49 protein-coding genes, 1 tRNA gene and 1 other RNA gene are annotated in these 53,282 nt (G+C 65.3%); 31 read left to right on the top strand and 20 right to left on the bottom strand.

Annotated features, from left to right (window positions below):
• Window positions 1–72: 72 nt before the first annotated feature.
• The 4 genes from RIN79_RS21630 to RIN79_RS17780 all read left to right on the top strand — a co-directional run bounded on the left by RIN79_RS21630 (window position 73) and on the right by RIN79_RS17780 (window position 3,567).
• A complete protein-coding gene (locus RIN79_RS21630; RefSeq protein ID WP_375165965.1) occupies window positions 73–174 on the top strand; it encodes a DUF2971 domain-containing protein in 102 nt (33 codons plus the stop codon).
• A 160-nt stretch (window positions 175–334) separates the two neighbouring features.
• Window positions 335–2,446, top strand: a complete 2,112-nt coding sequence (ligA, locus tag RIN79_RS17770; RefSeq protein WP_309086023.1) for an NAD-dependent DNA ligase LigA — start codon at window positions 335–337, stop codon at window positions 2,444–2,446.
• A 96-nt stretch (window positions 2,447–2,542) separates the two neighbouring features.
• A complete protein-coding gene (locus RIN79_RS17775) occupies window positions 2,543–3,271 on the top strand; it encodes an AzlC family ABC transporter permease (RefSeq protein ID WP_309086024.1) in 729 nt (242 codons plus the stop codon).
• Window positions 3,268–3,567: an AzlD family protein gene (locus RIN79_RS17780; protein ID WP_309086025.1), complete on the top strand. Its 300-nt coding sequence runs from the start codon at window positions 3,268–3,270 to the stop codon at window positions 3,565–3,567. Before RIN79_RS17775 ends, RIN79_RS17780 begins: the two co-directional genes overlap by 4 nt.
• On the opposite strand, the gene RIN79_RS17785 is transcribed toward RIN79_RS17780, so the two are convergent.
• The gene (locus RIN79_RS17785) at window positions 3,564–5,390 is read right to left on the bottom strand and encodes an aminopeptidase P family protein (RefSeq protein ID WP_309086026.1); all 1,827 of its coding nucleotides are present in this window, start codon (window positions 5,388–5,390) and stop codon (window positions 3,564–3,566) included. The genes RIN79_RS17780 and RIN79_RS17785 overlap by 4 nt on opposite strands.
• Window positions 5,391–5,605: 215 nt before the next feature.
• Here RIN79_RS17785 and RIN79_RS17790 point away from each other — a divergent pair, with 215 nt between their 5' ends.
• The gene (locus tag RIN79_RS17790; RefSeq protein WP_309086027.1) at window positions 5,606–5,788 is read left to right on the top strand and encodes a hypothetical protein; all 183 of its coding nucleotides are present in this window, start codon (window positions 5,606–5,608) and stop codon (window positions 5,786–5,788) included.
• Window positions 5,789–5,846: 58 nt separating this feature from the next.
• Here the strand turns inward: RIN79_RS17790 and RIN79_RS17795 are convergent, their stop codons facing one another.
• From RIN79_RS17795 to RIN79_RS17805, 3 genes are read right to left on the bottom strand one after another with little or no spacing between them, the layout of a single operon-like run.
• On the bottom strand, window positions 5,847–6,719 hold the full coding sequence (locus RIN79_RS17795) for a 50S ribosomal protein L11 methyltransferase (protein WP_309086028.1): 873 nt from the start codon (window positions 6,717–6,719) through the stop codon (window positions 5,847–5,849).
• A gap of 23 nt (window positions 6,720–6,742) precedes the next feature.
• Entirely contained in the window at window positions 6,743–7,321 is a 579-nt protein-coding gene (locus RIN79_RS17800) for an SCO family protein (RefSeq protein WP_309086029.1), read from the bottom strand.
• Between the two features lie 27 nt (window positions 7,322–7,348).
• Window positions 7,349–7,507: a hypothetical protein gene (locus tag RIN79_RS17805; RefSeq protein ID WP_309086030.1), complete on the bottom strand. Its 159-nt coding sequence runs from the start codon at window positions 7,505–7,507 to the stop codon at window positions 7,349–7,351.
• Window positions 7,508–7,607: 100 nt separating this feature from the next.
• On the opposite strand from RIN79_RS17805, the gene RIN79_RS17810 reads away from it, so the two are divergent.
• Both RIN79_RS17810 and RIN79_RS17815 read left to right on the top strand, forming a co-directional pair.
• Window positions 7,608–8,228: a DapH/DapD/GlmU-related protein gene (locus RIN79_RS17810; RefSeq protein WP_309086031.1), complete on the top strand. Its 621-nt coding sequence runs from the start codon at window positions 7,608–7,610 to the stop codon at window positions 8,226–8,228.
• A gap of 280 nt (window positions 8,229–8,508) precedes the next feature.
• Window positions 8,509–8,997: a hypothetical protein gene (locus RIN79_RS17815; RefSeq protein WP_309086032.1), complete on the top strand. Its 489-nt coding sequence runs from the start codon at window positions 8,509–8,511 to the stop codon at window positions 8,995–8,997.
• Window positions 8,998–9,051: 54 nt separating this feature from the next.
• Here RIN79_RS17815 and RIN79_RS17820 read toward each other — a convergent pair whose 3' ends face one another.
• Window positions 9,052–11,625, bottom strand: a complete 2,574-nt coding sequence (locus tag RIN79_RS17820) for a UvrD-helicase domain-containing protein (RefSeq protein WP_309086033.1) — start codon at window positions 11,623–11,625, stop codon at window positions 9,052–9,054.
• Between the two features lie 260 nt (window positions 11,626–11,885).
• Here RIN79_RS17820 and RIN79_RS17825 point away from each other — a divergent pair, with 260 nt between their 5' ends.
• Window positions 11,886–12,719 (top strand): dienelactone hydrolase family protein, encoded by an 834-nt coding sequence (locus RIN79_RS17825; protein ID WP_309086034.1) that lies wholly within the window; start codon window positions 11,886–11,888, stop codon window positions 12,717–12,719.
• 19 nt (window positions 12,720–12,738) lie between these two features.
• Here RIN79_RS17825 and RIN79_RS17830 read toward each other — a convergent pair whose 3' ends face one another.
• Window positions 12,739–12,924 carry a hypothetical protein gene (locus RIN79_RS17830; RefSeq protein WP_309086035.1) on the bottom strand — a complete coding sequence of 62 codons (186 nt, stop codon included), beginning with the start codon at window positions 12,922–12,924 and terminating at the stop codon, window positions 12,739–12,741.
• Between the two features lie 189 nt (window positions 12,925–13,113).
• Here RIN79_RS17830 and RIN79_RS17835 point away from each other — a divergent pair, with 189 nt between their 5' ends.
• Entirely contained in the window at window positions 13,114–14,526 is a 1,413-nt protein-coding gene (locus RIN79_RS17835) for an FAD-linked oxidase C-terminal domain-containing protein (RefSeq protein WP_309086036.1), read from the top strand.
• Window positions 14,527–14,614: 88 nt separating this feature from the next.
• A complete protein-coding gene (locus RIN79_RS17840) occupies window positions 14,615–18,592 on the top strand; it encodes an AsmA family protein (protein ID WP_375165966.1) in 3,978 nt (1,325 codons plus the stop codon).
• Between the two features lie 18 nt (window positions 18,593–18,610).
• On the opposite strand, the gene RIN79_RS17845 is transcribed toward RIN79_RS17840, so the two are convergent.
• The 4 genes from RIN79_RS17845 to RIN79_RS17860 all read right to left on the bottom strand — a co-directional run bounded on the left by RIN79_RS17845 (window position 18,611) and on the right by RIN79_RS17860 (window position 20,361).
• Window positions 18,611–18,832, bottom strand: coding sequence for a ribbon-helix-helix domain-containing protein (locus RIN79_RS17845; RefSeq protein WP_309086037.1), 222 nt, complete (start codon window positions 18,830–18,832; stop codon window positions 18,611–18,613).
• The gene (locus RIN79_RS17850) at window positions 18,829–19,023 is read right to left on the bottom strand and encodes a DUF4169 family protein (protein ID WP_309086038.1); all 195 of its coding nucleotides are present in this window, start codon (window positions 19,021–19,023) and stop codon (window positions 18,829–18,831) included. The genes RIN79_RS17845 and RIN79_RS17850 overlap by 4 nt, the downstream gene beginning before the upstream one ends.
• A 2-nt stretch (window positions 19,024–19,025) precedes the next feature.
• On the bottom strand, window positions 19,026–19,559 hold the full coding sequence (locus RIN79_RS17855) for an SspB family protein (RefSeq protein WP_309086039.1): 534 nt from the start codon (window positions 19,557–19,559) through the stop codon (window positions 19,026–19,028).
• A gap of 124 nt (window positions 19,560–19,683) precedes the next feature.
• The gene (locus RIN79_RS17860) at window positions 19,684–20,361 is read right to left on the bottom strand and encodes a TetR/AcrR family transcriptional regulator (RefSeq protein ID WP_309086040.1); all 678 of its coding nucleotides are present in this window, start codon (window positions 20,359–20,361) and stop codon (window positions 19,684–19,686) included.
• A 157-nt stretch (window positions 20,362–20,518) separates the two neighbouring features.
• Between RIN79_RS17860 and RIN79_RS17865 the strand changes: the two genes are divergently transcribed.
• A complete protein-coding gene (locus tag RIN79_RS17865) occupies window positions 20,519–21,727 on the top strand; it encodes a multidrug effflux MFS transporter (RefSeq protein WP_309086041.1) in 1,209 nt (402 codons plus the stop codon).
• 182 nt (window positions 21,728–21,909) lie between these two features.
• On the opposite strand, the gene ssrA is transcribed toward RIN79_RS17865, so the two are convergent.
• Window positions 21,910–22,266: a transfer-messenger RNA gene (gene ssrA / locus RIN79_RS17870) on the bottom strand.
• Between the two features lie 120 nt (window positions 22,267–22,386).
• Here ssrA and RIN79_RS17875 point away from each other — a divergent pair.
• The 7 genes from RIN79_RS17875 (at window position 22,387) to RIN79_RS17905 (ending at window position 28,547) form a co-directional block, all read left to right on the top strand.
• Window positions 22,387–22,698, top strand: a complete 312-nt coding sequence (locus tag RIN79_RS17875) for a DUF2853 family protein (RefSeq protein WP_309086042.1) — start codon at window positions 22,387–22,389, stop codon at window positions 22,696–22,698.
• A gap of 82 nt (window positions 22,699–22,780) precedes the next feature.
• Window positions 22,781–23,575, top strand: a complete 795-nt coding sequence (locus tag RIN79_RS17880; protein WP_309086043.1) for a thymidylate synthase — start codon at window positions 22,781–22,783, stop codon at window positions 23,573–23,575.
• Between the two features lie 40 nt (window positions 23,576–23,615).
• Window positions 23,616–24,119 (top strand): dihydrofolate reductase, encoded by a 504-nt coding sequence (locus RIN79_RS17885; protein WP_309086069.1) that lies wholly within the window; start codon window positions 23,616–23,618, stop codon window positions 24,117–24,119.
• 156 nt (window positions 24,120–24,275) lie between these two features.
• Complete coding sequence (gene hflK, locus RIN79_RS17890) at window positions 24,276–25,409, top strand: FtsH protease activity modulator HflK (RefSeq protein WP_309086044.1); 1,134 nt, start codon at window positions 24,276–24,278, stop codon at window positions 25,407–25,409.
• Window positions 25,409–26,410 (top strand): protease modulator HflC, encoded by a 1,002-nt coding sequence (locus tag RIN79_RS17895; protein ID WP_309086045.1) that lies wholly within the window; start codon window positions 25,409–25,411, stop codon window positions 26,408–26,410. The genes hflK and RIN79_RS17895 overlap by 1 nt, the downstream gene beginning before the upstream one ends.
• A 48-nt stretch (window positions 26,411–26,458) precedes the next feature.
• Complete coding sequence (locus RIN79_RS17900) at window positions 26,459–26,644, top strand: DUF2065 family protein (protein ID WP_309086046.1); 186 nt, start codon at window positions 26,459–26,461, stop codon at window positions 26,642–26,644.
• A gap of 481 nt (window positions 26,645–27,125) precedes the next feature.
• Window positions 27,126–28,547, top strand: a complete 1,422-nt coding sequence (locus tag RIN79_RS17905; protein ID WP_309086070.1) for a Do family serine endopeptidase — start codon at window positions 27,126–27,128, stop codon at window positions 28,545–28,547.
• 255 nt (window positions 28,548–28,802) lie between these two features.
• Here the strand turns inward: RIN79_RS17905 and serB are convergent, their stop codons facing one another.
• On the bottom strand, window positions 28,803–29,699 hold the full coding sequence (gene serB / locus RIN79_RS17910) for a phosphoserine phosphatase SerB (protein WP_309086047.1): 897 nt from the start codon (window positions 29,697–29,699) through the stop codon (window positions 28,803–28,805).
• On the opposite strand from serB, the gene miaA reads away from it, so the two are divergent.
• Complete coding sequence (miaA, locus tag RIN79_RS17915; RefSeq protein WP_309086048.1) at window positions 29,677–30,603, top strand: tRNA (adenosine(37)-N6)-dimethylallyltransferase MiaA; 927 nt, start codon at window positions 29,677–29,679, stop codon at window positions 30,601–30,603. The two genes, serB and miaA, sit on opposite strands and share 23 nt — an antisense overlap.
• Before the next feature lie 25 nt (window positions 30,604–30,628).
• On the opposite strand, the gene RIN79_RS17920 is transcribed toward miaA, so the two are convergent.
• Complete coding sequence (locus RIN79_RS17920) at window positions 30,629–32,314, bottom strand: helicase HerA domain-containing protein (protein WP_309086049.1); 1,686 nt, start codon at window positions 32,312–32,314, stop codon at window positions 30,629–30,631.
• A 235-nt stretch (window positions 32,315–32,549) separates the two neighbouring features.
• On the opposite strand from RIN79_RS17920, the gene RIN79_RS17925 reads away from it, so the two are divergent.
• The 5 genes from RIN79_RS17925 to RIN79_RS17945 all read left to right on the top strand — a co-directional run bounded on the left by RIN79_RS17925 (window position 32,550) and on the right by RIN79_RS17945 (window position 37,443).
• The gene (locus tag RIN79_RS17925) at window positions 32,550–32,885 is read left to right on the top strand and encodes a hypothetical protein (RefSeq protein WP_309086050.1); all 336 of its coding nucleotides are present in this window, start codon (window positions 32,550–32,552) and stop codon (window positions 32,883–32,885) included.
• Window positions 32,886–33,079: 194 nt separating this feature from the next.
• On the top strand, window positions 33,080–34,867 hold the full coding sequence (locus tag RIN79_RS17930) for an acetolactate synthase 3 large subunit (RefSeq protein WP_309086051.1): 1,788 nt from the start codon (window positions 33,080–33,082) through the stop codon (window positions 34,865–34,867).
• Between the two features lie 50 nt (window positions 34,868–34,917).
• On the top strand, window positions 34,918–35,490 hold the full coding sequence (gene ilvN / locus RIN79_RS17935; RefSeq protein WP_309086052.1) for an acetolactate synthase small subunit: 573 nt from the start codon (window positions 34,918–34,920) through the stop codon (window positions 35,488–35,490).
• 153 nt (window positions 35,491–35,643) lie between these two features.
• Complete coding sequence (locus RIN79_RS17940; RefSeq protein WP_309086053.1) at window positions 35,644–36,240, top strand: LysE family translocator; 597 nt, start codon at window positions 35,644–35,646, stop codon at window positions 36,238–36,240.
• A gap of 75 nt (window positions 36,241–36,315) precedes the next feature.
• A complete protein-coding gene (locus RIN79_RS17945) occupies window positions 36,316–37,443 on the top strand; it encodes an ATP-dependent RecD-like DNA helicase (protein ID WP_309086054.1) in 1,128 nt (375 codons plus the stop codon).
• Window positions 37,444–37,461: 18 nt separating this feature from the next.
• On the opposite strand, the gene RIN79_RS17950 is transcribed toward RIN79_RS17945, so the two are convergent.
• Complete coding sequence (locus RIN79_RS17950; protein WP_309086055.1) at window positions 37,462–37,869, bottom strand: STAS/SEC14 domain-containing protein; 408 nt, start codon at window positions 37,867–37,869, stop codon at window positions 37,462–37,464.
• Between the two features lie 108 nt (window positions 37,870–37,977).
• On the opposite strand from RIN79_RS17950, the gene RIN79_RS17955 reads away from it, so the two are divergent.
• From RIN79_RS17955 to ilvC, 3 genes are all read left to right on the top strand, one after another.
• Window positions 37,978–38,724 (top strand): pyridoxine 5'-phosphate synthase, encoded by a 747-nt coding sequence (locus tag RIN79_RS17955; protein ID WP_309086056.1) that lies wholly within the window; start codon window positions 37,978–37,980, stop codon window positions 38,722–38,724.
• Window positions 38,725–38,898: 174 nt separating this feature from the next.
• Window positions 38,899–39,552 (top strand): TetR/AcrR family transcriptional regulator C-terminal domain-containing protein, encoded by a 654-nt coding sequence (locus tag RIN79_RS17960; RefSeq protein WP_309086057.1) that lies wholly within the window; start codon window positions 38,899–38,901, stop codon window positions 39,550–39,552.
• A gap of 29 nt (window positions 39,553–39,581) precedes the next feature.
• Complete coding sequence (ilvC, locus tag RIN79_RS17965) at window positions 39,582–40,601, top strand: ketol-acid reductoisomerase (protein ID WP_309086058.1); 1,020 nt, start codon at window positions 39,582–39,584, stop codon at window positions 40,599–40,601.
• 93 nt (window positions 40,602–40,694) lie between these two features.
• Here ilvC and RIN79_RS17970 read toward each other — a convergent pair whose 3' ends face one another.
• Complete coding sequence (locus tag RIN79_RS17970) at window positions 40,695–41,177, bottom strand: BA14K family protein (protein WP_309086059.1); 483 nt, start codon at window positions 41,175–41,177, stop codon at window positions 40,695–40,697.
• Between the two features lie 166 nt (window positions 41,178–41,343).
• Here RIN79_RS17970 and RIN79_RS17975 point away from each other — a divergent pair, with 166 nt between their 5' ends.
• The 3 genes from RIN79_RS17975 to RIN79_RS17985 all read left to right on the top strand — a co-directional run bounded on the left by RIN79_RS17975 (window position 41,344) and on the right by RIN79_RS17985 (window position 43,715).
• Window positions 41,344–42,456 carry an endonuclease/exonuclease/phosphatase family protein gene (locus RIN79_RS17975; RefSeq protein ID WP_309086060.1) on the top strand — a complete coding sequence of 371 codons (1,113 nt, stop codon included), beginning with the start codon at window positions 41,344–41,346 and terminating at the stop codon, window positions 42,454–42,456.
• Window positions 42,457–42,528: 72 nt separating this feature from the next.
• The gene (locus RIN79_RS17980) at window positions 42,529–43,446 is read left to right on the top strand and encodes a PhzF family phenazine biosynthesis protein (RefSeq protein ID WP_309086061.1); all 918 of its coding nucleotides are present in this window, start codon (window positions 42,529–42,531) and stop codon (window positions 43,444–43,446) included.
• A 193-nt stretch (window positions 43,447–43,639) separates the two neighbouring features.
• Window positions 43,640–43,715, top strand: a tRNA-Lys gene (locus tag RIN79_RS17985).
• 132 nt (window positions 43,716–43,847) lie between these two features.
• Here the strand turns inward: RIN79_RS17985 and RIN79_RS17990 are convergent.
• From RIN79_RS17990 to RIN79_RS18010, 5 genes are all read right to left on the bottom strand, one after another.
• Window positions 43,848–44,180, bottom strand: a complete 333-nt coding sequence (locus RIN79_RS17990; protein WP_309086062.1) for a hypothetical protein — start codon at window positions 44,178–44,180, stop codon at window positions 43,848–43,850.
• Window positions 44,181–44,438: 258 nt separating this feature from the next.
• Window positions 44,439–49,049: a translocation/assembly module TamB domain-containing protein gene (locus tag RIN79_RS17995; protein WP_309086063.1), complete on the bottom strand. Its 4,611-nt coding sequence runs from the start codon at window positions 49,047–49,049 to the stop codon at window positions 44,439–44,441.
• Window positions 49,050–49,059: 10 nt separating this feature from the next.
• Window positions 49,060–50,940, bottom strand: a complete 1,881-nt coding sequence (locus tag RIN79_RS18000; protein WP_309086064.1) for an autotransporter assembly complex family protein — start codon at window positions 50,938–50,940, stop codon at window positions 49,060–49,062.
• 273 nt (window positions 50,941–51,213) lie between these two features.
• Window positions 51,214–51,705: a hypothetical protein gene (locus RIN79_RS18005; protein ID WP_309086065.1), complete on the bottom strand. Its 492-nt coding sequence runs from the start codon at window positions 51,703–51,705 to the stop codon at window positions 51,214–51,216.
• A complete protein-coding gene (locus RIN79_RS18010) occupies window positions 51,702–51,962 on the bottom strand; it encodes a hypothetical protein (protein ID WP_309086066.1) in 261 nt (86 codons plus the stop codon). The genes RIN79_RS18005 and RIN79_RS18010 overlap by 4 nt, the downstream gene beginning before the upstream one ends.
• Before the next feature lie 185 nt (window positions 51,963–52,147).
• Between RIN79_RS18010 and RIN79_RS18015 the strand changes: the two genes are divergently transcribed.
• On the top strand, window positions 52,148–53,282 hold a 1,135-nt coding region (locus RIN79_RS18015; RefSeq protein ID WP_309086067.1), incomplete at its 3' end, for an acetyl-CoA C-acyltransferase.

The raw sequence follows: 53,282 nt of genomic DNA on the forward strand, positions 1-53,282 counted from the left end.
AAAGAGGTCGGGGATTTAATAAACGCATTTTCTCTCAATGAAGTATTTACGAAGGGATATTGTAGATTTAGAATGTGGGCTAACTATGCTGATAATCATAGAGGTATTTGTTTAGAATTTGATAAAGTCGGGACAGCGGCCGGTGGGGCGCGTGGGACGCGCCACATAAACTAACAGAGAGGCACGGACCACGCGCCCCGCTTCCCACCTTCCTCAATGGCCAGACGGCGAAAACCGGGCGTGGCAGCGATGACGCGCGCCTTCCCGGCTACCCGCTTGAGCGGCACGCCACAAAGGCCATATGGTGACGCCCAACGAATCCGGACCGCCGACAATGACCACAGCTACGATCCCCGCCGAGGAGCTGACCGAGGACCAAGCCAGGGACGAGCTCGCGCGGCTGGCCCGGGAGATCGAAGAGCACGACCGGCGCTACCACGCGGAGGACGCGCCGGTAATCTCGGATGCCGAATATGACGCGTTGCGCCGGCGCAACCTAGCCATCGAGCAGTTCTTTCCGCATCTGGTGCGCGAGGATTCGCCCTCGCGAAAGGTCGGCGCTACGCCGTCGGAGAAGTTCGAGAAGGTCCGGCACAAGGTGCCGATGCTGTCGCTCGACAACGCCTTTTCCGACGAGGACGTGATCGATTTCGTGGGGCGCATCCGGCGCTTCCTCAAGCTCGCGCCCGACGCGCCCATCGCCATGACGGCGGAACCCAAGATAGACGGACTGTCCCTTTCCATCCGCTACGAGAAGGGCCGGCTCGTCTCGGCCGCCACGCGCGGCGACGGGCAGGTGGGTGAGAACGTCACGGCCAACGCGCGCGCCGTGGCCGACATTCCCAACGTGCTCAAGGGGGACGCGCCCGACGTGTTCGAGGTGCGCGGCGAGGTCTACATGACCCACCGCGATTTCCAGGCGCTCAACGAGCGCCAGCGTGCCGACGGCAAGCCGACCTATGTGAACCCGCGCAACACGGCGGCCGGTTCCCTGCGCCAGCTCGATCCTGCCATGACGGCCGCAAGGCCGCTCAAGTTCTTCGCCTATGCCTGGGGCGAGGTGAGCGACATGCCGGCAACCACCCAGTTCGGCATGGTCGAGGCGCTGAAGGGCTACGGCTTCCGAACCAATGAGCTGATGTGCCTGTGCCAGACGGCGGAGGAACTCCTGAAGCACTATCATGCCATCGAGGAGCGGCGGGCCACGCTCGGCTACGATATCGATGGCGTGGTCTACAAGGTCAATGACCTGGCGCTGCAGCAGCGGCTCGGCTTCGTCTCGCGCAGCCCGCGCTGGGCAGTGGCGCACAAATTCCCGGCGGAAAAGGCGTTCACGATCCTGCGCGGCATCGACATCCAGGTCGGCCGCACCGGCGCGCTGACGCCCGTCGCGCGGCTGGAGCCGGTGACCGTGGGCGGCGTGGTGGTGACGAACGCCACGCTGCACAATGCCGAGGAGATCGAGCGGCTCGGGGTCAAGATCGGGGACACGGTCATGGTGCAGCGGGCCGGCGACGTGATCCCGCAGATCCTTGGCTATGTGGAGGAGCGGCGCCCGCCGGACGCCAGGGAGTTCGAGTTCCCCACCGTCTGTCCCTGCGAGTTGAAGACCCCGATCGTGCGCGACAGCACGGCCGGCGGCGGGGAAGGGGTGGTGCGCCGCTGCTCCGGCGAGTTTGCCTGTCCTTTCCAACGCATCGAGCATCTCCGGCACTTCGTCTCGCGCCGCGCCTTCGACATCGAGGGGCTCGGCGAGAAGCAGATCGAGTTCTTCTTCCACGATCCGGATCTGCCCGTAAAAAGCCCGGCCGACATCTTCACGCTCGCGGAGCGCGACGCAAAAAACGTCAAGAAGCTCAAGGACAAGGAGGGCTGGGGCGCCGTCTCGGCATCCAATCTCTTCGCGGCGATCGAGGCCCGGCGCACCATTCCCCTCGAACGCATGATCTACGGCCTCGGCATCCGCCATGTGGGGGAGCGCACGGCCACCACACTAGCGCGCGCCTATGGCTCCTGGAAGGAGGTTCACGATGCGGCGCTCGCCATCGCCGCGGGGGACCTAAAGGCGCGCGAGGAGATGGACGCGCTCGAGGATATCGGCGATGCCGTCATCGACGCGATCGCCACCTATTTCGCAGAAGAGCACAATCGCAGGCTGGTCGAGGCGCTCGCCGCGCAGGTCAACGTAATGGATGCGGAGCGGCCGGCCGCCGACTCCCCCGTGGCGGGAAAGACCATCGTCTTCACCGGTGCCCTGGAGCGCATGTCGCGCGATGAGGCAAAGGACATGGCCGAGCGCCTGGGCGCCAAGGTGGCAGGCTCTGTCTCCTCCAAGACCGACCTCGTCGTGGCTGGTCCCGGCGCCGGATCGAAACTCAAGAAGGCCGCCGAACTCGGCATCGAGGTCATCGACGAGGACACCTGGTTCCAGAGGGTCGGCGGGTAGGCCGGCGATCCATCAACGCGCTTCATCCTTTCCTCAATTGAATTGATATGACCGGTCAGCAGTGCTGACCTATGGTCCGACGCCTGGAGGTTCCCCATGACTGCAGATACCTATGCCGGGCGGCGTCCGTCGAGCGATTTTCTGCGCGGGGCGCGGCAGAGCGTGCCGATCGTCCTTGCGGTCGTCCCCTTCGGGCTGCTTTTCGGCGCCCTCGCGGTGGAACACGGCCTTTCCACCTTCGAGGCCATTTTGATGAGCGCCACGCTCTATGCCGGCGCCAGCCAGATGGTCGGCATCGATCTTTTCAGCTCCAGGATCGCGCCCTGGGTGGTGGTGCTCTCCATCGTCGCGGTCAATTTTCGCCACGTGCTCTACTCGGCCACGATCGGCCGCTATCTCGACCACTGGACACCGCTGCAGCGCGCCGTCGGCTTCTTCTTCCTCGTCGACCCGCAATTTGCCGAGGCAGAGCGGCGCATGGAGCGCAGCGAACCGCTCAGCTTCGCCTGGTATATGGGCCTTGCCCTTCCGGTCTATCTTTGCTGGGTAGGCGAGACCTGGCTCGGGGCCCTCTTCGGCCAGCTCATTCCGGATACCCATACGTTCGGCATCGACTTCATCCTGCCGATCTATTTCCTTGCGCTGGTGATGAGCTTTCGCAAGCGCCCGCTCTGGCTGCCGGTCGTGGCGATCAGCGCCGTGGCGTCGATCATCGCCTACCGCACGGTCGGCTCGCCCTGGCATGTCTCGATCGGCGCATTGGCCGGGGTCTTCTTCGGCGCGCTGTTTACGCCCGCCAAGCCGGGCAAGGAGACCGGGATATGAGCTCCACCTTCTGGATCATCATTGCCGGCGCGGTGCTCACCTATTTCACACGGGCGGGCGGCCACCTGGTGCTCTCGCGCTTCGAGCGCATCCACCCGCGCGTCGAGGCTGGGCTGAATGCCGTGCCCGCCGCCGTGCTGACCACGCTCGTGGCGCCGGCGGCCATGGAAGGCGGGCCGGCGGAAATCGCCGCGCTCGTCACAGGCGCGGCCATTTCGCTCCTCGGCGGCGGCATGATGACGATCTTCTTCGTCTCCGCGGGCGTCCTGATCGCGCTGCGGCAGGTCCTCGGCTAGACCGGCGCGGTCGCCTGCTCCAGCCACGCGGCAGTCGGCCCGTCAACGAGCGGGCCGATCTCCTCCAGCACCCGCCGGTGGTAGGCGTTCAGCCAGTCCTTCTCCTCGGGCGCGAGGAGGGCCGGCTCGACCAGCCGGCGGTCGATCGGCACCAGGGTCAGCGTCTCGAAGCCGTGCATGTCGATGTCGCCGCCCGGGATCAGCTGCGGCGGCGTGACGACGATGAGGTTCTCGATGCGGATGCCGTAATGCCCCTGGCGGTAGTAGCCGGGCTCGTTGGACAGGATCATGCCGGCAAGCAGCTTCTCCTTGCCGGTCTTGGCGATCCGCTGCGGCCCCTCATGCACGCCGAGATAGGAGCCGACCCCGTGGCCGGTGCCGTGGCCGTAGTCGAGGCCGGCCTGCCAAAGGGCGTGCCTAGCGAATGCGTCGATATCCATGCCGCGGGTCCCCGGCGGGAAGCGCAGGAGCGAAATGGCGATCATGCCCTTCAGCACCAGGGTGAAGCGGTTACGCATTTCGTCGGTGGGGCTGCCGAGCGCCACGGTGCGCGTGACATCCGTCGTGCCGTCCTCGAACTGTGCGCCGGAATCGACCAGTAGCAATTCGCCCGAGGAAAGCTTGCGGTTGGTCTCATGCGTGACGCGGTAATGCACCACCGCCCCGTTGGGCCCGGAACCCGAGATCGTGTCGAAGGAGATGTCGCGCAGCGGCATCTGCGTTTCCTCGCCGACCACGCGGCGGAATTCCTCGAGCTGCTTTACCACCGTGATCTCGTCGAGGCTTTCCGGCGACCGGGAATCCAGCCAGGCGAGGAAGCGGGCCATTGCCGCCCCATCGCGCAGATGGGCCGCGCGCGCGCCGTTCAGCTCCGTCTCGTTCTTGGTGGCTCGGGGAAGGGCGGTGGGGTCGGTGAACTCCACGACGTTCCCGCCGCTGCTCTCGACCAGCAGGCGCAACCGCTCCGCCGCAAGCCCATGGTCGAGCCCGATCTTCGCATTTCCCTTGGCGAGACCGGCAAGCACCGACTCGAGCTCTGCCGGCGCATGGAGATCGGCAAGCCCGGCAAGGTATGACCTGGCCTCGCCGGACACCTTCTTCGGATCGAGGAAGAGCTTCGGCCGGCCGGAAGCGGAGAGCATGGCAAAGCCGAGCGCGAGAGGCGTATGCGCCACGTCGGCGCCCCGCATGTTAAAAGCCCAGGCCAGTGAGGGCGCATTGGTGAGCACCGTGTGGTCGATGCCCTCGTCGCCAAGCATGGCGGATAGCCGCTGCAGTTTCTCCTCCGCCGGCTCTCCGGCGAATTTCAGCGGATGGGCGCGCACCGGCTCCGCAGGCGGAGCGGGGCGGTCCTCCCAGATCTGATCGATCAGGTTACGCTCAAGTGCAACGAGCTGGATGCCGGCTTTCGCGACGGCCTTGCGCAGGGTGCGGACGTCCTCGATCGTGTGCAGCCAAGGGTCGAAGCCGATGCGCATGCCCTTCGACCCGTTCGCCCGCAGCCATTCGCGGGGGGGATTGTCGATCAGGCTCTCGATCTGGAAGAGCGAGGGATCGGTCTGCTCCCGCGCCTGGATCGTGTAGCGGCTGTCGACGAAGAGAATGGCTCGTTCCTTGAGGATGAGCGCAGCACCCGCCGACCCGGTAAAGCCGGTGAGCCATGCCAGCCGCTCCGCGGATCGTGGCAGGTACTCGCTCTGATACTCGTCGCTGTGCGGGACGAGGAGACCCTCAAGTTCCATTTCGGCCATCAGCGCGCGCAGCCTTTCGACGCGTGGCCTTGCCTGGTTTGGGTCAGAGCTGCTTTCGAACGACTGGAACATGGATCACCCGGGTTGCAATTCGGCGAGACCCTAAAAGGCCTCTTCGGCGCAGGCAATATCCACCGGACAAGCCGCCTTCATTGTGCGTTGCAGCATTCATTTCGCATATGCAAAAAGGGATGGCAGGCATGCGCATTCCGTGCTAGCGGAATGGGTCAGCATTTCTTACCTATCTGTGCGTGGAGGATTGGATCCCGGCGAGATGGAGACCTCACATGGCACGGATTGGAAAGCCCGGTTATCTGCGTAGCGCGATGAACGCGCTGATCGCCGCGCGGCAGAAGCAGGCGGCGCGTTATGTAAACGGCGCGCTTTTGATGCTCGATGACGAGACGCTGAAGGCCAACGGCTACAGCCGCGAGGAACTGCGTCGGCAGGGCGCGGCCTACATGTACTGAGTTTTTCCCGCAGATGCGGGAGCGAAGGCGGCCGGTTTCGGCCGCCTTTTGTTTCTGTTCAACGCTTCATATGGATGGTCGCCCAGCCTTCCCGGTGAAATGTTGCGACATGGCGGAAGCCCTGGCCGACATAGGCGGCGATTACCGGGCGCCGCTGATGATCGAGGATGCCAGACAGGATCACGGATCCGCCTGGGCTCAGATGATGCGCCATGGCTGGGGCGAGCCGCATCAGCGGCCGGGCGAGGATGTTCGCCACGATCAGGTCGAACGGTTTCCTGCGGGCAAAGGCCGGGTGGTGGAAACCCGGCGCTGTGACCGCCTCAACCCAAGCGGCTGCCCTATTCAGCCGTACATTCTGCCGAGCCACCCGCACGGCGATCGGATCGATATCCGTGGCCAGCACCGGAATGCGCGCCAGCTTCGCGATGGCAATGGCCAATACAGCGCTGCCGGTGCCCAGATCGAGCGCATTTCGCGGCCGCTCTCGCAACGCGACCTCGCCAATCATCTCCAGGCAGCCCGAGGTCGTGCCGTGATGGCCGGTGCCGAAGGCGAGACTAGCCTCGATCTCTATGGGGATCTCGCCGGCGCGGTGACGCCCCGTTTCATGCGACCCATGGACGAAGAACCGGCCGGCGCGGACGGCTTTCAGGCCGGCCAGCGAATGGGCGATCCAGTCGATATCCGGGAGTTCCTCCGTATCGATCCCGGGCAGGCCAGGCAGGGGGGACAGAGTCCCAACGATACGAGCCTTCACGCCCTCCGGATCATCGGTGGCATAGACCGAGATTTCCTGCAGGTCTTCCGCCTCGTCAATCTCGACGATGGCCAGTGGGAGCCCATCTTCCTCGAAGGCCGTCTCCAACATGGTGTAAGCGCGCCTTGCCAGCGCGCCATGGCAGCGGAAAAAGAGACGTGTCTGGGGCATGAATGGAGAGCAAGGCTGGCCGATCAGCCTTCCCTTATCAGCCGGCGTAGCTTCTCGACAGCCGTTTCGGGGTTCTCCTCATAGGAAATCGTGCCGAAGAAATCGCCCTTGCGATCGAGCAGCATCACCGAGGCCGTATGGTCCATGGTGTAGTCGCCGCCTTCGAGCTCTACCTTCTTCGAATAGATGCGGAACGCCTTGGCCATGGCGGCGACTTTTTCCGGCTCCCCGGTAACCCCCGTGACGCGGTCGGAAAAATTGCTGAGATAGGTCTTCATCACCTCGGGGGTGTCGCGCTCGGGGTCGACGGAGACGAAGAAGGCCTGGAGGTCCTTGCCTTCCTCGCCCAGCTGCTCGAGCCAACCCTCCATCTCGAACAGCGTGGTGGGGCAGACGTCGGGACAATGGGTGAAACCGAAGAAGAGCGCGGTGGGGCGGCCCTGAAGCGCTTTGTCCGTAATTGGCTGGCCGTTGTGATCCACGAGCTCGAACGGCGCTCCGAAGGCAACCGCCTGGTCGCCGCCGCGATACCATTCGAAGGTGAGGAGCCCCACGGCGAAGGCGGTCAGGGCGAGGATGCCGATCAGGATATAGCGCATCATGGGGTCACCGCGTATCGGAAGCTTGGGCTAGAAACACCAGGCAAGGCCGGCTTCCGCAAGGGACAAGAAGATGGCCGCGCCATTCTCCATCCACATGGCGATGCCGAGGCCGCCCAGCCCTGCAAGCAGCATAGCGGCAGCGGCAACTACGAAAAGCGCCTGGTGGTTGGCGGGTGCCGATCTCATGCGCGAAGCATAGTCTCCGGCGGTCCGCCCGCAAAGATGCAAACTGTCGCAAGCATTAGGCCTGCTTGCGCGTCTCTTAGGGGGCCTCTAGGAAAAGACCATGGACGATCTGCGCTTCACCGATCCAGAGCCGCGCATCCATCCCACAGCGGATCTCAAGACCTGCCGGCTCGGCCGCTATACGGCGATCGCCGAGCGGGTGGTCCTGCGCGAGGTCACCGTGGGTGACTTCACCTATTTCGAGCGTCAGGCCGAAGGAATTTATGCAAGCATCGGCAAGTTCTGCTCCATCGCGGCAAATACGCGCATCAACGCACTGGAACATCCTCTCGAGCGCATAACGACGCATAAGGTCAGCTACCGCCCGAACGAGTATTTCCGCTATCGGGGCATTGATGCGGAATTCCTTGAGCGCCGGCGAAGAAAGCATGTGACGGTCGGCAATGATGTGTGGATCGGCCACGGCGCCGTGATCCTGCCCGGTGTGACCGTCGGCGACGGATCGGTGGTGGGCGCAAATGCAGTCGTCACCCGAGACGTGGCGCCATATACGATCGTCGCCGGCGCACCGGCGCGTGCAATCAGGAGCCGCTTCGCGCCCGAGGTCGCCGAACGCCTGCGCGCGCTAGAGTGGTGGAACTGGCCACTGGAGCGGCTCTTCGAGGCGGTGCCGGATATGCAGACACTTTCGGCGGAAGATTTTTTGACAAAATGGGCGTAGCCCTGCCCACCTCTTGAGGAAACCGCGGTCGGCCGCGCGATCGTTATCCCCGTGCCTTGGCTGTTTAGGAGGCGGTTATCTTCAACCGCAAGTTTACTTTCGTAGACAAGTTTGGTCTGCCCTGACGCTGGCGTCATCGGAAGCGGAGGTCTTTTGAATACCGTATAGATCGTGCTTCGACACGATCTTACTCCGTATTGACTTTCTGCTATTTTACAATGCCATATGCGATTAGGCTGGTCGAGCTATGACGGCACGCCTGCAATGCGGGGCAATAACAATGCAGAATAGATTCCACGAATTGAAGCGGCAGCTCGCCGAGCTGTCGGAAACCATCAATAAATTCGAGTCCGAGGCGGTGCAGTTGCGCATCGTTGAGCTTATTTTCAGCCAGACGGGCGGGTTCAGGAGTTTCGCCGAACCGGACGGCCAGACTTACGAGCCCGGCCCGGCCCGGCCGCAAGCGCCTGCGCGCGGCGAGCGAGCCCGGGGCGGCAGAAGGGCGCGCGCTGTCTCATCGCCCGCCAAGGCACCCCAGCGCAACGCGCTGCCAAGCGCAAGCGGCGCTGTCGCGGCGCTCGCCAGGCTGGTCGAGAGCGGTTATTTCAAGGAGAAGCGTACGATCGGCGATGTGGTCAAGCACTGCCGGGACGAATACGACGTGCGCTATAAGTCCAATGCCTTTTCCGGGCCGCTCTCGCGCCTCGCCAACAAGAGCATACTGAAGCGCGAAAAGAACGCTGAAGGAAACTTTGTTTACTTCGAGTAGCGGAAACGGCTTCCGCCGATCGCCCTTTGTTAGCGACCCCTCGCAAAGGTGAGGCTAAACGCGCTCGACGAAACCGTCGAGCACGCGCTTCTGTCCGGCCTTGTCGAAGTCGATCGTGAGCTTGTTGCCGTCTATCGCGGCGATATGGCCGTTGCCGAATTTCAGGTGGAACACCCGATCGCCCACTTTGAATTGCGAGGGCGTGTCAGATACGGACTTGGCCACCAGTTCGCCCTCGATGGTACGCCCTTTCACGGAGCCCCTCCCGGCGCCGTAGCCGGAATCCGGTTCGCCGTAACCGATCCGCTCCACCTGGTGGCCCGAGCGCGTGCCCCAGTTGCGCGCCGTCGCCTCGGTGCGGTTTTTCTGCGCGCGCTGCCAGCCGGGCGTCGCATAAGTGTTGGAAAAGACCTCGCCGACCGTATCGAAGCGCGAGGCGCCATAGGGATTGGGCCGGCCCGGCTGCCGGTCGCCGAGCGGCCGGCCGTAACCGCCATAGGCGCTGCCGTCCTCCACCACCTCGACATGAGCTTCCGGCAATTCGTCGAGAAAGCGCGAGGGGAGGGTGGACTGCCACAGGCCATGGATGCGGCGGTTCGACGTAAACCATAGGTGCAGGTTCTTCTTCGCCCGCGTGAGGCCCACATAGGCGAGCCGGCGCTCCTCCTCCAGCCCCGAGCGCCCACCCTCGTCCAGCGACCGCTGGTGCGGAAAGAGGCCTTCCTCCCAGCCGGGCAGGAAGACCGTGTCGAATTCCAGGCCCTTTGCCGAATGCAGCGTCATGAGGCTGACGGCATCGAGCGGCTCGTCGCGCTCGGCATCCATCACCAGCGCCACATGCTCCAGGAAGGCGCGCAGACTCTCATACTCCTCCATGGAGCGGATGAGCTCCTTGAGATTCTCGAGCCGTCCCGGCGCCTCGGCCGAGCGGTCGTTCTTCCACATGTCGGTGTAGCCCGACTCCTCGAGGATGAGCTCGGCGAGTTCCGTATGCTTCATCCGGTCGAGGAGGCCTTGCCAGCGCTCGAAGCTTTCCACCAGGTTGCGCAGCGAGGCGCCGGGCTTCGGCTTCAACTCCTCCGTGCCGACGAGATCGCGGGCTGCCTGGAGGAGCGGCACGGCGCGCATGCGCGCCACGTCGTGGATCTGGCGCACGGCGGATTCGCCGAGGCCCCTCTTCGGCACGTTGACAATGCGCTCGAAGGCGAGGTCGTCGGCGCCTTGCGCCACCACCCGGAAATAGGCGAGCGCATCGCGGATCTCCTGCCGCTCGTAGAATCGCGGGCCGCCGATGACGCGATAGTTGAGCCCAAGGGTGACGAAGCGATCCTCGAACTCGCGCATCTGGAAGGATGCGCGCACCAGGATCGCCATGTCATTGAGCGCATGGCCCTTGGCCTGCAGCGCCTCGATCTCCTCGCCCACGGCGCGCGCCTCTTCCTCCGAATCCCAGGCGGCGTGCACCTTCACCTTCGGCGCGTCGGGATCGGCGTGGTCGGTGAAGAGCGTCTTGCCGAGCCGGCCCTCATTATGGGCTATGAGATGGGATGCGGCCCCGAGGATATGCGCGGTCGAGCGATAGTTGCGCTCCAGCCGGATCACCTTGGCGCCCGGAAAATCCTTCTCGAAGCGGAGGATGTTGTCCACTTCCGCGCCGCGCCAGCCATAGATGGACTGATCGTCGTCGCCGACGCAGCAGATGTTGACGGCGGCTCCACCCTCCGCCTCGTGGCGAGGGCCGGCGCTTCGCTTCGCGACTTCCCCCATCGAGGGGGAGGTGGGCTGGTTGCTGCCGGGACGCTGCGCCAGAAGCCGCAGCCACATATACTGCGCGGTGTTGGTGTCCTGATACTCGTCGACCAGGATGTATTTGAACTTGGCGTGATATTCCCGCAGCACATCCGGGTGCGCGCGGAAGATGCGGATCGGGTGCAGGAGCAGGTCGCCGAAATCCGTCGCGTTGAGCGTCTTCAGCCGCTCCTGATAGGCCGCATAGAGGGTGCGGCCCTTGCCGTTGGCGAAGGCGCGGGCGTCGCCCTCCGGGATGTCGGCGGGGCTGAGGCCCTTGTTCTTCCAGCCGTCGATCATCATGGCGAACTGCCGCGCCGGCCAGCGCTTGTCGTCCAGTCCCTCGGCTTGGATCAACTGCTTTATCAGCCGCACCTGGTCGTCCGTGTCGAGAATGGTGAAGGAGGAGGTGAGGCCGGCGAGCTCCGCATGGCGGCGCAGGAGTTTTACGCCGATCGAGTGGAACGTGCCGAGCCAGGGCATGCCTTCAATGGCTTCGCCCACCAGGACACCGATGCGCGTCTTCATCTCGCGCGCGGCCTTGTTGGTGAAGGTGACAGCGAGGATTTGAGAGGGGAAGGCGCGGCCCGTGGCAAGGATATGGGCGATGCGCGTGGTGAGCACGCGCGTCTTGCCGGTCCCCGCGCCGGCGAGCACGAGCACCGGACCTTCGGTCGTTTCCACCGCGAGCCGCTGCTCCGGGTTCAGCCCTTCCAGATAGCGGGGTGCCTGGGCGTGCCGAGCGGCCATGGCGCGCGCGGCGATGCCGCCCGTGCGCGGCGCGGGGCGGGGCGCTTCGTCATCGCCGAAGAACGGCAGATCGTCCGGAGAACCTGGCATCAGCTCCGCATATGGTGATTCGGGCCCGGCGGGCCAAGCGTTTTCCTTTTGTACCGGCTCGCGGCGCCTCGGCCAAGGCCGGCCTGTGGGGAAATAGCGTGTGCGCCCCTTCCGCCAGGACGCGGGCGGTGTTCCAGCGCGCAAAGCTTAAGCGATGCAGCGCGGCCTTTCACGGCGGTGTGATTGGACGAATTTCGATGTCTCCGCAACTCTGGCAGGGGGAGGCGGGCGCCTTCAGATTCATGCCGGAGCGAGCCACAATGTCGAAACCGCAGATCACCCAGGCGATGATCAACGCCTATGACGAATACACGCATCTTACGCTCGACCGCCGCGGCTTCATGGAAAAGCTGACGAAGCTGGCGGGCTCCAGCGCGGCCGCCGCCGCCATAGCCCCGCTGCTTGCGGCCAATGCCGCCCGCGCGGCAGTCGTGCCGGAGGACGATGCGCGGCTTAACGCCGAGGACATCACCTATCCCGGCGCCGATGGCGAGATGAAGGGCTATCTCGTGCGGCCGGCCGACCAGCAGGGCCGGCTCGGCGCGGTCATCGTCATCCATGAGAACCGCGGCCTCAACGAGCACATCCGCGACGTTGCGCGGCGCATGGCGCTTGACGGCTTCGTCGCTCTCGCGCCGGATTTCCTGTCGCCCCTCGGCGGTACGCCGCAGGACGAGGACCGCGCCCGCGAAATGATCGGCCAGCTCGATGCGGCGCAGAACATTGCCAATGGGGTGGCCACAGTCACCTTCCTTGAAGGCCATGAGAGCAGCAACGGCAAAGTGGGCGCCATCGGCTTCTGCTGGGGCGGCGGCTTGGTCAACAATCTGGCGGTCAGCGCGCCCACGCTCGATGCGGGCGTAGCCTATTACGGTGCGCAGCCCGATCCGGAGAAGGTGGACGAGATCAGCGCGCCCCTGCTTCTTCACTATCGGAGCGCGCTGGACGCGGCCGGCAAGGAATACACCATCCATATCTACCAGGGCGTGAACCACGCCTTCAACAACGACACGTCCGAAGCGCGCTACAACAAGGAGGCGGCGGACCTGGCTTGGCGGCGGACCGTCGATTTCCTCAAAGAGAAGCTCGCCTGAGAAAGGAGCGCGGGGACTGTCATCCCTGCTGGCGGCTCTGGCAGGCGCGCCGCAGGATGGCGCGCGCGAAGATCAGATCGATGGGGATCGGCTTGCCCTGGCTGCCGAGTTGGTGAAGCTGACCCTCGATTGTTTGCAGAGCCCTCCAGAAATCGCGTTCGCTGATGCTCGGATCGCGAGCGATCCTCTCTGACAAACCCTTCACATCGACCTTCACGGAAGCCCCTTAAACGTTTGTGGCGCGTTGCGGCGAATCATCGCCGGAGCAAGGGGAATTCTGGGAGCCGTCGCGATGGGTTCAAAGGCAGGAGGGTGTGCTAAGCTGTGCAAAGGCCCTGATGGTTACGGCGCGGTTAATGCCGAGGCGCCGGGACGGCAAGGTGCGGAGGACGGCATGAACATCGCTGCATCAATGCGACGCAATGAAAACGGAATCTCGGCAGCGCTCGAAAGGCTCGCCGCGCGATTCGGCGACAGGCTGCAGACGGGCAGGGCACTGCGCGAGCAGCACGGCCACACCACCACCTACATTCCCAATCAGGCGCCGGACGGCGTGTTCTTTCCGGAAACGCTGGAGGACGTGCAGGAGGCAGTGCGCATCTGCGCCGAGGCCCGCGCGCCGATCATCCCCTTCGGCACCGGCTCGTCCCTGGAAGGGCATGTGAACGCGCCCGCCGGCGGCGTCTCCTTCGACATGGGGCGTATGAAGCGCGTGCTTGCAGTCAACCCCGAGGACCTCGACTGCACGGTAGAGGCAGGACTGACGCGCGAGGAGCTGAACCAGTATTTGCGCGACACGGGCCTGTTCTTCCCGATCGATCCCGGCGCAAATGCGAGCCTCGGCGGCATGGCGGCAACGCGCGCATCCGGCACGAATGCGGTGCGCTACGGCACCATGCGCGAGAACGTGCTTTCGCTGACGGCGGTGCTTGCCGACGGCCGCGCGGTGACCACGGCGCGGCGGGCACGAAAATCCGCCGCCGGATACGATCTCACCCGGCTGCTGATCGGCTCGGAAGGCACGCTCGGCGTCATCACCTCGCTGACGCTGAAGCTCTATGGCATCCCGCCGGCGATTTCTGGCGGCGTCTGCCCGTTCCCGAGCGTCGAAGCGGCGTGCAACGCCGTAATCATGACCATCCAGATGGGCGTTCCTGTCGCCCGCATCGAACTCGTCAACGCGCTCGGCATGCGGGCCATCAACCTCTATTCGAAGCTGGACTACCCCGAAACTCCCTGCCTCTTCGTGGAGTTTCACGGCACGGAGACAGGCGTCGAGGAGCAGGCGAGCATGTTCGGCGAGATCGCCGCCGAATTCTCCGGCGGGCCCTTCGTCTGGGCGACGGCTGCCGAGCAGCGTCAGAAGCTCTGGAAGGCGCGGCACGATTTCTACTGGGCGGGCTTCACGCTGCGTCCGGGCTCGAAGGCCCTTTCGACCGATGTCTGCGTGCCCATTTCCCGCCTTGCCGAGTGCATTGTGGAAACCGAAGCGGATATCGCAGAGGCGGGGCTGGTCGCGCCCATTGTCGGTCATGTGGGGGACGGCAATTTCCACGTCGCCGTGCTGATGGACACGGAGGATCCGGCCGAGATGGCGCGCGTCGAGGCTTTCGTCGCCCGCCTCAACAGCCGGGCGCTGGCAATGGAGGGCACCTGCACCGGCGAGCATGGCATCGGACAGGGCAAGATGCGCTTCCTCGAACAGGAGCATGGGCCGGGGCTCGACGTGATGCGCACCATAAAGCAGGCGCTCGACCCGCTCGGCATCATGAATCCCGGAAAAATCCTGAATCTCACTGGCGGATAGTGTAAACGCTGCCACTATATGCCCGCAAGGATGGCATTTTCGATCGTCCCGGCGTGAAGCGGAGGCGGAACTGGCGCGTCTTTTCGTCATCATTGGAAGCCTGCTGATACTGGTGCTGACGGCGGCGCTGGTCGCGCCCTATTTCATCGACTGGACCTCCTATCGCGCCTCATTCGAGCGGGAAGCGGGGCGCATCCTCGGACGCGAGGTGCGGGTGGGCGGCACGGCGCGCGCGCGGCTTCTGCCCTTTCCCTCCGTCACCTTCACCGATGTGGTGGTGGCGGGAGCGGAGCCCGGCGATCCCGCCATGACGGTCGATGAGTTCTCCATGGATGCGGAGCTGGCGCCGTTCCTGAGCGGCGAACTCCTCATCTTCGACATGCGGCTCGTGCGGCCCAGCATGAACATCAATATCGCCCCCAACGGCCGGATCGACTGGGCGGTGCGCCCGTCTTCGCCCTTCGATCCGCGGCAGGTGACGCTCGAAAGAGTGTCGATCGTCGACGGCACGATCAGGGTGCATCAGCAGGCGAGCGGCCGGGTCGTGACGCTCGCCGATATCGACAGCGAAGTCTCCGCACGCAGCCTGTCTGGCCCTTGGAGGGTTGCCGGCGATCTGGAAATCGACGGCATTCCAGTGGCCGTCACCGCGTCCACGGGCTCGGTAGATCAGGAAGGCGTCCTGCGCCTGCGCGTCGCCGCGCAGCCGCGGGACTATCCGATCATCGTAGAGACCGATGGCAGCTCACGTTTCGTCGAGGGAGAGGGAATTTATTCCGGGACGTTTCGCGTGAGTTCGGCCCGGCCGGCCGAGCGGGCGGATGCGGAGGGTGACGCCGACACGAATTCTCCCCAGCCGGGCCCTGCCGACCCGGGCAATCGCGTCATCGGCCGCTTCACCCTTGATCACCAGCGTCTTGCGGTGGAAGAGTTCCGCTTCGAGACCGGGCCCGAAAGCAACCCTTATACGGCGAGCGGCAAGGCCGCGGTGGAACTTGGCGCCAACCCCTCCTTCTCCGTCACTGCCGAAGGCGCGCAGATCAGGCTGGAAGGGCCGGAGGCGGAAAGCGGCGTCATGTCCGGCCTTTCGGCCGACGCGCGGCTTTCCGCGCTGATGGCATTCCTGGCCAACCTGCCGAAACAGACCATCCCCGGCACAGTGGCGATAAATCTTCCGGCCATCGTGGCGGGAGATACGACGATCCGCGATATCCGCGTCCGGGCCGAGCCGTCCGAGGAGGGGTGGAATATCGGCTCCATGGCTGCGACGCTGCCCGGCCGCACCCGCTTCGAGGGGGAGGGGGTACTCGCCACCGGCGATGCGCTCGCCTTTACGGGAAAAATGCTCCTGGCCATCGCCCAACCGTCGGGCTTTGCCGCGTGGCTGGCCCGGGACGTGGACGAAGCGATCCGGCGCCTGCCGGCTGCGGGCTTCAGCGCCGATGTCGAGCTGACGCGGGAGCGGCAGCGCTTCGATAATCTCGAACTGATCCTTGGCGATGCCCGCTTCCGCGGTTCAATCGACCGGCAAAGCCCGCCCGATGCGCGGCCTTCCCTGGCCCTGACGCTCGACGGCGACAGGCTCGACCTCGAGGGCATGCAGGCATTCGCATCCCTCTTCATCGACGATGCGGGGCGAAACAGGCTGGCTGATCACGATGTCGATCTTGACGTCGCCGCCGGTCCCGTGGTGGCTCAGGGGCTGACGGCGGAGCGGCTGGATACCGCGCTGCGCCTGCGCGCCGGTACCCTCGAAATCGACCGGCTTACCGTGACGGGTCTTGCCGGTGCCAATATCAGTGCCACGGGCACCGTCAGCGGCATCGGCGCAGCGCCGACCGGTAATCTCGACGCCAGCGTGGTGGCGGTAGACCTTGCCCCCCTCATAGGCCTGCTTGCGCGGCGCCTGCCGGAGAACCGGCTGCTGCAAGCGCTCGACAGGAACGCGTCGGCGTATCCGGGCCTTCTTTCCGACAGCCAAATCGAAATCGTCGCGAACACTGCCGAAGGTTCCGCCACGAACGAACTTTCCGTCACGGCCCAGGGGACCGCGGGCGGTACGGATTTCAACTTTTCCCTTTCCAGTGGCGGCACGCTCGCCGATCTCTCCACCGCGCCGCTAGAGACGCATTTCACCGCCCGCAACGAGGAGCCTGCGGCGCTCTACGCATTGGTCGGCCTGCCGGCGGTTCCGCTCGCCCTCGCCCCTCCGGCTGAAGCGGAGCTGTCCGCCAGCGGTAGGGTGGCGGACGGCCTTGAGACACGATTCCGTTTTTCCGGCGACGGCATGGCGGCGAGTTTCGAGGGCAAGCTCTCATCCGGAGCGGCGGGCATGTCAGCGGCCGGAAACGCGCGGCTGGAGAGCAGCGATCTGGAGCCCTGGCTTGCCGCCGCGGGGATTTCGCTGCCGGGCTTCGGCTACGGTCTGCCGGTGCAGCTTTCCGCCGAGGTTGATCACGGCGGCGAGGGCTTGACGGTGCTGAGCAACATCGCCGGCAAGGTCGCCGGCAGTACGGTCAGCGGCGACCTCAATGCGGAGCTTCGCGAGAGCCTGCCGCATCTGACGGGCTCGCTGGCGCTTGGCGGGCTCGACCTTGGCCTGGCGGCGGAGATGGTGGCGGGGAGCGATGCATTTCAGACGGATGGCGGCGTCTGGCCCCGGGCGCCTTTCAGGGAAAGCGGCAAAGCGCCGATTTCGGCCGATGTCGAGCTTTCCTCCGACCGGCTATGGTTCGGCGATGCCGCCACGGTCGAGGAGGCGCGGCTGCGCCTGAAGCTCGACCCTTCCGGACTCGCCCTGTCAGAGCTTACCGGACGCATGATGGGCGGTGCGGTGGAGGGTCTTGCAGAATTCCGCAACGACGCGGGCACGGGCCTATTCTCCGCTCAGGTCTCGCTTCGCAACGCGCCGCTCGGCACGCTTCTGCCGGGGAGCGGGCTTGCCGGCGCAGCGGATGTCAGCGCCGGTGTGACCGCCAGCGGCAAGTCGGTCGAGGCCATGGCGGCCGCCCTCTCGGGCTCCGGATCGGCTTCGCTGCGGGCGATCGAAATCTCCGGCCTGGATCCCGCCGCATTGGGGCCGATCATCGCCGAGGCTGACAAGCTCGGCGTCGATATCAATGCCGAAAAAGTTGCCGCTTTCGCGCCTCCGCTCTTGCGTGGAGGACGCTTCGAGGCGGGCGATGCGCAGCTTGCCTTCACAATTGCCAATGGCGTGGCGCGCGTGCCTCCCGTACAGATGCAGAGCCAGGGCGCGCGCATGAGCGTTGAAGCCATGGCCGACCTGCGGGATCGCACGGTCTCGGCATCCGGCAGCATCACCTACGATCCGGGGTTGGAGGCGGTGGAGGGGTCGGAGCCCACGGTGCGGTTTTCGGCCGAGGGTCGTCTTGGCGAAGCTCCGCTCCAGCTCGACACGGAGCCGCTCGCCCAGTTCCTGACGCAGCGGGCTCTCGAACGCGAGCAAGCGCGGGTCGAGCATATGCAGGCACTCTTGCTGGAGCGGCAGCGCCTTCGCCGCGAGGCAAACTATTTCCGCGGGCTGGAGGAGAAGCGGGCGGCGGAGGAAGCCGAGCGCATAAGGCTTGCCCGTGAGGCAGAGCGCATACGTGCGGAGGAAGAGCGGCGGCGGCTGGAAGAGGAGGAGCGGCAGAGACTGCAAGCCGAGGAGGAGCGCCGCAGGCTCCAGGAGCAAGAGGAGCGGAGGAGGGCACAGGAGGAGGAGTCTCGGCGCGCCCAAGAGGAAGCGGCCCAGCGCGCGCAGGAGGAGGCAGAGCGCCGCGCCCAGGAGGATGCAGCACGGCGCGCGCGCGAAGAAGAGGCTCGCCGAGCGCGCGAAAGCGCTCCGCCGCCTGTCATCCCGCCGGCCCAGAGCGCACCTGCGCCGGCCCAGACCATGCCCGCGCCGGGCGAGGAGCGGTTTCCCGGGCTCCCGGGCGTGAACCTCGATGCGCCGCAACTGCCGCAACCCGACGGTGGCGCAGAGGGATTGCTGGGCAGCCCCTCCACCGCGCCGGCACTTGACGCCGACGGTCTTTCGATCGAAAGGCTGCTCGAACAGTTCTAGCCTGCCGGCGAAGCGCGATCAGGTGGGCGCCGATCGTTTCATCTCCCGTAGAACGTGAAGCCGCAGCGCCGAGGAAAGATTGGTGGCGCGCGGGCGGGCGGCGTCTATTTCCGCGATGAGCGCGGCGACCGGCATCCCGCGGGCGGCGGCAATCCGTTCCACCTCGGCATAGAAAGCGTCCTCGAGTGAAAAGCTCGTCCGGTGCCCATTGATGGTGACCGAGCGCTTTTTGGGGCTCATTGGCCTTCTTTTTCGGAGCCGAGCCGGCGGTGGCCCTCCAGCCGTACGGCTTGCAGGGCCGTTTCGCGCTCTTGCCCCTGGCGCTCGGCGCGCGTGCGGCCGTGCCGGACGCGATTTTCCTCGGCCAGCTTTTCCTTCTCCGCACGCACCCTGCGCTTGCGCAGGAGACGCAGATTGACCACCTCGCCCATGGCTACTTCTTGCGGAAAGCGTCGAGGGAGACCACCTCGGCACCCTTGCCATCCGCCTTCTCCGCTTCCTTTTCCTTCTTCTGGGCAGGCTCAGCTTCGCCGGCGTTCTTGACCTTTGGCGCGGGCTTGGCCTCTTCCTTGACAGGCACCAGCTGCTTCGGCTCGGCGGCCGCGGCCTCCGGCTTTACCTCAAACTCCACTTCGAAATTGGCTGACGGATCGTAGAAGCCACGGATGGCGGAGAAGGGGATCTCCAGTTTCTCCGGAATGTCGGAGAAGGAGAGGACCACCTCAAAGCCCTTCTCGGTTACCTTCAGGTCCCAATACTGATACTGGATGACGATCGTCATCTGCTCCGGATAGCGCTCGCGCAGCCGGCTGGATATGCGCACGCCCGGCGCGTTCGTCAGGAAGGTGATGAAGAAGTGGTGATTGCCCGGCAGGCCGGCTTGCGCCACCTCCTGAAGCACCTTGCGCACCACCCCGCGCAACGCCTCCTGGACGAGAATGTCATAGCGTATGCGGTCCTCGGGCATCGGCGGCGTGGCTTCCTAAATCGCAGGCGATCTTACGACTAGCTCTCTAATCAAGCATAGCGCAGTCGTAAATCAGATAAAGCCGCTGCGAGGCAAAAAGCGCCCTCCGAAGCCGCGGAGGAGCTCAGGCTTCCTGGGGCAGTTCGGCGGGCCGGCTCACCCGGCGTCCGAAAGCGCGCAGGAATGTGCGGACCGCCCGGCGGGCGGCCGCCGCCGTCTCCTCCTCGCTCAGCGACTTGCCGAACATGGAGGGAAGGTGCAGTTCCGCGTTGTTGAGCGCCATGAACTGGCGCGCGGCGATGTCCGGATCATCGATGTCGAGATAGCCGGCGTGAGCAAGCCGCGCCAGTCGAGAAGCGAGGGCCGACTCGATCTTTCCCGGACCCTCCCGCCGCCATACCTCGAAGAGCTCGGGATAGCGCTCCCCTTCGGCAAGGAGAAGCTTGCGCAGGGATTTCCCTTCGCGGCACCAGATGCAGTTCTTGTTGAAGCGCAGCGCGAAGGCGACCAGATCCGCTTCCAGATCGACCGGCTGGTCGGGGAACGTGTCCAGAATGGCGAAGGCACGAGCGTTGGCACGCTCCGTTATTTCGCGCAGCACAGCGTTGAACAATTTGTCCTTGTCGCCATGGTGGTTATATACGGTCTGGCGGGAGACTCCGGCCTCGGCGGCGATCAGATCGATGTTGGCGCCGGCGAAACCTTCCCGACAAAACACGGCCGCCGCAGCATCGATAATCGACTGCCGCTTGGCGGCGTGGCCGCGTGGCGGGAGGATGTCAGGATAGTTGTGCATTTTCATGTCAGGATATATATAGCCCCTTGACGAATTAGACAAGGATGTCTAAAAAAATAGGCGTAAAGGGCTTCCGGCCAGGAGGGTGTCGGAATGGCCCGTGGTCAAACGTCGTTTAGACGGACGCCGCTCAGGCGCCCTCCATTTTCGAAAGAGCATTCCAATGTCTGTCGCCTTCTTCCGCACCGCGGTGGTGCTCGGTCTCTTGTCCGCCATCGGGCCCTTTGCCATCGACATGTATCTCCCCGCTTTGCCGACCATCGGGGCCGACCTGAATGCCGGGACGACGGCCGTTCAGATGAGCCTCCTGGTCTTCTTCCTTTCCATGGGATTTGCACAGCTCATCGTCGGCCCGATCTCAGACATGATCGGCCGCAAGGCGCCGCTCTATCTCGGCCTCGTGCTGTTCGTGGTGGGCAGCATCGGCTCGGCGCTGGCGCCGAATGTCGAATGGCTGATCGCCTTCCGCTTCCTGCAGGGGCTCGGCGCGTCCGCCGGCATGGTGGTCCCGCGCGCCGTCGTGCGCGACCTCCATACGGGCAACGAGGCGGCCAAGCTCATGTCCATGCTGATGCTGGTCTTCTCCATCTCGCCCATCCTCGCGCCGCTCACCGGGAGCATCATCATCGAGGCCTTCGGCTGGCGCGCCGTGTTCTGGGCGGTGACCGTCGCCGCGGCGATCGGTGCCGTTCTCATCGGCACTTCGCTGCCGGAGACACGGCCGGCCGAGCAGCGCATCGGCAGCTCGCTCGGCACGGCACTGGCCGGCTACCGCTTCCTGATGCGGGACAGGAAGTTCCTCGGCCTGACCTTCATCGGCGGCTTCGGCGTGGCGAGCTTCTTCGTCTATCTCATGAACTCGCCCTTCGTGCTGATCGACCATTACGGCCTGTCGCCGTCGCTCTACAGCGTGTTCTTCTCCATCAATGCGGTCGCGTTCTTCGCCATGTCGCAGCTGACCGGAACGCTCGCCGAGCGCTATGGCCTGAAGCGCGTCGTGCGCGTCGCCGTGTCCGGCTATGCGACGGCCATGGTCGTGCTGCTCGCCGTGATGAGCTCCGGCATCCAGCCGCTCTGGGTGCTCGCGACGCTGCTCTTCGTCGGCTACGGCTTTCTCGGGCTCGTCATCCCCACCACTTCGGTGCTGGCGATGGACGACCATGGCGAGATAGCCGGCACGGCATCAGCGCTGATGGGCACGCTCCACTTCGCCGCCGGCGCTGGGGCAATGGCGGTGGCCGGGCTGTTCTTTGACGGCAAGCCGCTCTCGATGGTGACGGCGGTGGCCGCGTGCGCCGTCATCGCCTTCGCCCTGACGCAGCTCACGCTGGGGCGCGGCCGCGAACTTGCGCCGCAGCCGGCGGCGGAATAAGACTCAACTCTCTGCGCAAGGTAAGGGCGCGGCCTCGGCCGCGCCCTTTTTCATGGCCGGCCGATCGCATTGCACAGGAGATCGCAAGCCCCGCGCGGGGCACTTCACCACGCGCCAGGACCGGCGCAAGCTGGGATCGGCTATGGTTCAGTCGGACGGGCAATTCGGGGGAAGGGGAAGAAAGTGGAGGCTTCTGTTGCCAGGTGCCTCCGGACCCCGCTCAGACCTGCGACGGCCTGAGGCTTGAATTGAAGCTATCGCGCTGCATTAAGCAGCGAGACGGGCTTCCGCATAGTTGTCGTTGGCAACTATAGGTTCGGTCCGATAACGGTGGTACCATACCGAGCGAAAGTCCGATCTTTACACCCTCGTCGATCCTATTTCGCCCCCATCAGAAGCCGCCCAATCGGCGGCTTGTGGTGGAGGCGCCGGGTACCGCCCCCGGGTCCGAATGGCTTATTCCATCGGCCGTTTATCGCCATAGTCGGCCGAAGCCGACAGCCACCAATATAGGCAAGCGGCATGCGTATTGAAAGGGGATAGGCGGGGAGGCAGGGCTTTTTTCATTGACTTGGGAGAAGCTTTGCGCGGAAGTTCGCCCGGGGACTTTGCAGTTTGGCTATGCCGCTGGCGGGGGCGCAGCGGGAGAGGAAGAAACCATGACGAACTATCTAGCGGACGTGCAGAAATACGACGCCGCCGCCGAAGCGGCGACGGTCGACAAAATCGTCAAGCATCTGGGCATTGCCTTGCGCAGCAGGGATGCCTCGCTGGTGGCGGCGGACGACCCTGAGGAGCTTGCCCGGGTGCGCGAGAAATGGTGCATGAAGAAGCTGGGCGAGAGCGATGCGGCGAGGGCCGATTCGGCCATCGCAAAGGTGTGCGAGACAATGGCTGCCGACAGGACCAAGAGCCGCGTCACCTTCTACTATCTCGTCGCAAAGCAGCTTGGAAAGCTGCCCGCGGTATAGAGCATGATGCGGACCGGCGGGCATTTTGGCGTTCGCCGGTCCGGCCTATGCTGGGCAGCAGGAAATTCGATTCGGTTTCGCGATGCGGCAATATCTCGATCTGCTTGCCCATGTCCTTGAGAACGGCGTCGACCGGGACGACCGCACGGGGACCGGCACGCGCGGTGTCTTCGGCTATCAGATGCGGTTCGACCTCGCCGCCGGCTTTCCCGCGCTGACGACGAAGAAGCTGCACCTCAAATCGATCATCCACGAATTGCTCTGGTTCCTCCAGGGTGACACGAATATCCGCTATCTGAAGGAGAACGGCGTCAGCATCTGGGACGAATGGGCCGACGAAAATGGGGATCTAGGGCCCGTCTACGGGGCGCAATGGCGCTCCTGGCCGGCGCCGGACGGGCGGCATATCGACCAGATGGCGAATCTTCTCAAAGGGCTGAAGCAGAATCCTAATTCGCGGCGTCACATCGTGACGGCCTGGAACCCGGCGCTGATCGACGAGATGGCGCTGCCGCCCTGCCACTGCCTCTTCCAGTTCCATGTGGCCGAAGGGCGGCTTTCCTGTCAGCTCTACCAACGCTCGGCTGACATTTTTCTCGGCGTCCCCTTCAACATCGCCTCCTATGCGCTGCTCACCATGATGATCGCGCAGGTGACGGGCCTGAAACCCGGCGACTTCGTCCATACGTTGGGCGACGCACATCTTTACAGGAACCATTTCGACCAGGCGCGGGAGCAGCTGACGCGCCGGCCGAAGCCGCTGCCCAGAATGTGGATCAATCCCGACGTGGATGATCTCTTTGCCTTCCGCTACGAGGATTTCAGGCTGGAAGGCTATGTGGCCGATCCGACGATCCGCGCCCCGATAGCCGTGTGAGCCCCAGGCGATGCACGGAGACGACGCCATGCAACGTGAGATGAAGCTCGCCCTCGTCGTGGCTGTCGCGCGGAACGGTGTGATCGGTCGAGCGGGCGGGCTGCCATGGCGGCTCTCGACCGACCTGAAGCGGTTCAAGGCCATCACGATGGGAAAGCCGGTCATCATGGGCCGCAAGACGTGGGAGAGCATCGGCAAGCCGCTACCCGGCCGGCTCAACCTGGTGGTCTCGCGCGATCCGGCCTTTCGCGTGGAAGGAGCGGTGACCGCCCGCTCGCTCGACGAGGCGATGGCGATCGCCCGGGAGCAGGCGGGGACCGAGGAGGTCTGCGTCATCGGCGGTGGACACCTTTTTAACGAGACGATCGGCCAGGCCGACACGCTCCATGTAACCCATGTGGAGGCCGAGGTTGAGGGGGACGTGTTCTTTCCCGAGATAGACGAGACCCTCTGGTCGCCCATCTCCAGCGAGGACGTTCCCGCTGGGGAGAAGGACATCTACCCCACGCGCTATGTCGTCTACCGGCGGCGGCAGACTGCCTGAAGCGTCGCAAGGGAAGGGCGGGGCGGCGCTGGCCGCCTATGGTGCGACGGCAAGACCTTGCGGGTGCGCGTTGAAAGCGCGCCTCCGTGCACCTATAACAGGCCCACGGCACTGCCGGCTGCCTCACCAGCCGGCGGGACAGGAAAAGGAACAATAATGCCCTGGAACAATCAAGGTGGCGGCGGCCCATGGGGCGGCGGAGGGAATGGGGGGCCTTGGGACAATGGCCCGCGCGGGCCGAGCGGTCCGCAATCCTCGCCGCCGGATCTCGAGGAAATCATCAGGCGCGGCCAGGACCGGCTGCGGCGCGCGCTGCCGGGCGGCGGCGGAGGCGGCGTGAACCCGGCGATGATCGGGCTGATCGTTTTGGCGCTGGTCGGTTTCTGGCTCTTCAAGTCCATCTATACGGTGCAGCCCGACGAGATCGCCGTGGAGCTGCGCTTCGGCCAGCCGAAGCCCGAGCTTTCCGAGCCGGGCTTGCATTTCCACTGGTGGCCGGTTGAAACGGTCGACACTGTGTCCATCGCCGAAAGGCTTGTAGATATTGGGGAGATTCGCGGCGGCAGTTCCTCGGGGCTCATGCTTTCGGGCGACCAGAACATCGTCGATGTGAAGTTCTCCGTCGCCTATCAGGTCGCCGATCCGGTGGCTTATCTCTTCAATGTTGACGATCCGGACGGCATGGTGCGGCAGGTCGCCGAGAGCGGTATGCGCGAGGTGGTCGGCCGGCGCCCGGCCCAGGACATCTTCCGCGACGACCGCCAGGGTATCGCCGAGGACGTGCGCAGCATCATCCAGGCCACACTCGACAGCTATGGCGCGGGGCTGCGGCTCAACGCGCTCTCCATCGAGGATGTGGCGCCGCCGCGCGAAGTCGCCGATGCCTTCGACGAAGTCCAGCGCGCCGAGCAGGACGAGGATAGGTTCGTCGAGGAATCCAACCAGTATTCCAACCAGCGGCTCGGCCAGGCGCGCGGCGAGGCGGCGCAGATCCAGGAAGCCGCGGCCGCCTACAAGAACCGGGTCGTGCAGGAGGCGGAAGGCGAGGCACAGCGCTTCATTTCCGTCTATCAGGAATACGCCAAGGCGCCGGACGTGACGCGCAAGCGTCTTTTCCTCGAAACCATGGAGAACGTGCTGCGCGGGTCCAACAAGGTGATCGTGGAATCGGGCACGGGGCAGAATGTGCTGCCCTATCTGCCTCTTCCGGAGCTGCGGCGGAACCCGCCGGCCGAAACGCAGAACGCCGCCCCCGCCGTCGGCGCGCAGGCGCAAGGGGGAAATAACTGATGTCGAACCGTCTTCCCTTCATCGCCATCCTGGCCGCGATCGTCCTTCTCCTGGTCTATTCGTCCGTCTTCGTCGTCAACGAGCGGCAGCAGGCCATCGTGCTTCGCTTCGGCGAAATCGTCCGCGTGGAGAATGAGCCCGGCCTTTACTTCAAGCTGCCCTTTGCCGTCGCCGGGGCCGACAATGTGCAGATCATCGAGGATCGCATCCTGCGGTTCGATCTCGACGACATCCGTGTGCAGGTCTCGGGTGGCAAGTTCTACGAGGTGGACGCGTTCGTCGCCTATTTGATTGAAGACCCTAGCCGCTTCCGGCAGGCGGTTTCCGGCAGCATTCAGCTGGCGGAGCAGCGGCTGCGCACGCGCCTGGACGCCGCCCTCCGGCGGGTCTACGGCCTGCGCGGCTTCGAGGCGGCCCTTTCGGAGGAGAGGGGCTCGATGATGCGCGAGGTGGCCGAACAGCTTCGCCCGGACGCCGCTTCGCTCGGCATCGAAATAAAAGACGTGCGCATCCGGCGCACCGATCTGACGGCTGAGGTCTCGCAGCAGACCTATGACCGCATGAAGGCGGAACGCCTCGCCGAGGCGGAACGTCTGCGCGCCCGCGGCCGCGAGGCGGCGGCGCGTATCAAGGCGCGGGCCGACCGCGAGGTTGTAGAGATCCTGGCCGCTGCCCAGCGCCAGGCGGAGATCCTGCGCGGCGAGGGCGAGGCCCAGCGCAATGCCGTGTTCGCCGAGGCGTTCCAGCGCGATGAGGAGTTCTTTGAATTCTACCGCTCCATGGCGGCTTACCGCACGGCGCTCGATCCGTCGGGAACTACGATGCTCCTGTCGCCCGACTCCGAGTTCTTCCGCTTCTTCGGCGCCGCCGACGGCCGGCCGGCGGCGGGCGGGACCGATGAGCCTGCCGCTCCTCCGGCGGGTCCGCTCACGGGCGCGGTACCTCCCGCGGCCGGGAATCAGGCAGAGACACCCGAGCTTGCTCCCGCGCCGGCGCAGTAGGGCGGGCCCGCCGATCTTTGTGAGCAGGTCTGCGGCGAGGAGTCGTCAGTGAGCGACTTCCTCGCTGCGCTCGGGCTGTTGCTGGTCTTCGAAGGGCTGCTCTATGGCGGCCTGCCGCGCCTGGCCAAGAAAATGGCCGCCGATGTCGTGGAAATGCCGGAGGGGCTCATGCGCGGCATCGGCCTTGCCGTCATGGCCGCCGGCGTCTTCATCGTGTGGCTGGTGCGCGGCTGATTGTTGTGCTGGCGCGGCATGCCCGCAAAGCTATATACCAGCCGCAAACACGCCTCATTCGCGCCGAATGATGCACGCCCTTGGCCACCGGAGACCTGCCTTTATGTCCGCCAACATGCTTTGCGCCGCTTTCCGAGTCCTGATCGCTAGCGCCTTGTCGGCAGTGGCTGCGCCGGCGAGCGGGTGGGCGCAGAGCAGCAGTGGCGGAACCATCCTCCTCGCGCCGGCCAATCCCCAGTCCTCCGCCGATCGAGTGGCCCAGCAGCAGGCGCAGCGCAGCGACGACCGCATGGCGCCGCCGCCCACACAGCCCCAACCGGCCCCCGGGGCGCCCGGCGCCCCCGGCGCGGCGCCTGAGGAGCCCACCGCCCCCGGCGCTCCGCCTGAGGAACCCGCCGCGCCCGGCGAAACGCCCGGACTGCCGGGTGCCCCGGAGCCCGATACCGAGCTCCTTCCAGTGCCGGACACCGGGACCCAGCAGATGCGGGCGCCGCAGACCGGATCGGCGGTTCAGGTGGGGCCGGAGTCGGTGGCGGAACTCGCGGAACCGCTGCTCAACGCTGTCGTGAATATCTCGACCTCGCAGGGGGGCGGGTCCGAGGGCCGGCGCGTGCCGACGCCGCGCCTGCCCGAGGGCTCGCCCTTCGAGGAGTATTTCGGCGAATTCTTCAACGAGGAGGAGCGCCAGCCGCGCATGCCGGGTCCTGGCTCCTCGCTCGGCTCGGGTTTCGTGATCGACGGCAAGGAAGGCATCATCGTCACCAACAACCATGTCATCACGGGCGCAGACGAGATCACTGTCAATTTCGCGGACGGCACCGCGCTGAAGGCGGAACTCATCGGCGTTGATACCAAGACGGACCTGGCGGTGCTCAAGGTCGACCCCCAGGGCAAGCAGATGGAGGAGGTCCGCTTCGGCAATTCCGATTCCATGCGTATCGGCGATTGGGTTATGGCGATTGGCAACCCCTTCGGCTTCGGCGGAACCGTCACGGTCGGGATCGTCTCGGCGCGCAACCGGCAGATCGGTTCCGGCCCCTATGACGACTACATCCAGACCGATGCGGCCATCAATCGCGGCAATTCGGGTGGGCCGCTTTTCAACATGGCGGGCGAGGTCATCGGCATCAATACGGCGATCATCTCGCCCACGGGCGGCTCGATCGGCATCGGCTTCGCCATCCCGTCCAACCTGGCGCTCAATGTGGTCGGCCAGCTGCGCGAATTCGGCGAGACGCGGCGCGGCTGGCTGGGCGTGCGCATCCAGCCGGTCACGGATGAGATCGCCGAAAGCCTCGGCCTGGGCGAGGCCGCGGGCGTGCTGGTCAGCGGCATCGAGAAAGGTGGTCCGGCTGACAACGGCGTCCTGCAGGCGGGCGACATCATCGTCGGCTTCAATGGAGCGCCGGTCGTGGACGACCGGCAGCTGCGCCGCGTGGTGGCCGAGAGCGGGGTCGGCAAGGAAGTCGAGCTGGAAATCCTGCGCAAGGGAACGCGCGAAAAGGTCAAGGTGACATTGGGCAGGCTCGAAGAGGAGGAGACCGCCGAAGCCTCCGCCGAGACCGACAACGAGGAGGAGGAGAACGGGCAAGCGCCCGTGACCACCGCCAATGTGCTGGGCATGACGATCAAGGAGCTCGATCAGGAGACACGCGGCCAGTTCGGGCTCCCGGACGATGTGACCGGCGTCGTTGTCACCGAGGTCGAGCCCAACTCCGCCGCTGCAGAGCAGGGCGTCCAGGCAGGCGACGTGATCGTCGAGATCGCCCTGCAGTCCGTTTCTTCGCCGAAAGAGGTGCTGGACCAGATCGAGGAACTGAAGGAGCAGGGACGAAAGAACGCGCTCCTGATGCTGTCCTCCAAATCGGGCGAGCTCCGCTTCGTGACGCTGAGGATGAGCTAGGGGAATAGGGGAATAGGGGAATAGGGGAATAGGGAAGGGATATTCCCTGCACTCAAGCGCCCGGCGACACCCGTGCAACCCAGCTGTCAGTTGTCTGGTCGTATAGACAACCGACCGGCGCTACTGCGATGCACAGCGATGCACGGCTGCCAGGTGCGACATTGTCGAATTGTCTAGACAACTGCGCATCGTCGGGTTCTGCAGTCCCTACTGCCCTACTGCCCTACTGCCCTACTGCCCTACTGCCCTACTGCCCTACTGCCCTACTGCCCTAAATTCCTCGCGGCGATAGCCTTGCAGATACAGAAGCGCTGTAAGGTCGCCGTGGTCGATGCGAATGCGTGCCTCGGCCGCCACGGCAGGTTTGGCGTGGATCGCCACGCCCGCGCCGGCCAGATGCAGCATGTCGAGGTCATTGGCGCCGTCTCCCACGGCCATCACCTCGCTCGCATCGAGCTTCAGCCGTGCCGCAATCTCGGTGAGCGCATCGGCCTTCGCCTTGCGCCCGAGGATCGGCTCGGCCACTTCGCCGACAAGCTTCCCTTCGTTTTCGATCAGGCGGTTCGCCCGGTGCTCGCGAAAGCCCAGCATGGCGGCCACGCGGCCCGTGAACAGGTCGAACCCGCCCGAAACAAGCGCCGTATAGGCGCCGGCAGCGTTCATGGTGGCCACGAGCTCGCGCGCGCCAGGGGCGAGCGTGATGCGGCTTTTGATCACGTGCTCGATCACCTCCAGGTCCAGGCCCTTCAGCAGCGCGACGCGTTCGCGCAGCGCCGGTTCGAAGGCGATCTCGCCATTCATCGCCCGGGCGGTGATGGCTGCCACATGCTCCTTAATGCCGATCTCGTCGGCCAGCTCGTCTATGCATTCCTGCTCGATCATGGTGGAATCCATGTCGGCGATGAGCATCTTCTTGCGGCGTCCCTCGGCAGGCTGGACCACGATATCGAGCGGAAGGCCGGCAAGAGTCTGCCGCAGCGCCTTCTCGGCTTCCTCCCGCGAAAGTCCATCGACCAGCATGACATCGCAGGCGATCTGAGGCGCGAGCCAGCGGATGCCGCTTGCGCCGACCGCCCGGGCCGCCATATTCGCCACCGGGGGCGTCAGCCCGGCAGCCCGCGGATCGGAGATGAGCGTTGCAACGAGTGTCATGGGAATGTCCGCCGGAGCCGGGAAAGCATTGAAGGGCGCGACCCTGATAGCGGGCCCCACTGCCAGCGGCAAGTCGGCGCTGGCCCTGCGCCTTGCGCGCGAAACCGGCGCCGTGATCGTCAATGCGGATTCCATGCAGGTCTATTCGGTGCTGTCGCTGCTTACCGCCAGGCCGGCGGCGGAGGATCTGGCCGCCGCTCCGCACAGGCTCTATGGGCACGTGCATCCGAGCCAGGCCTACTCCACGGGAAGGTGGCTCCGCGACGTAGAAAGGCTCATCGAGGCGGAGCGGCTCGATGAGAAGCCGGTTGTTTTCGTCGGTGGCACCGGCCTTTATTTCCGGGCGTTGACGGAAGGGCTTTCCCCCATGCCCGAGATTCCCGACGCGGTCCGCGACGAATGGCGGCGGCGGCTCGCGGATGAGGGCCCGGAGAAGCTCCACGGGCTGCTGGCAGAAGGCGATCCCGCGTCGGCCGCGCGCATCCGCCCTTCGGACGGGCAGCGCATCGTGCGGGCGCTGGAAGTGGTCGACGCTTCGGGCAAGCCGCTCAGCGCCTGGCAATCGGAGCGGCAGCGCGCTCTGGTCGACAGCGCCACCGCGCAAAGGATCGTGCTGGAGCCGGGGCGGCCGCTGCTCGCGCGCCGCATCGAGGAGCGCTTCCAGCGCATGCTGGAGGCCGGCGCGCTCGACGAGGTGAGGACGCTTCTCCGCCTCAATCTCCCGCCTTCCATGCCGGCCATGAAAGCTATCGGCGTGCGCGAACTTTCCGCCGTCGTTGCTGGCGAATTGAGCCTCGAAGAGGCCGCCGAGCGCGCCAAGGCCGCCACGCGGCAGTATGCCAAGCGGCAGATGACCTGGTTCCGGCACCAGTTCGGGCCGGAATGGCAGCGGGTTCCGGCCTAGCCCGCCAGCCGCGCCGACCGGTCGTTCACCATCTGCGCCTGCCCGAATTGCGCATCCGCTCCACGATGGGTGCGAGGTCCACATCATCAATTGCGACCTGCGTCGTCTCCGCCTCGCTTCCGCCGAGCGTCCGGTCCTTGAGGCCGGGGAGGAGGTGGTCCGGCAGCTGCTCGAATTTCATGCGCATGGTCGTCGCCACCCCGTCGCCGAAGGCAATCGCCTCCCGCTGACCCATGGCGGAGAGGAAGCTCAGCATGGATGCGGAGGAATCGGCGATGGCCGAGCGGATGATTGCCTGGTCCTGCTCGTTGGCAAGCCGCATCGCAAAAACCGTAGAGCATTGCGACAGCACCGTCGGGTCGAGATCGCCGGGGCGTTGCGTGACGACGCCCAGATAGCAGCCATATTTGCGGCCCTCCTTGGCGATACGCGCCAATGCGTGCCGCGTCGGCGCAAAACCCAGCCGCGGATCGGCGGGCATGTAGCGATGCGCTTCCTCACAGAGGACGAGCAGATTCAGCTTGCCCTCGCTCCAAAGGGTGAGATCGAAGGCCAGCCGCGCGAGCACCGAGCAGACCGAGTTCACCACCTCGGAAGGCAGTCCCGCCATCTCGAAGCACGTCACCGGCTTCCCTTCGCTGGGAATGCGGAAGACGCGGCCGATCGTCTCGTGAATGGAATCCTCGATCAGATGCGATGAGAACATGAAGCGGTAACGCGGATCGGCAACAGCGGCTTCTATGCGCGCGCGAAGCTGCCGGCAATGCGCGCGGTCGTTCTTCGCATCGAGTTGCCCCATGCGGTCGTCGATCCCGCGGATCACATCCGCCATGCGATAGGGCACAGGGGTGTCGGCCGTGACAGAGCCCGCATCCAGCCCGCGCCTCAAAAGGCCGTTGCCCGGGCTGCGGTAGATGTGCTTGGCGGAGGTGATGAGCTCGCGGAGGATTTCGACTTCCTCGTGGACCGGCTCGCGTCCGCGATAGAGGACCTCGAGGAGTTCCTCCAGCCGGAAGAGCCAGAAGGGGAGCTCGAGCGAATCGGTGTTGATGCGCACCGCATATTCGGGAAGCGAGGACGCAAACTCGTTATGCGGGTCGAGGATCAGCACGCGCAGATCCGGACGTGAGCCGAGCGCCTTGCGAAGGAGCAGGGAGACAGCCGTCGACTTGCCGACGCCGGTGGTGCCGACCACGGCGAAATGGCGGTTGAGCACGTCATCCACCGCCATGCATGCCTCAATCGATCCGTCCTGCGACAGATGTCCGATCCCGACGGACCGGCGCCCTCCAAGATCGTAGATGGCGCGAAGGTCATGCGCGCGGATGCGGTGGGCGATCGCGCCGATATGCGGGTATTCGGTTATGCCCCGGTCGAATACGGGAAGGGAGCCCTGATCGCGCACCTCGCCGATCAGTTCGACGAAGATCATGAGCGGATTGCTGCCCTCGCCATCCCAGCGGCGCTGCGGGCGCTCGATCGAATAGACGAGGCCGACCGTGCGCGTGCTGCCCAGATTGATGGAGATGAGCTTGCCCACCGTCCAGGCGCTGGCGAGCGCCGTCTCCTCGCTGTCGATGGTCGCGGAAATCACCGCGCGGGCGCCGTCGCACTGGACCACATGGCCCAGCATGCGCCGCGGCGGCTGGCCTTCAGCACGGCGCTCCTGCGATGTCGCTTCACCCGGACGGCCGGTCCCTCCGAAATACATGCTTCACCCCTTTTGCCCCGAAGAGATCTAGCGGCGGCGGGTTAAGGCCGCATGAGGGGGACTGGTTGAGGGGCGGTTAACGCGATGGGCAGGCAGGTCACTGGCCACATTGGATGGCGCGGCGCCCCGCCGGCTGGCAGCATCGGTGCTTGACGTGTTCTGTAGGAGTCGTACCAATCGCCTGGTCTGGATCCGGAATCGCTCGCCCATGAAAATGCTGGATTGAATACTCTGCGTGCTCCTCGCCCTTGCCGGCCTCGGACATCTGGCCGGAACCATCACCTTCTACCAACCCGGAACCGAGATCTTCGTCTGGTCGCTGGCCGCGGCCGCCCTGGTTTTCCTGCTCGTCTTCCTCCACGCTGTGCGCATCCTGCGGCCGGGTGACCGGCTCATCGCCGGCGGCGCGGCCGTCGGGACACTGGTCTGGATCGGGCTTGCCGTTGCTTTCGGGGCGTCCGGCGTCGGCGTGACGGACTTCCGCGTTCTGTTCCACGTCATCGTGTCGGCGGCGCTCGTGGTCACCTCCATCGTGGGATGGCGCGTGGTCCGCAGGCCGGTTGCTGTGTGAGACTTTGCCGTTGACACCGGCAGCGGTTGCGCCTTATTGTCCGCGCCCATGATGACCAGGATCATTCTCGTAGTAGGACGGCACATGGGCAGGGCGGCGTAGCCGCCGGGCGATAGCCACTCATGTGCGAAAGACAGGCTCCCTCGGGGGCCTTTTTTATTGGCCGAAAAATCGATCAGCACGGGACAAGAGCGATGGAACAGCGGGCGCCGGAAGCGGGCAGGCAGGAAATGACGGGCGCGGAAATGGTGGTGCAGGCGCTGAAGGACAACGGCGTGAAGCATATTTTCGGCTATCCGGGCGGCGCGGTACTTCCCATCTATGACGAGCTGTTCCAGCAGGAGGAGGTGCAGCACATCCTCGTGCGCCACGAGCAGGGCGCCGGCCATGCCGCGGAAGGCTATGCGCGCTCCACCGGCAAGGCAGGCGTGATGCTCGTCACCTCGGGCCCCGGCGCGACCAATGCCGTCACGCCGCTGCAGGACGCGCTCATGGATTCCATTCCGCTCGTCTGCATCACCGGCCAGGTACCGACCACGCTCATCGGTTCCGACGCCTTCCAGGAATGCGACACGGTCGGCATCACCCGGCCCTGCACGAAGCACAACTGGCTGGTGCGCGACGTCAACGATCTGGCGGCGGTCCTGCACGAGGCGTTCCATGTCGCCCAGACGGGACGGCCAGGGCCTGTGGTTGTCGACATCCCGAAGGATGTGCAGTTCGCGCGCGGCATCTATACGCCGCCGCAGACGGCGCCGCGCACCAGCTACAATCCGCCGCTTTCCGGCGACCAGGAGAAGATCCGCGCCGCCATCGGCCTCATGGCAGGCGCGCGGCGCCCCATCTTCTATACGGGCGGCGGCGTGGTTAATTCGGGCCCTGAGGCGAGCCACCTGCTGCGTGAACTCGTCGAGCTCACCGGGTTTCCGGTCACCTCCACGCTCATGGGGCTCGGCGCCTATCCGGCTTCGGGCAAGAACTGGCTGGGCATGCTGGGCATGCACGGCACCTATGAAGCCAATATGGCCATGCATGACTGCGACGTGATGGTCTGCATCGGTGCGCGCTTCGACGACCGCATCACCGGCAGACTCGACGCCTTCTCGCCCAATTCGCGCAAGATCCACATCGATGTGGATCCGTCCTCGATCAACAAGAACGTGCCCGTCGACATTCCGATCATCGGCGACGCGGGACGCGTGCTGGAAGACATGGTTCGGCTGTGGCGGGCCAGCGCCAGGACCGACAAGGCGGCGCTGAAACCCTGGTGGGAGCAGATCGACAAGTGGCGCGCGCGCCAGTCGCTCGCCTACAAGCCGAGCAGCGATGTCATCATGCCGCAATATGCCGTCCAGCGGCTCTACGAGCTCACCAAGGGGCGCGACGTCTACATCACGACGGAAGTGGGGCAGCACCAGATGTGGGCGGCGCAGCATTTCGGTTTCGAGCAGCCCAACCGCTGGATGACTTCGGGCGGCCTTGGCACGATGGGCTACGGCCTGCCGGCGGCGCTCGGCGTGCAGATCGCCCACCCGGAAGCGCTGGTCATCGACATCGCCGGCGACGCGTCGGTGCTGATGACCATGCAGGAGATGAGCTCGGCGGTGCAGCACCGGGCGCCGATCAAGATCTTCATCCTCAACAACCAGTATATGGGCATGGTGCGCCAATGGCAGCAGCTGCTGCACGGCAACCGGCTCTCGCACTCCTATACGGAGGCGCTGCCCGATTTCGTGAAGCTGGCGGAGGCCTATGGCTGCCACGGCATACGCTGCGAGAAGCCCGGCGATCTCGACGATGCAATCCGCCAGATGATCGAGGTGAAGGAGCCGGTCATCTTCGACTGCCGCGTGGCCAACCTCGCCAACTGCTTCCCCATGATTCCCTCGGGCAAGGCGCATAACGAGATGCTGCTGCCCGACGAGGCGACGGACGAGGCGGTGGCGAACGCCATCGACGCGAAGGGCAGGGCGCTCGTCTAGGAGTGGGAGCCGACCGCGACTAAGTCACACCTTCAGAAAGAGATTGGTTCATGAACGCCCAGCTTCAGCCGGCCGGGTCGGCCTATTTCATCACCAAGGAGACGGAGAAGGCGGAAGCCCGCACGCTTGCCGTGCTCGTCGACAACGAGCCCGGCGTGCTCGCCCGGGTCATCGGCCTGTTCTCCGGCCGCGGCTATAATATCGACAGTCTCACGGTCTCCGAAACGGAGCACGAAAAGCACCTTTCGCGCATAACCATCGTGACGCGGGGTACGCCGCATGTGTTGGAGCAGATCAAGCACCAGCTGGAGCGGATCGTACCGGTGCATCGGGTGGTAGACCTATCCGTCACCGCCCAGGAGCGCGGCCAGGAGCGGCCGCTGGAGCGGGAACTCGCCATGGTCAAGGTTCGCGGGACGGGCGAGGATCGCGTGGAGGCGCTGCGGCTGGCGGATGCCTTCCGGGCCCAGGTGATCGACGCCAACACCGAGCATTTCATCTTTGAGATCACCGGCCGCGTCTCAAAGATCGAGCAGTTCATCGCCATCATGAAGCCGCTCGGCCTCGTGGAGGTATGCCGTACCGGCGTCGCCGCGATGAACCGCGGACCGGAGGGGATGTAAGGATCGCCTTGGAACTCTCTTGAGGGGCGCCGGGTCATCTTTGCCAACCTCGCCGGAGATCGGCTGAGCCAGCCACCGGAGCATGCTGGCCCTTTCACGGGGAGAAGTGGGTCAATAACGTTGACCTAGATTGCAAACTTCTTGGAGCCGCGTGTGTCATTCGACGTCTTCCTTGCGCTCCTAGTCTTTTCTTTTGTGTCCTCGGTGACGCCGGGGCCAAACAATTTCATGCTCTTGGCTTCGGGCGTGAATTTCGGATTTCTCCGCACGATCCCGCATATGCTGGGGATCGCTGCGGGATTCTGCTCCCTCCTGCTGGCGGTAGGCTTCGGGCTCGGAGCGCTGCTTACCGCCTATCCGCAGCTTCACCTGCTGCTGAAGGCCGCGGGCGGCGCATACCTGCTCTATCTTGCCTGGAAAATCGCCACGTCACGGGCTCTCGCGCAAAAGGGCGAGGGCGGAGCGAGCCCGATGAGCTTCACGCAGGCTGCCCTGTTCCAGTGGGTCAATCCGAAGGCCTGGGTGATGGCGGTCACAGCCATGGCCGTCTATGCCAATCCGGACGCGCCCTTCATTTCCGTTCTGCTCATCGCCTTTGCTTTCACCGTGGTCAATTTCCCGAGTGTGTCCGTCTGGGCCGGCTTCGGCGTCGCGCTGCGCGGCTTTCTCGCCGACCCGGCGCGGCTCAAATGGTTCAACATCGCCATGGGCCTTGCCCTCGCGGCGACGCTCTGGCCGATGCTGGGATAGGTTTCGCCTCCGACAATCACCGCGGCGCGGCGTTCCGGCTCTGTTCAGGCCGGCCAGAATCTGGTTTCTGGAGGCATGGAATTTTCGCCGCAACAGGACGAGGCGCTGAAGGCGGTCGCACGCTGGCTGAAGAGCGGAAGCTCGCAGCTTTTCCGCCTTTTCGGCTATGCCGGAACGGGCAAGACCACGCTTGCCCGCCATTTCGCCGAGCATGTCGATGGGGACGTGCAATTTGCCGCCTTCACCGGAAAGGCCGCACAGGTGCTGCGCTCGAAAGGCGCCACCAACGCCCGTACCATCCATTCCCTGATCTATCGCCCGCGCGGCGAGGAGCAGGTGGAGGACGAGGCGACGGGAAAAAAGCTCATCTCCCCCACCTTCGCAGTGAACCGGCAGAGCCCGGTCGCCAAGGCAAAGCTCGTCGTGATCGACGAATGCTCGATGGTGGACGAGGAACTCGGCCGGGACCTCATGTCCTTCGGCACGCCCATCCTCGTCCTCGGCGATCCGGGGCAGCTGCCGCCTATTTCCGGCGGCGGCTACTTCACCGAGCACGAGCCCGACTTCCTGCTCACCGAGATCCATCGCCAGGCGCGCGACAATCCGATCATCCGGCTGGCACTCGATGTACGTGAGGGCCGCGAGTTCATGTATGGCGATTATGGCATGGCGCAGGTGATCCCGAAGACGGAGGTCAACAGCGAGATGGTGCTCGCGGCTGACCAGGTCCTGGTCGGCGTGAACCGCACGCGGCGCCGCTACAATCAGCGCCTGCGCGAACTCAAGGGGTTCGAGGCGCTCTATCCGCAGGCCGGCGACAAGCTGGTCTGCCTGCGCAATGAGCCGGCCAAAGGCCTGCTCAACGGCTCGCTCTGGAAGGTGATGACCTCCTCCCGCGAGACGGTGAAGCCCGGCATCAATCTCCTCGTCTCGCCCGAGGAGGACGACCCCGATCGCGGCGTCGCCAAGATCAAGCTGTTGAAGGCGGCCTTCGAGGATCCGGATACCGAGATCCCCTGGCAGACGAAAAAGCGCTATGATGATTTCGATTTCGGCTACGCGCTCACGGTCCACAAGGCGCAGGGCTCGCAATGGAACAATATGGTCCTGTTCGACGAGAGCTTTGCCTTCCGCGACACGCGCCAGCGCTGGCTCTACACCGCCATCACGCGCGCGGCGGAGCGGCTGACCGTGGTACGATAGCCTGTCGACCGCCCGAATTCAGGCGGGGCCGGGCAGCGGCCGCGCTCCGATCCAGTCCCAGGCCCTCTCCACCTCTTCGAGATCGAAATGCTTCAACTCGATGGAGGAGAAGGGCTTGGCAAGCCCAATCATGGCCTGAATCCATGTGGGGCCGCCCACGACCGCGTATTTGCGGACATGCTTCAGCGCCCTTGCCTTCTCCGAGAGGGTCTCGTTGCTCAAGGCGGCGCTCCAGTCGATGCCCTCGTAGTCGTGGATTATGACGATCACGTCGATCTGATCGTGCAGCTGATAGGCGCCCCGCAGCAGCCCATACATGTTCTCCATGTCGGCCGCTTCGAGATGACCGGTGACCTCGAAGGCAAAGGCGTCGGCCCGATCAGTGTCTATCCGGCGGACGCTGGGCGGAGTCTGGTTGATGAGCATCTTGCCTGCCTGTACTGCCTGTCATCGCGACAACACCGACTGGCCCTGTCGGTTCCCGCACCACGCGTATAGGCTGGTCAAAGACGAACCGCCGACGGATCTTTGACCATGCCGGCCAAGCTTTCAGTGAACCTCAATGCTGTCGCCCTGCTGCGCAACCGGCGCGACCTGCCATGGCCGAGCGTCACCGGGCTGGGGCGCATTGCCCTTGCGGCGGGCGCGCACGGGCTTACCGTTCACCCGCGTCCCGATCAGCGGCATATCCGCTTCGCCGACCTGCCGGCGCTGCGGGCCCTCATCGACGACGAGTTTCCCGGATGCGAGTTCAACATGGAGGGCTACCCGTCGGAGGAGTTCCTGCAGCTCGTCGAGAAAAACCAGCCGGAGCAGGTGACGCTCGTCCCCGACAATCCTGCGCAGGCCACCTCCGACCATGGCTGGGATCTTGAGAACGACCTCGATTTCCTCAAACCCATGGTGGGGCGGCTCAAGCGCGGCGGTTTTCGTGTGTCCCTATTCTGCGAGCCCGACGCGGACGAGGCGGCGCTTGCGGTGGCAAAAGCCACTGGCGCCGACCGTATCGAGCTCTACACCGGTCCTTACGGCGCTTGCTACGATGATTCCGAAAAGGCCGCCAAGGAGCTGGAAAAGCTTGGAAAAACAGCCGAGAGGGCGGCGGTGCTCGGCCTCGCAGTAAATGCGGGGCACGACCTCACCGTCGCCAACCTTCCTGCGTTGGCAAGACGCATTCCCATGCTGGCTGAGGTCTCCATCGGCCACGCGCTGACCGCCGATGCGCTGGAGTTCGGGATGGCGGAGGCGGTTCGGCGGTTTCTCAGGGCCTGCCGAGGATAAGGCCCGCACCTTCTTGGAGTGGAGCGCCTTCTTCCCGTCCGCATCGCGCGGTTCTACGCGATTGATCTTGCGTGTTCTGCTCCTGGTGGCCTGAACCGGAAGGTCATTGACCGATACCGGTTGAAATGCCCCTCCGCTTGTGACAGAACCGTACCGTACGGTACGCACACGAGGATGAACTTGGCCGGAGAGCGGCAGCAGGAATTTACGCCGAGGCAGCACGCCGTTCTGGAGCGCGCGTTGGAGCTGCTCGTCGCCGGCGGCGAGAAGGCCTTGACGACGGCCGGCGTCGCCCGCGCGGCGAACTGCTCCAAGGAGAGCCTCTACAAGTGGTTTGGCGACCGTGACGGCCTGCTTGCCGCCATGATCGCGCACCAGGCGAGCAAGGTGCGGGCCTTTTCCGACGACGGGGCGCCGATGGACCACGACCGGTTCCGCGCCCATCTCACTGGCTTCGCGCAGGATCTTCTCGAGGTGCTTGCAAGCGACGTTTCGCTCGCCCTCAACCGCCTCGCCATCGGACAGGCGAGCCGCGAGGAAAGCCGCCTCGGCCAGCTTCTCGTCGAACAAGGGCGTCGGCGCATCGATCAGAGCGCCGGAGCCCTTCTGGATGCCGGACGGCGGCGGGGCCTTGTTGCTTTCGAGGACGGTGACGAAGCCTATCGCACGCTCTACGGGCTTGTCGTGCGCGACCTGCATGTGCGCATGCTTCTGGGCGAAGAGGGCGCGCGCCAGCGGGAAACATTCGCTGCCCGCGCGGAACAGGCGGTGGAAAAATTCTTCGCGCTCTATGGAGTGTGGGAAATGAAAGGGCGGGCCCTCGCGTAAGGGCCGTGTAGAAAAGGAAGGAAACGAGAATGCGTGTCTACTATGATCGCGATGCCGATCTGGGCCTGATCAAGTCGAAGAAGGTCGCCATCATCGGTTATGGCAGCCAGGGCCGCGCGCATGCGCTGAACCTCAAGGACTCGGGCGCCAAGGACGTGGCCGTCGCATTGCGGCCCGGCTCGGCCACGGCCCAAAAGGCCGAAGCCGACGGCTTCAAGGTGATGAGCGTGGCGGAAGCGGCCGGCTGGGCCGACCTGATGATGATGGCGACGCCGGACGAATTGCAGGCCGGCATCTACAAGCAGGAGATCGCGCCCAATATCCGCGACGGGGCGGCGATCGCCTTCGCACACGGGCTGAACGTCCATTTCGGCCTCATCGAGCCGAAGAAGACCGTCGACGTTCTGATGATCGCGCCGAAAGGCCCGGGCCACACCGTGCGCAGCGAATACCAGAAGGGCGGCGGCGTGCCCTGCCTGGTAGCCGTTCATCACGACGCCTCGGGAAATGCGCTCGACTTGGCGCTTTCCTATGCCTGCGGTGTCGGTGGCGGGCGCTCCGGGATCATCGAGACCACGTTCCGCGAGGAATGCGAGACCGACCTGTTCGGCGAGCAGGTGGTGCTCTGCGGCGGACTGGTCGAACTCATCCGCGCCGGCTTCGAGACGCTGGTGGAAGCCGGCTACGCTCCGGAAATGGCCTATTTCGAGTGCCTGCACGAGGTGAAGCTGATTGTCGACCTCATCTACGAGGGCGGCATCGCCAACATGAACTATTCCATCTCTAACACGGCGGAATGGGGCGAATATGTTTCCGGCCCGCGCATCATAACCGCCGAGACCAAGGCCGAGATGAAGCGTATCCTGAAGGACATCCAGACGGGACGGTTCACCGCCGAATGGATGCAGGAATGGCATTCGGGCGCCGCCCGCTTCAAGGCGACGCGCCGCCTCAACGATTCGCATCAGATCGAGGAGGTCGGCGAGAAGCTGCGCGCCATGATGCCATGGATCGCGAAAAACAAGCTGGTGGACAAGGCGCGCAACTAAACCGCTTTCGGCTCCCGCGTTCGCGAGGATCGCCAGGGGCAAGCCGCCGACAACGCAAAAGGGGCGCCGAACGGCACCCCTTTTCTTTTGCCCTTACATGTAGGGCGAAATGCAAGCCCTGCGCGGGCCGTTATAGGGCTGGAACGAATTGTCGTAGGGCCGGTAGGAGCGGTAGCGGGCATAGCACCAGTTCACATGGGCCTGTGAGAGCCCATAGGCCGGACGCGGAACCACGTAGCGGGGGCGATAGTAGTAGGGCGGCCGCACATGGTAGGACGGGCCGTAACGGAAGCTGCCCGTGCCGAACTCGAAGAAGAAGCCAGCCCGCGGCCCGCGATGCCGCCAATAGCGGTGCCGATCCCAATCGCGATGGCGGTGCCAGCGATGGTGGCCGTCCCAGTGGCGGCGGCGGTGCGATACTTCGACGAGATCGCTCGCGGCCGCCTGCTCGGCCGCAACGGGATTGGCGGCGGCATTTGCGGTGGAGAAGGCGGAAGCCTGTGCGGGCGGCGAGACGAAGGTCAGGCCAAGTGCCACAAGGCCGGAATAGGCGAGGGTGGTCAGTGCTCGTTTCATGGGTGGAACTCCAATTCCAGCAAGCGAAGCCGGAGCTCGACGCTCTGATGCCACAACTATGCTTGCTGTTCCATGAATGCCGCATGAACGCATTGGTTGCTCCGTAACGGCACAAGCCTTACCTGATATGCTTGTGTTTCCTCCCGCCTCGCGGCAAAAGGACGCCATGTCGGTCCGGATCGCCACCTTCAACGTCGAAAACCTCATGAACCGGTTCGACTTTTCCGGCTTCCGCAACCAATTGCATCAGGATCGCACCCTGGCGCTCTTCGAGATCGCCGGCGAGGCGGAATATCAGGAACTCGAACGGGCGCGCACAATCGCCCATACGGACGACATGCGGCAGCTCACGGCGCTGTCGATCGCCGCCACCCGCGCCGACATTCTCTGCCTGCAGGAGGTGGACAACCAGGCGGCGCTCGACGCGTTCGAATACGGCTATCTCTTCAAGATGATCGGTGCCGGGTATCGGGAGAAATATTCCTCGGCGGGTAACGATGTCCGCGGCATCGACGTGGCCGTGATGATGCGGCGGGAAACAGCGGATGGCGAGCCGATCGAATTCCGGCGCATGACCACCCATGCGCACCGGACGTTTCAGGATTTTGGTCTGATGACCGCGGAGCTTGCAGCGCAGGGAGTAGGCCCCAACGAGCGCATCTTCCGGCGCGACTGCCTGGAGGTCGATCTGCTGGTGGGCGGCAAGCCTCTCACACTCTACATCGTGCACTTCAAAGCCATGGGCCCGCCGCGCGACGGCCACGACGGCCGGCTCGCCTCCATGCCCATCCGCATGGCCGAAGCCTCCGCCGTGCGCCGCATTATCCTCGACCGGTTCGGACCGGAAGGGGCGCCGCGGAAGAACTGGATCATCGCCGGCGACCTCAACGACTACCGCGAGCGGGTTCTCATCAGCGGCGATGCCCATGCGGGCTACCGTTTCGAGGCCACGCGCGAGGCCCAATCGAGCGTGAACCTTCTGACGGAGGGCGGCTTCAGCGAGAATGTGGCGGAACGCCGGCCGGAACTCGACCGCTGGACGCTCTATCACACGCGAGGACCGCAGGAGCGCCATCTTTGCCAGCTCGACTATCTCCTGCTTTCCCCGGCGCTGGCAGGCAGGAACCCCGATGCCGTGCCGGACATCGTGCGCGGCGGGCAGCCCTGGCGGACCATCTTTCCGCCCGGCCAGGAGGTCGAGCGCTTTCCCCGGACGGGATGGGACCGGCCCAAGGCTTCCGATCATTGCCCGGTGGCGATCTCGCTCGAGCTTTCGTGAGGGGAAGCTGGTCGCAATGCAACAGATGATTTGGCAGTGACGAACGAGTACGAGACCAGGGAGAGATCGAAGGTGAGCGGACGGCGATATCTAGTCTATGACGTCTTCACCCATGAGCGGCTCGCGGGCAATCCGCTCGCCGTCGTGCTCGACGCGGAGGGCCTTGACGACGCGCGCATGCAAGAGATCGCCGGCGAGTTCAACCTCTCCGAAACCGTCTTCGTCTTCCCACCGGAACAGGCCGTGCATACGGCACGCATCCGCATCTTCACGCCACGACACGAGCTTCCCTTCGCTGGCCACCCGACGGTCGGTACGGCGATCGCCCTCGCGGAGCAGGTGGGGGAGATCGGCTCCGGCGCCCGCACGTCCATCATCGTCCTGGAGGAGAATGTCGGAACTGTCCGTTGCGCGGTGTCGACCGGCGACGGTCCGTCTTTCGCGGAATTCGACCTGCCGCGCCTGCCCGAGCGCATCCCCTTGCCCGCATCGCGAGAGGTTGTGGCGGCTGCCCTCGGCCTCGCGCATCATGAGATCGGCTTCGAGAACCACCTGGTCAGCGCCTGGTCGGCGGGGGTGCCCTATACCTGCGTTCCCGTCGCCAATCTCAAGGCGGCCGCGAAGGCCCGGCTCGATCCCGGCCTCTGGGAGGAGATCGCTTCCGGCAGCGGCGCGCCGATCGGCAATCCCTATATCTACTGTCGCGAGACGGTGAATCACGATTGCGCTTTCCACACGCGCATGTTCGCGCCGGGCGCCGGGATCGCCGAGGACCCCGCCACCGGCTCGGCGGCGGCCGCCTTTGCCGGCGCCATCCTCACCTATGACGAGCCGGTCAATGGCGAACATCGCTACTGGCTCGAGCAGGGGATCGAAATGGGCCGGCCCTCGCGCATCCGGCTGGAGATCGAGGTGGCGGGCGGCGCCATCGATGCCGCGCGCATCGGCGGTTCCGCCGTGAAGATGGCTGAGGGAAAGCTCTTCCTTTGAAAAAGGAAGCACGCCACGTTATCTAAAGCTTCGGATCGAGCTGCGGCAACGCAGCATTCGATCCTGACGTCCTGGGAACGGGGTTGCGCGCCTGCTTCAAACAGGCTAATGAGCCCCGCATTCCCTGGGCGGTTGCCGGTGGATCGGCTGTGCATGGCGGCGCAGACGGACCGCGGAGGTCGCCCACCCGGTCGGGTGATTAGCTCAGTTGGTAGAGCAGCTGACTCTTAATCAGCGGGTCGTAGGTTCGATCCCTACATCACCCACCAATTTCTCTAGGCAGTTGTGAGACGCTGAACAGAGCGATCGCCCGGCGACTCTTGCTGCGTTCGCTGCCGTTTTGCTGCGCTCGCTGCGCGAGCCGCCTGGGCACGGAGGAGCTTGAAGGGCCGGAGCCTCGTTCAGTCGCCGCCGTGCTTGACCGGATCGGGGCGTGTCAGACCGCTCAGGACCGTGCGCGGACCCTCGCGGGGAAAGGCGCCGCTGTCGTCCTCCGCCACCCGGTAAAGCCTCTGGTCCCGGAAAGCACTGGCGAAACTCGTCGACACGCCTTCGGCTGGCTTTGCAGGCGTGTCGAGGAAGTCGACTTCCGCTTCGGCGGCGACGATTCTGGCGTCAGCCGCCGAACGAGCGCGCACCACCACCTCACCGGCTGGCTTGGCCAGGTCCCAGTTGCGATCGTCTTCCCCCGCGTCGGGTATGAGTCGATAAATCCTGAGTTCCTCGTGAGCCATATGGCGCCTCCTGTCCTCTATCCGGAGGAACACAGGGCGGGCAGGGCGGTTCCGAAGCGCTGGGGATGAATTTTTCCATTCCGTGGAGATTTTTTTCCGCCCGGTGGAACTTTCGGGTGTGCCGGGCATTTGGCTATCGACGACACGCACTCCCCCCGCCCCCCAACCCCACAATTGCGTGTCGTTTGCCGGCGTTAAGCGCCGGCATTTTTTTTGCCCGTTTTCCAGGCGGGGGCGTAATACTCCGCAGAAAGCGGCTCAGTAATCCCGCTCGTAGAAGATGCCGAGATCGGATTCGCCGCCCGTGCCGACGGAACCCCGCACCCGCAGATTATCGGTCACGTCCAGATTGATGGTGCCGCGCGTCGTGCCGCCCGCGCCCGCCTCCACGCCAAGATAGACGTTTTCCTGGATGTAGCGACCGGCGCGCACTGCGGCGTTGCCTTCCTCGTCAGTCACGATATCGAGCTCGTCCAGGCCCGTGGCTTCCCGTATCCCGCCCAGGAGCGACATGTTGGAACCGCCGGCCAGCTCGGCCGCGGCAGCCGCCAGCTGGGCGAGCTGGAAAGGCGAGAGCTGGTCCACGCCGCGATCGAAAATGAGCCGGGAAAGAACCTCATCCTGGGGGAGCTCAGGATCCGACGAGAAGGTGATCGCCGGGTCCGACACCCGTCCCCGCACCGTTATGAACACAGTGATATCGCGGCCGGGAGAGCGGGCGATGAAGTCAAGGAACGGGTCAAGGTCGCCGACAAGCGTCACCGTGCCCTCCTCGAAGGTGATGCGGCGACCGAGAATGGCAAGCCGGCCGCGCACCAGCCGGAAGCCGCCCACCGGCTCGACGGCGCTTACCGGTCCGGTCAGGCGAACGGAACCGCCGAGCTCCGCGTCGAGGCCGCGGCCGCGCACGAAGATACGGGCCGGAGCGTTGATGTTCACGTCAAGCCGCATGACGCTCGGCCGCTGGCTTGGCATGGGCGTGCCGTCATTCGCGCGGGCGCGCGCCAGCGTTTGAACCACTGCGCGCGGCGGGTCGACATGCCGCACGTCGAGCTGCGCCGCCGACCCCCCGAAATTCTCCGGCACCAGGATCTCAGCACGGCTGACTTCGAGGTTGCCCGAAAGGAGGGGATCGCGGGTGAGGGGGCCGGAAAGACGCAGGGCGCCGCTCAAGGTGGCGGTCAGGAGCTCCCCATCCGCATAGCGCGCTTCGTCGAGGCGCAGCGCCAAATCCGCCGGAAATCCCGCGGCAGCGCTTGTGGAGATCGTGCCGGAGGCGGAGAGCGAGCCGCCGGCCGCCAGGCTGGCCGCGCCCGAGCGGATGGTCACAGTGTCCCCGGAAATCCCGCCATTGATAGCGATGCCGGTCAGCCGCAGGTTCGATGCGGGATCGACGGCGGTGGCACCGGCCGTCGAGAATGTCCCGGATATGGCCGGGCTGGCGAGGCTCCCGCCTATGGTGAGATCCGCAGTCGCCGTGCCGGAAAATTGTGTGCCGCGTTCGGCGAGGAAGCGGTTTGCCAGCGACAGAGGCGCGCTGCCGCGCACCTGGACGGCCAATCCGCTTCCCGCCAGCGGCACCCGGCCGCTCGCCGCGATGGACAGACCGGAGGGGCCGGTTGCGTTGAGCGAGCGGAGGGTGAGGCTGCGGCCCGCATAGTCCCCGGATGCGCTGACGCTGAGCGGCGCAATGCCGAAGGAGGCGAGGGGACGCGCGGTAAGGCCTGCCACCTGCGCGGTGAAGGTCGCATTCGGGTTGGCAAGGCTGCCAGTCACGCGCGCCGAGCCCGTCAGCGTGCCGCCGAGGTCCTGGCCGGGTATGCGCGCGTTGAGCAGCGACAGCGGGAAAGAGCGCAGGCCGACGTCGAGCGCCATCCGGCCCTGGCCGAGGGGGACATCGCCCGAAACGGTCGCATTGAGGCCGTTCGGGCTGGTCATGCTGGCATTGAGGCCGAGCATCTGGCCGCGGGTGGTCCCGCTCGCCTCGACGCCAAGCGAAGGGATACCCGCCTGGCGAAGTGCCGCCGCCGCGATCCCGCGCCCGGTCACCCGGAAGGAGGCCTGCGGCGCCTCGCGGGTGCCGGAGATAGTCGCCTGGCCATCCAGAGTGCCGGCGAGCGCCAGGTCGGGGCGGATGGCGTTGACGATGGAAAGCGGCACGCGCTCCAGCCCAAGCGCCACGTTCAGCGCCTGGCCGATCTCGCCTTGCGCTGTCACGCGCCCGCCGGCGACGTCAAGCTGCACGGGCTCGAAGCGGACCGTCTCGCCGCGCACGGTGAGGCTTGCCGGGCGAAGGAGGCGCGCGGAGACGCCGGCCTGATCGAGCGCGGCTTCCTGGAGCGTCACGACATAGCCGCCATCCTGCGGCGCCAGCCCGCCGCGCGCGGAGACATTGGTGCCGTTTGCAAGCCTGGCTCCGGCGGAAAACTCGGTCGCACTCCCGTTCGTCTGCGCGTTGGCGCTGAGTGTCGCCACATCGATCCCTGCCGCCCCGAGATTGGCGGCCTCAAGGGTCCCCTGGACGGCGGGCACGCCGAAAAGATCGGAGACGGTCGCCTGGACTTCGCCGGTGCCCAACGAGAGCTGCTCGGTGGCGAGGTTTCGCATCGTGGCGTTTACGGCGGCATGCTGCCCGCCCTCGCGCGGCTCCAGCGCGAGCTCGGCATTGATCGCACCCTCGGCTTGCACGAGGAACAGTGCGGCGGCAGTCGAGATGTCGGAAGCATCAAGGGCGACCTCGCCGGCAAGTAATCCCTGCCCGTCCTGGGCGATGTCTCCCGTCAATCGAGCGCCTTGCGTCGTGAACTCGATGCCCCTCAGCCTCCTCTCGTCCTCCGCCAGGGTGAGGTCGGTGGCAAGGCTCGCACGCGTTCCGTCGAGGAATCCTTCGCCGGTCACCCGCCCGGCGAGCACCTCATCCTGCAGCGTGCCTTCAAAGCCGATGCGGGCTTGCGTGAGCTGTTTTTCCAGGACGCGCCCGCGCGGCACCTCGGCAACGAAGGAAAGGCTGAGATCACCGGCAGTGCCTGAGGCGCGGCCGCTCGCCGTCAGCCGGCCCTGGGCGCGGTCTGTTATGAGCCCCAGGTCATCAAGCACCGTGTCGAAGCGGAAATCGGCCGCTTCGCTGGAGAAAGTGCCATCGGCGGTGAATTCCATCTGCTCGCTGGCGATACGGAAATTGTCAGCTGAAAAGCCTTCTTCGCCGCGCGCAAGGCGACCGGAAAGCCGCGTTGCGCCGGCAAGCAGCGGGTCAAGGGCGGCCATGCCTATCCGAAGCTCCTCGGCCGTGCCGTCCAGCGTCAGGTCGAAGGCGCCGCTGATGGGCCGGACCTCACCATTGGCCTGCAGGTCCACGCTGCCGCCCAGATCCCGGTTCGCAAGGGCTGAGAAAGGCGCGATGCTGGCGGCCCTCAGGCCGAGATCCCCGCGGAAAGCATAGTCGAGGACAGTGCCCGAAAGCGTGGCGGCAAGGTGGCTGCCGGCAAGTTCCGCCCGGTTCAGGGAGAGCGGCTCGCCGGCGCGCCATGCGCCGTCCGCGCTGAACCGGATCGTCTCGCCCAGTGCTTCCGCGATCTCGGCGCGCGCAGCGGTGATGCCGGACAGCGCGCCCTCGCCGCTGAAGGTGATTCGGCGCTGGTCCGGCACTGCGAGATCCGCAGCTATGCCATCGAAGGCGAGCGTCATGGCATCGGCGGCGACGGTACCGGTCTGCAGGTTGCGCACATCTAGCGAGGCGGTCCAGTTGTCGCCGCCCGCCTCGCCAAACCGGGCGGTAAGCCCGGCCGTTCGCACCGAGGTTTCGCCGCCCCCGGGAAGCAGGACCTGCTGTCCCGTGGGATCCGCTATATTGGCGTCGAGCGAAAGCGAATTCAAAAAGCCGTCGGCCGCCGTCTCGGCGCTTGCCTGAAGCCTCAGCGCGGCGCTCGTCAGGTCCAAGGTTTCGAGCCGCAGCCCGCCGCCGGTCTTTGCCACGCCGGCGGCCTGGAGGGTGGTCTCGGCGCCGAAGAAGGGGCGGTACCGCGCGGGGATCAGCCGGGCGATCGGGCCACCGACATTGGCGGTGAAGCCCAGGCCTTCCGGCTGCTGGCGGAACCGGGCGGTGCCTGAAAGCGCCGGTTCGCCGGCCGCCGCCAATGTCAGCGCGAGGTCGAGATTTTCCACCGGGCCGGAGCCAGCCAGCGTCAAGGCCAAAGGGGGGCGGCCTTCGATGTTGAGCAGATTGGCCACGACGCCGTCCTGCGGCTCTGTGAGGGCGAAATCGAGATCGAGCCGGTCCGCGGCGTTGTCGTAGACTGCCTCGAGCGATAGTTCGCCGCCCGGTCCGTCCAGTCGGACGATCTGCAGGGCGGTATCGAGCGAGCCGCCCTCCAGCCGCAGTCGGCCCTCGACGGAAAGATTCGCCTGCAGGCCGAACACGTCCTCGCCGAAGGAAACGGAGGGAACCTCGAGCCGCCCCAGATTCATCGCGAGAGGCAATTCCGGCACGGCAAAGGACCGGGCTTCCGGTGAGGGCAGGGCACCTTCCGGCGGCAACGGCCGGCGGAGCACCTCGATGGAGTCAGCCGCCAGGCGCGAGATTTCCAGCCGCCTTTGCAGGAGCAGCGTCGAGCGACTCCAGTCGATGGTTGCACCCGTGATGCGCAGCCAGACGCCCGCGCGGTCGGCAACCGTGATCTCGGTGATGGCGGCTTCGGAGGAGAGCACCCCCTGGATGCCGTTGATGCGGATCTGCCGGTTGGGCGTGGAGAGCCGGTTCTCGATGAAGGAAATGAAGACCGAGCGCTCCTCTTCCGGAGTTTCCGGCGTCGGATCCTGGGCAAGGGCCGGGCCGGCCGACAGGAAGAGAAGGAGAGCGAGCAGGAAACGCATTGGGCCGCTCCTAAAAGGCCTGACCTATGCCGACATAGAAGGCGACGGCCGGATCGTCTTCGCGCGGGTCGAGGGGGACCGCCACATCAAGGCGGATCGGCCCGAAGCCGGTGAGATAGCGCAAGCCCGCTCCCACGCCGATGCGCAGGTCCTCGGAAAAATCGGGAACGGCGCTTTCGCCGACATAACCGGCATCGGCAAAGGCAACGAGCCCGATGGACCGAGTCACGCGCACTCGCAGCTCTGCCGAAGCTTCGATGAGAGAGCGTCCTCCAACCGTGCCAAGCGGCGTCTCCACGCCTATGCTGCGATATTCGTAGCCGCGCACGGAGCCCCCGCCGCCGGCCAGGAATAGCCTGTCGGGCGGGGTCTCCTCGATGGGCGGGTCGACCACCGCCCCGAGCCGCACGCGGCCTGCCACGACGAAGCGGTCCTCCTCGTCGAAACTGTAGTAGGCGCGGCCGTCGGCGACCATGCGCACCGCGGCGTTGCCGTAGTTGAATTCGTAGAACGGCTCCACCGTAAGCTCGGTAAAGATGCCTTCGGTGGCATCGGCAGCATTGTCCCGAGAGTCATAGGCGATGCCGCCCAGGAAACCCACGGTCACGAAATCGCGAATGCCGAATACATCATCCTCGAATTCGGCATAGCCGCCGCGAAGCACGAACCTGCCGGTCAGTTCGTCCGTGAAGCCGTGAGTTATGCCGAGCTCGGCGGTCACCCCCGTTCGCGTGTAGATGTCTAGCACCTCGCGATCCCCGAAGAGGGAGGCGACAAGATCGGTCTTGGGCGTGTAGATGCCGGGCTTGGTGAAGGTGACGCCGGTCCTGTAGGTGAAGTCCTCGGGGTCGATTGTGGCGCCGATGCCCGCCACCTTCCCCTCTATGCGCAGCCTTTCGGCGCGCCCGAACAGGTTGCGATGCAGCCAGAAGGCTTCGAGCCCGAGTCCATCGACGGTCGAGAACGAGCCGCCGGCACCGAAGCGGCGAGGCAGCCGCTCCTGCAGGATCACCTGGATAGGCAGGGTTCCGTCCGGCCCGATCGTCTCCGCTTCCTGCACGCGGGCGGAACGGAACACGTCGAGCCGGGTAAGATTGTCACGCGCCTCCCTCAGATCGTCCGGATCATATTCCTTGCCGGGCTGAATGCCGGTCTGGCGGGCGACGAATCCTGGATCCATGCGCTCGGTGCCGGTGACGCTGACGGGGCCGAAGACGGCATAGCGCCCTGGATCGACGACAAGCTCTGCATCGATCGTGTTGCTTGGGTGCTCCGCTGTAACGCGCCGCTCAACGACAGTGGCCTTGGCATGACCTTGTTGCCGCCACGCCTCCTCGGCAAGCTGGCCAGCCCCGATGATGACGCCGCTGCGCGCCGGTTCGCCTATGCGAAAGCCCTCGTCGACGGGATTTTCGACGCGGTCGCGACGGTTTCTGGCGGGCGGCGCCTGGTTGACGATGCCGGCTTCGGCGAAGTGGAAGAGGGGACCGGGATCGATCGACACGCGCACGGCCGCAGGGCTTGCCAGCTCCGCATCCGGTGGAAGATCGGCGGCCTCGCGGCCATCGATGGTAATCGAAATCGTGCCGCCGTAGCGTGCATCGGCATAGAGCGCGTTGAGCAGGCGCCGATAGTCGCCGCGCGCCGTGGCGATTAGCCCGGCCGCGCCCGAAGCCGGTTCGTCGCGGCCGCCCCAGAGGCGGGAGGCACGGCGCAAGGTCCGTTCGATACCGTCTTCCTCGCCCTGCACCACGAAATCGACGGTGTAAGGCTGCGGGGTGCCGATCACCTCGTCTTCGGGCCGGTCCCGCTCAAAAAGGCGGAGCCCAAAAATCTCCAGCGCCAGGGCGGGCGCCGGCGCAACAAGGCTGGCGGCGCAAAGTACAGCCACAACTTTCAGGCGTAGGGGCTTTCGCCAGGAACCGGCACTGCAGTAACTCAAAGTCCCTCCCGGCCACACGAAACGCTGCGCCGCCCAAAGTTTCCCGATGTCCCCGCCCTGCCGCGCCGATGCCGCGACAGCCGAAAGGCTGGCGGTAAACGGCGGACAGGGCAAGCACTACCCTACTATGCATAAACCCCACAAGAACTTCCTAATGCGCCGACCCCCGTCGCGGCCCCTACCGCCCGAGGGAGGGGCGGACTGGTGCAAGCCGGCAACAGCCTATTGGGCTGCCTGACAGCGCGTCAGCGAGACGTTGTTCTGCTGTCCTTCTGTCTGGAAGGCGAGCGAAAGCGTATCTTCGCCCGTGATTTCGACGCCGATGGTGCGTTCGCGGCGAACACTATCCTCCGTGCAGAGTGCCCGAAGCGTGGCACTCTGCTCTTCCGCATCGACGTCGCGGATGCTGCAGGTTGTGCCTTGCCAGCGCAGGAGCGTATCGGTGAGATAAAGGCCGGTATCGCCGCCCTCCGGTTGCATGTCGGCGCAAGCCGCCTTGTCGGCCGCCCAAGTGCCGCGAATCTGCACCAAATCCTCGAATTCCGTGCGGATGTTGTTCGGATTCTCCCGTTGCCCGCCCCTCTGGTCGGGGGTAACGATGGCAGGAGCGCTTCCGCGCGTATTGTTGGGACCCGTGTCCGTCTGGGCGAAAGCGGCCGGCGCGACAAGAAGGCCCGCGACAACCAACGCAGCCGGCATGTTCAAAGGCCTCATTTGCCGCTCCTGTTGCCCTTGCCGAGATCCCGGCGTGCGCGCACCTCCTTGTCCATCTTGGCAAAACTTTCCATCACGTCGTCGGCTTCAAGCCGCGCATTCGCCTGCTCCTGGCGCTCGTTGCGGACGCTCGTCTGGTCGTCGCCCTGCAGGCTGTTCTTGCCCATCCGGTCGTCGGCGAGGTCTGCCTGGCCTATCCGGCGGTTCATTCCGCGTGCATCGTTGGTCTTGTCGTCCGGGGATTTGTCGTCCGGCATATCCGTCTCCTTTGAGGGTTTTCCTGCCGAACTCCCCGCGGCCAGCGGTGTTTCGTTGGCCGACAAATTTCCCGACCGGGAGGAACGAACAAACATTCGGCGACGTTGCGGCTCTGGCGAAAGCCGCACAGCCGACTACTCTCCAGGGCAGGGCGCCTGGCGGAAGGCGAGGGAGGCAGGATTTGATGTCGGAGGCAGCCGGAACGGCGATCAGAACAGGTTCGCGGCCCCGCCGGGCGACAAGCACGGCCACCACCGGTAGCGCCGCTTCGCAAACGCCCGGTCGGCCGGTCTATGTCGTCGATGGCGCGCGCACGCCGTTCCTGCGGGCGAGGGGAAAGCCCGGTCCCTTCACGCCGGTGGACCTTGCCGTCCAGGCGGGGCGGCCGCTCCTGGCGCGGCTGCCGGTGGCCCCGGAGGAATTCGACCTCGTCATCCTGGGCTGCGTGAACGTCATCGCCGACGAGATGAACCCGGCAAGGGTGGCTGCGCTCCGACTCGGCATGGGCGAGGCCATGCGTGCCTTCACCGTGCAGATCAATTGCGGCTCGGGCATGCAGTCGATCGACACCGGCTTTCGGCTGATCGAGGGCGGCCAGGCAGACCTCATCCTCGCCGGCGGGGCAGAGGCGCTCTCGCATGCGCCGCTGGTGCTGTCGAGCAACGCTGCGGGCTGGTTCGCCCGCTTCGCCACCGCGAAGACCGCCTGGGAGCGGGCGGCGGCCATCGGTGCCTTCCGGCCGGAGATGGCCAAGCCCATCATCGGCCTAGAGCGCGGGCTTACCGACCCGGTGACAGATCTCAGCATGGGGCAAACGGCCGAGATCATCGGCCATGCCTTCGGCATCACGCGCGAGGCGGCGGACGCCTATGCGCTGGAAAGCCATCGCCGGCTCGCCCGCGCCCAGGCCGAGGGGTTCCTGAAGGGCGAGGTGATCGCCTCGGTGGCGCGCGACGGCACGCTCTACGATCACGATGACGGGGTGCGGCCCGATTCCTCGATGGAGAAGCTGGAAAAGCTCAAGCCGGTCTTCGAGCGGCCGCATGGGCGCGTGACGCCCGGCAATTCCTCGCAGATCACCGATGGCGCGAGCTGGGTCGTGATCGCCTCGGAGGAGGCGGTCGAGAAGCATGGCCTCAAGCCGATGGCCCGCCTTGTGGACAGCGAATGGGCCGCGCTCGATCCGTCGGTCATGGGGCTCGGCCCCACCATCTGCTCGACGGAACTGATTAAGCGCCGCGGGCTCGCCCGAGAAGACATCGAGCTCTGGGAGATCAATGAAGCCTTCGCGGCGCAGATCCTCGCCTGCCTCGCGGCCT

This window comes from Chelativorans sp. (assembly GCF_031180965.1).
Lineage (GTDB): Bacteria > Pseudomonadota > Alphaproteobacteria > Rhizobiales > Rhizobiaceae > Chelativorans.

Bases quoted from the DNA above. Each gene is read 5' to 3' on its own strand.
- RIN79_RS21630 (WP_375165965.1), top strand. From the start codon at position 73: ATGTGGGCTAACTATGCTGATAATCATAGAGGTATTTGTTTAGAATTT.
- ligA (WP_309086023.1), top strand. From the start codon at position 335: ATGACCACAGCTACGATCCCCGCCGAGGAGCTGACCGAGGACCAAGCC.
- RIN79_RS17775 (WP_309086024.1), top strand. From the start codon at position 2,543: ATGACTGCAGATACCTATGCCGGGCGGCGTCCGTCGAGCGATTTTCTG.
- RIN79_RS17780 (WP_309086025.1), top strand. From the start codon at position 3,268: ATGAGCTCCACCTTCTGGATCATCATTGCCGGCGCGGTGCTCACCTAT.
- RIN79_RS17785 (WP_309086026.1), bottom strand. From the start codon at position 5,390: ATGTTCCAGTCGTTCGAAAGCAGCTCTGACCCAAACCAGGCAAGGCCA.
- RIN79_RS17790 (WP_309086027.1), top strand. From the start codon at position 5,606: ATGGCACGGATTGGAAAGCCCGGTTATCTGCGTAGCGCGATGAACGCG.
- RIN79_RS17795 (WP_309086028.1), bottom strand. From the start codon at position 6,719: ATGCCCCAGACACGTCTCTTTTTCCGCTGCCATGGCGCGCTGGCAAGG.
- RIN79_RS17800 (WP_309086029.1), bottom strand. From the start codon at position 7,321: ATGATGCGCTATATCCTGATCGGCATCCTCGCCCTGACCGCCTTCGCC.
- RIN79_RS17805 (WP_309086030.1), bottom strand. From the start codon at position 7,507: ATGAGATCGGCACCCGCCAACCACCAGGCGCTTTTCGTAGTTGCCGCT.
- RIN79_RS17810 (WP_309086031.1), top strand. From the start codon at position 7,608: ATGGACGATCTGCGCTTCACCGATCCAGAGCCGCGCATCCATCCCACA.
- RIN79_RS17815 (WP_309086032.1), top strand. From the start codon at position 8,509: ATGCAGAATAGATTCCACGAATTGAAGCGGCAGCTCGCCGAGCTGTCG.
- RIN79_RS17820 (WP_309086033.1), bottom strand. From the start codon at position 11,625: ATGCCAGGTTCTCCGGACGATCTGCCGTTCTTCGGCGATGACGAAGCG.
- RIN79_RS17825 (WP_309086034.1), top strand. From the start codon at position 11,886: ATGTCGAAACCGCAGATCACCCAGGCGATGATCAACGCCTATGACGAA.
- RIN79_RS17835 (WP_309086036.1), top strand. From the start codon at position 13,114: ATGAACATCGCTGCATCAATGCGACGCAATGAAAACGGAATCTCGGCA.
- RIN79_RS17845 (WP_309086037.1), bottom strand. From the start codon at position 18,832: ATGAGCCCCAAAAAGCGCTCGGTCACCATCAATGGGCACCGGACGAGC.
- RIN79_RS17850 (WP_309086038.1), bottom strand. From the start codon at position 19,023: ATGGGCGAGGTGGTCAATCTGCGTCTCCTGCGCAAGCGCAGGGTGCGT.
- RIN79_RS17855 (WP_309086039.1), bottom strand. From the start codon at position 19,559: ATGCCCGAGGACCGCATACGCTATGACATTCTCGTCCAGGAGGCGTTG.
- RIN79_RS17860 (WP_309086040.1), bottom strand. From the start codon at position 20,361: ATGAAAATGCACAACTATCCTGACATCCTCCCGCCACGCGGCCACGCC.
- RIN79_RS17865 (WP_309086041.1), top strand. From the start codon at position 20,519: ATGTCTGTCGCCTTCTTCCGCACCGCGGTGGTGCTCGGTCTCTTGTCC.
- RIN79_RS17875 (WP_309086042.1), top strand. From the start codon at position 22,387: ATGACGAACTATCTAGCGGACGTGCAGAAATACGACGCCGCCGCCGAA.
- RIN79_RS17880 (WP_309086043.1), top strand. From the start codon at position 22,781: ATGCGGCAATATCTCGATCTGCTTGCCCATGTCCTTGAGAACGGCGTC.
- RIN79_RS17885 (WP_309086069.1), top strand. From the start codon at position 23,616: ATGAAGCTCGCCCTCGTCGTGGCTGTCGCGCGGAACGGTGTGATCGGT.
- hflK (WP_309086044.1), top strand. From the start codon at position 24,276: ATGCCCTGGAACAATCAAGGTGGCGGCGGCCCATGGGGCGGCGGAGGG.
- RIN79_RS17895 (WP_309086045.1), top strand. From the start codon at position 25,409: ATGTCGAACCGTCTTCCCTTCATCGCCATCCTGGCCGCGATCGTCCTT.
- RIN79_RS17905 (WP_309086070.1), top strand. From the start codon at position 27,126: ATGCGGGCGCCGCAGACCGGATCGGCGGTTCAGGTGGGGCCGGAGTCG.
- miaA (WP_309086048.1), top strand. From the start codon at position 29,677: ATGAGCGTTGCAACGAGTGTCATGGGAATGTCCGCCGGAGCCGGGAAA.
- serB (WP_309086047.1), bottom strand. From the start codon at position 29,699: ATGACACTCGTTGCAACGCTCATCTCCGATCCGCGGGCTGCCGGGCTG.
- RIN79_RS17920 (WP_309086049.1), bottom strand. From the start codon at position 32,314: ATGTATTTCGGAGGGACCGGCCGTCCGGGTGAAGCGACATCGCAGGAG.
- RIN79_RS17930 (WP_309086051.1), top strand. From the start codon at position 33,080: ATGGAACAGCGGGCGCCGGAAGCGGGCAGGCAGGAAATGACGGGCGCG.
- ilvN (WP_309086052.1), top strand. From the start codon at position 34,918: ATGAACGCCCAGCTTCAGCCGGCCGGGTCGGCCTATTTCATCACCAAG.
- RIN79_RS17945 (WP_309086054.1), top strand. From the start codon at position 36,316: ATGGAATTTTCGCCGCAACAGGACGAGGCGCTGAAGGCGGTCGCACGC.
- RIN79_RS17950 (WP_309086055.1), bottom strand. From the start codon at position 37,869: ATGCTCATCAACCAGACTCCGCCCAGCGTCCGCCGGATAGACACTGAT.
- RIN79_RS17955 (WP_309086056.1), top strand. From the start codon at position 37,978: ATGCCGGCCAAGCTTTCAGTGAACCTCAATGCTGTCGCCCTGCTGCGC.
- RIN79_RS17960 (WP_309086057.1), top strand. From the start codon at position 38,899: ATGAACTTGGCCGGAGAGCGGCAGCAGGAATTTACGCCGAGGCAGCAC.
- ilvC (WP_309086058.1), top strand. From the start codon at position 39,582: ATGCGTGTCTACTATGATCGCGATGCCGATCTGGGCCTGATCAAGTCG.
- RIN79_RS17970 (WP_309086059.1), bottom strand. From the start codon at position 41,177: ATGAAACGAGCACTGACCACCCTCGCCTATTCCGGCCTTGTGGCACTT.
- RIN79_RS17975 (WP_309086060.1), top strand. From the start codon at position 41,344: ATGTCGGTCCGGATCGCCACCTTCAACGTCGAAAACCTCATGAACCGG.
- RIN79_RS17990 (WP_309086062.1), bottom strand. From the start codon at position 44,180: ATGGCTCACGAGGAACTCAGGATTTATCGACTCATACCCGACGCGGGG.
- RIN79_RS17995 (WP_309086063.1), bottom strand. From the start codon at position 49,049: ATGCGTTTCCTGCTCGCTCTCCTTCTCTTCCTGTCGGCCGGCCCGGCC.
- RIN79_RS18005 (WP_309086065.1), bottom strand. From the start codon at position 51,705: ATGAGGCCTTTGAACATGCCGGCTGCGTTGGTTGTCGCGGGCCTTCTT.
- RIN79_RS18010 (WP_309086066.1), bottom strand. From the start codon at position 51,962: ATGCCGGACGACAAATCCCCGGACGACAAGACCAACGATGCACGCGGA.